This is a genomic window from Streptococcus ruminantium (assembly GCF_003609975.1).
Classification (GTDB): domain Bacteria; phylum Bacillota; class Bacilli; order Lactobacillales; family Streptococcaceae; genus Streptococcus; species Streptococcus ruminantium.
Genome location: NZ_AP018400.1, coordinates 322,501 through 380,171 on the forward strand (window position 1 = coordinate 322,501; position 57,671 = coordinate 380,171).

49 protein-coding genes, 1 other RNA gene and 3 pseudogenes (2 of these 53 only partly in view) are annotated in these 57,671 nt (G+C 40.5%); 42 read left to right on the forward strand and 11 right to left on the reverse strand.

Going from position 1 to position 57,671, the window contains the following annotated elements; translation table 11 throughout:
* Positions 1 to 1,801: the 3' portion of an ATP-dependent DNA helicase RecG gene (gene recG / locus SR187_RS01705; protein WP_120172450.1), read on the forward strand. 218 nt of this gene lie to the left of the window's left edge; 1,801 of the gene's 2,019 nt are visible here — the last part of the coding sequence; its start codon lies beyond the left edge, outside the window; its stop codon occupies positions 1,799 to 1,801.
* 274 nt (positions 1,802 to 2,075) lie between these two features.
* On the opposite strand, the gene SR187_RS01710 is transcribed toward recG, so the two are convergent.
* Positions 2,076 to 3,035, reverse strand: a complete 960-nt coding sequence (locus tag SR187_RS01710; protein ID WP_024532174.1) for an asparaginase — start codon at positions 3,033 to 3,035, stop codon at positions 2,076 to 2,078.
* Between the two features lie 71 nt (positions 3,036 to 3,106).
* Here SR187_RS01710 and SR187_RS10000 point away from each other — a divergent pair.
* Positions 3,107 to 4,472 (forward strand): annotated as a pseudogene (locus tag SR187_RS10000) (Cof-type HAD-IIB family hydrolase).
* Positions 4,473 to 4,487: 15 nt separating this feature from the next.
* Here SR187_RS10000 and SR187_RS01725 read toward each other — a convergent pair.
* Positions 4,488 to 4,940: a universal stress protein gene (locus SR187_RS01725; protein WP_024532177.1), complete on the reverse strand. Its 453-nt coding sequence runs from the start codon at positions 4,938 to 4,940 to the stop codon at positions 4,488 to 4,490.
* 148 nt (positions 4,941 to 5,088) lie between these two features.
* Here SR187_RS01725 and SR187_RS01730 point away from each other — a divergent pair, with 148 nt between their 5' ends.
* From SR187_RS01730 to gatB, 6 genes and pseudogenes are all read left to right on the forward strand, one after another.
* On the forward strand, positions 5,089 to 6,303 hold the full coding sequence (locus SR187_RS01730; protein ID WP_120171323.1) for a pyridoxal phosphate-dependent aminotransferase: 1,215 nt from the start codon (positions 5,089 to 5,091) through the stop codon (positions 6,301 to 6,303).
* A 154-nt stretch (positions 6,304 to 6,457) separates the two neighbouring features.
* Positions 6,458 to 7,246 (forward strand): GTP-sensing pleiotropic transcriptional regulator CodY, encoded by a 789-nt coding sequence (gene codY, locus SR187_RS01735; RefSeq protein WP_120171324.1) that lies wholly within the window; start codon positions 6,458 to 6,460, stop codon positions 7,244 to 7,246.
* A gap of 1 nt (position 7,247) precedes the next feature.
* Positions 7,248 to 7,798 (forward strand): annotated as a pseudogene (locus SR187_RS01740) (cysteine hydrolase family protein).
* Positions 7,799 to 7,943: 145 nt separating this feature from the next.
* Entirely contained in the window at positions 7,944 to 8,246 is a 303-nt protein-coding gene (gatC, locus tag SR187_RS01745) for an Asp-tRNA(Asn)/Glu-tRNA(Gln) amidotransferase subunit GatC (protein WP_024532181.1), read from the forward strand.
* On the forward strand, positions 8,246 to 9,715 hold the full coding sequence (gatA, locus tag SR187_RS01750) for an Asp-tRNA(Asn)/Glu-tRNA(Gln) amidotransferase subunit GatA (protein ID WP_120171325.1): 1,470 nt from the start codon (positions 8,246 to 8,248) through the stop codon (positions 9,713 to 9,715). Before gatC ends, gatA begins: the two co-directional genes overlap by 1 nt.
* Positions 9,712 to 11,151 carry an Asp-tRNA(Asn)/Glu-tRNA(Gln) amidotransferase subunit GatB gene (gene gatB / locus SR187_RS01755; protein ID WP_120171326.1) on the forward strand — a complete coding sequence of 480 codons (1,440 nt, stop codon included), beginning with the start codon at positions 9,712 to 9,714 and terminating at the stop codon, positions 11,149 to 11,151. The genes gatA and gatB overlap by 4 nt, the downstream gene beginning before the upstream one ends.
* Before the next feature lie 67 nt (positions 11,152 to 11,218).
* Here gatB and SR187_RS01760 read toward each other — a convergent pair whose 3' ends face one another.
* Entirely contained in the window at positions 11,219 to 12,217 is a 999-nt protein-coding gene (locus SR187_RS01760; RefSeq protein ID WP_120171327.1) for a LacI family DNA-binding transcriptional regulator, read from the reverse strand.
* Positions 12,218 to 12,349: 132 nt separating this feature from the next.
* On the opposite strand from SR187_RS01760, the gene SR187_RS01765 reads away from it, so the two are divergent.
* From SR187_RS01765 to glgP, 19 genes are all read left to right on the forward strand, one after another.
* Complete coding sequence (locus SR187_RS01765) at positions 12,350 to 13,513, forward strand: galactokinase (RefSeq protein ID WP_120171328.1); 1,164 nt, start codon at positions 12,350 to 12,352, stop codon at positions 13,511 to 13,513.
* Positions 13,514 to 13,653: 140 nt separating this feature from the next.
* A complete protein-coding gene (galT, locus tag SR187_RS01770) occupies positions 13,654 to 15,132 on the forward strand; it encodes a UDP-glucose--hexose-1-phosphate uridylyltransferase (protein ID WP_024532186.1) in 1,479 nt (492 codons plus the stop codon).
* Between the two features lie 445 nt (positions 15,133 to 15,577).
* Positions 15,578 to 16,498, forward strand: a complete 921-nt coding sequence (locus tag SR187_RS01780; RefSeq protein ID WP_120171329.1) for a DMT family transporter — start codon at positions 15,578 to 15,580, stop codon at positions 16,496 to 16,498.
* 66 nt (positions 16,499 to 16,564) lie between these two features.
* The gene (locus SR187_RS01785) at positions 16,565 to 17,194 is read left to right on the forward strand and encodes a copper homeostasis protein CutC (RefSeq protein ID WP_024532189.1); all 630 of its coding nucleotides are present in this window, start codon (positions 16,565 to 16,567) and stop codon (positions 17,192 to 17,194) included.
* Positions 17,195 to 17,673: 479 nt separating this feature from the next.
* A complete protein-coding gene (locus tag SR187_RS01790) occupies positions 17,674 to 18,201 on the forward strand; it encodes a YqeG family HAD IIIA-type phosphatase (protein WP_024532190.1) in 528 nt (175 codons plus the stop codon).
* Positions 18,202 to 19,308 (forward strand): ribosome biogenesis GTPase YqeH, encoded by a 1,107-nt coding sequence (gene yqeH / locus SR187_RS01795; protein ID WP_024532191.1) that lies wholly within the window; start codon positions 18,202 to 18,204, stop codon positions 19,306 to 19,308.
* 212 nt (positions 19,309 to 19,520) lie between these two features.
* Positions 19,521 to 19,832 (forward strand): ribosome assembly RNA-binding protein YhbY, encoded by a 312-nt coding sequence (gene yhbY / locus SR187_RS01800; protein ID WP_024532192.1) that lies wholly within the window; start codon positions 19,521 to 19,523, stop codon positions 19,830 to 19,832.
* A gap of 12 nt (positions 19,833 to 19,844) precedes the next feature.
* Complete coding sequence (locus SR187_RS01805) at positions 19,845 to 20,477, forward strand: nicotinate-nucleotide adenylyltransferase (protein WP_120171330.1); 633 nt, start codon at positions 19,845 to 19,847, stop codon at positions 20,475 to 20,477.
* Positions 20,474 to 21,103, forward strand: coding sequence for a bis(5'-nucleosyl)-tetraphosphatase (symmetrical) YqeK (yqeK, locus tag SR187_RS01810; protein ID WP_120171331.1), 630 nt, complete (start codon positions 20,474 to 20,476; stop codon positions 21,101 to 21,103). The genes SR187_RS01805 and yqeK overlap by 4 nt, the downstream gene beginning before the upstream one ends.
* Before the next feature lie 161 nt (positions 21,104 to 21,264).
* On the forward strand, positions 21,265 to 21,624 hold the full coding sequence (gene rsfS, locus SR187_RS01815; RefSeq protein WP_120171332.1) for a ribosome silencing factor: 360 nt from the start codon (positions 21,265 to 21,267) through the stop codon (positions 21,622 to 21,624).
* 92 nt (positions 21,625 to 21,716) lie between these two features.
* A complete protein-coding gene (locus SR187_RS01820) occupies positions 21,717 to 22,463 on the forward strand; it encodes a class I SAM-dependent DNA methyltransferase (RefSeq protein WP_120172451.1) in 747 nt (248 codons plus the stop codon).
* Complete coding sequence (locus tag SR187_RS01825) at positions 22,460 to 23,566, forward strand: nucleotidyltransferase (RefSeq protein WP_120171333.1); 1,107 nt, start codon at positions 22,460 to 22,462, stop codon at positions 23,564 to 23,566. The genes SR187_RS01820 and SR187_RS01825 overlap by 4 nt, the downstream gene beginning before the upstream one ends.
* A gap of 32 nt (positions 23,567 to 23,598) precedes the next feature.
* On the forward strand, positions 23,599 to 24,891 hold the full coding sequence (locus SR187_RS01830) for an FtsX-like permease family protein (RefSeq protein ID WP_323131750.1): 1,293 nt from the start codon (positions 23,599 to 23,601) through the stop codon (positions 24,889 to 24,891).
* Between the two features lie 143 nt (positions 24,892 to 25,034).
* Complete coding sequence (locus SR187_RS01835; protein ID WP_120171335.1) at positions 25,035 to 25,733, forward strand: ion transporter; 699 nt, start codon at positions 25,035 to 25,037, stop codon at positions 25,731 to 25,733.
* 70 nt (positions 25,734 to 25,803) lie between these two features.
* The gene (locus SR187_RS01840; protein WP_120171336.1) at positions 25,804 to 26,532 is read left to right on the forward strand and encodes a MerR family transcriptional regulator; all 729 of its coding nucleotides are present in this window, start codon (positions 25,804 to 25,806) and stop codon (positions 26,530 to 26,532) included.
* Between the two features lie 69 nt (positions 26,533 to 26,601).
* A complete protein-coding gene (locus tag SR187_RS01845; protein WP_120171337.1) occupies positions 26,602 to 27,012 on the forward strand; it encodes a peptide deformylase in 411 nt (136 codons plus the stop codon).
* 328 nt (positions 27,013 to 27,340) lie between these two features.
* Positions 27,341 to 29,431: an AAA family ATPase gene (locus tag SR187_RS01850; protein ID WP_120171338.1), complete on the forward strand. Its 2,091-nt coding sequence runs from the start codon at positions 27,341 to 27,343 to the stop codon at positions 29,429 to 29,431.
* A 180-nt stretch (positions 29,432 to 29,611) separates the two neighbouring features.
* Complete coding sequence (malQ, locus tag SR187_RS01855) at positions 29,612 to 31,120, forward strand: 4-alpha-glucanotransferase (protein WP_120171339.1); 1,509 nt, start codon at positions 29,612 to 29,614, stop codon at positions 31,118 to 31,120.
* Positions 31,113 to 33,377, forward strand: coding sequence for a glycogen/starch/alpha-glucan family phosphorylase (glgP, locus tag SR187_RS01860; protein ID WP_120171340.1), 2,265 nt, complete (start codon positions 31,113 to 31,115; stop codon positions 33,375 to 33,377). The genes malQ and glgP overlap by 8 nt, the downstream gene beginning before the upstream one ends.
* A 75-nt stretch (positions 33,378 to 33,452) precedes the next feature.
* On the opposite strand, the gene SR187_RS01865 is transcribed toward glgP, so the two are convergent.
* On the reverse strand, positions 33,453 to 34,160 hold the full coding sequence (locus tag SR187_RS01865; protein ID WP_024532798.1) for a UTRA domain-containing protein: 708 nt from the start codon (positions 34,158 to 34,160) through the stop codon (positions 33,453 to 33,455).
* 210 nt (positions 34,161 to 34,370) lie between these two features.
* Here SR187_RS01865 and SR187_RS01870 point away from each other — a divergent pair, with 210 nt between their 5' ends.
* A complete protein-coding gene (locus tag SR187_RS01870; protein WP_024532797.1) occupies positions 34,371 to 35,162 on the forward strand; it encodes an endonuclease/exonuclease/phosphatase family protein in 792 nt (263 codons plus the stop codon).
* Between the two features lie 34 nt (positions 35,163 to 35,196).
* Positions 35,197 to 37,365: a PTS transporter subunit IIBC gene (locus SR187_RS01875; protein WP_120171341.1), complete on the forward strand. Its 2,169-nt coding sequence runs from the start codon at positions 35,197 to 35,199 to the stop codon at positions 37,363 to 37,365.
* Between the two features lie 103 nt (positions 37,366 to 37,468).
* Here SR187_RS01875 and SR187_RS01880 read toward each other — a convergent pair whose 3' ends face one another.
* Positions 37,469 to 38,092, reverse strand: a complete 624-nt coding sequence (locus SR187_RS01880) for a DUF2812 domain-containing protein (RefSeq protein WP_120171342.1) — start codon at positions 38,090 to 38,092, stop codon at positions 37,469 to 37,471.
* Between the two features lie 10 nt (positions 38,093 to 38,102).
* Complete coding sequence (locus SR187_RS01885) at positions 38,103 to 38,414, reverse strand: PadR family transcriptional regulator (RefSeq protein ID WP_024532794.1); 312 nt, start codon at positions 38,412 to 38,414, stop codon at positions 38,103 to 38,105.
* A 163-nt stretch (positions 38,415 to 38,577) separates the two neighbouring features.
* Here SR187_RS01885 and SR187_RS01890 point away from each other — a divergent pair, with 163 nt between their 5' ends.
* Positions 38,578 to 39,294, forward strand: coding sequence for a YebC/PmpR family DNA-binding transcriptional regulator (locus SR187_RS01890; protein ID WP_120171343.1), 717 nt, complete (start codon positions 38,578 to 38,580; stop codon positions 39,292 to 39,294).
* A 466-nt stretch (positions 39,295 to 39,760) separates the two neighbouring features.
* Positions 39,761 to 40,741 carry an oxygen-dependent tRNA uridine(34) hydroxylase TrhO gene (gene trhO / locus SR187_RS01895; protein ID WP_024532792.1) on the forward strand — a complete coding sequence of 327 codons (981 nt, stop codon included), beginning with the start codon at positions 39,761 to 39,763 and terminating at the stop codon, positions 40,739 to 40,741.
* 62 nt (positions 40,742 to 40,803) lie between these two features.
* Here the strand turns inward: trhO and rsmG are convergent, their stop codons facing one another.
* Genes rsmG through recU form a run of 3 tightly spaced genes read right to left on the reverse strand, consistent with a single transcriptional unit; the run spans position 40,804 to position 44,345 of the window.
* Positions 40,804 to 41,517, reverse strand: coding sequence for a 16S rRNA (guanine(527)-N(7))-methyltransferase RsmG (gene rsmG / locus SR187_RS01900; RefSeq protein ID WP_120171344.1), 714 nt, complete (start codon positions 41,515 to 41,517; stop codon positions 40,804 to 40,806).
* Between the two features lie 58 nt (positions 41,518 to 41,575).
* Positions 41,576 to 43,747, reverse strand: coding sequence for a penicillin-binding protein PBP1A (gene pbp1a / locus SR187_RS01905; protein WP_024532790.1), 2,172 nt, complete (start codon positions 43,745 to 43,747; stop codon positions 41,576 to 41,578).
* Complete coding sequence (recU, locus tag SR187_RS01910) at positions 43,728 to 44,345, reverse strand: Holliday junction resolvase RecU (protein WP_024532789.1); 618 nt, start codon at positions 44,343 to 44,345, stop codon at positions 43,728 to 43,730. The genes pbp1a and recU overlap by 20 nt, the downstream gene beginning before the upstream one ends.
* Positions 44,346 to 44,417: 72 nt before the next feature.
* Between recU and SR187_RS01915 the strand changes: the two genes are divergently transcribed.
* From SR187_RS01915 to SR187_RS01935, 5 genes are all read left to right on the forward strand, one after another.
* Positions 44,418 to 44,951 carry an SLOG family protein gene (locus SR187_RS01915; protein ID WP_032537921.1) on the forward strand — a complete coding sequence of 178 codons (534 nt, stop codon included), beginning with the start codon at positions 44,418 to 44,420 and terminating at the stop codon, positions 44,949 to 44,951.
* A gap of 70 nt (positions 44,952 to 45,021) precedes the next feature.
* The gene (gpsB, locus tag SR187_RS01920) at positions 45,022 to 45,351 is read left to right on the forward strand and encodes a cell division regulator GpsB (RefSeq protein WP_024532787.1); all 330 of its coding nucleotides are present in this window, start codon (positions 45,022 to 45,024) and stop codon (positions 45,349 to 45,351) included.
* Between the two features lie 15 nt (positions 45,352 to 45,366).
* Positions 45,367 to 45,730, forward strand: an RNA gene (gene rnpB, locus SR187_RS01925) — RNase P RNA component class B.
* A gap of 53 nt (positions 45,731 to 45,783) precedes the next feature.
* Positions 45,784 to 46,950, forward strand: a complete 1,167-nt coding sequence (locus SR187_RS01930) for a THUMP domain-containing class I SAM-dependent RNA methyltransferase (protein WP_120171345.1) — start codon at positions 45,784 to 45,786, stop codon at positions 46,948 to 46,950.
* A 10-nt stretch (positions 46,951 to 46,960) separates the two neighbouring features.
* Complete coding sequence (locus SR187_RS01935) at positions 46,961 to 48,391, forward strand: cell division site-positioning protein MapZ family protein (protein ID WP_231996443.1); 1,431 nt, start codon at positions 46,961 to 46,963, stop codon at positions 48,389 to 48,391.
* A gap of 280 nt (positions 48,392 to 48,671) precedes the next feature.
* Here the strand turns inward: SR187_RS01935 and tnpA are convergent.
* Positions 48,672 to 49,133 (reverse strand): annotated as a pseudogene (gene tnpA / locus SR187_RS01940) (IS200/IS605 family transposase).
* 385 nt (positions 49,134 to 49,518) lie between these two features.
* On the reverse strand, positions 49,519 to 50,001 hold the full coding sequence (locus SR187_RS01945) for an S-ribosylhomocysteine lyase (protein WP_024532784.1): 483 nt from the start codon (positions 49,999 to 50,001) through the stop codon (positions 49,519 to 49,521).
* A gap of 129 nt (positions 50,002 to 50,130) precedes the next feature.
* Here SR187_RS01945 and SR187_RS01950 point away from each other — a divergent pair, with 129 nt between their 5' ends.
* From SR187_RS01950 to rsmB, 6 genes are all read left to right on the forward strand, one after another.
* The gene (locus SR187_RS01950) at positions 50,131 to 51,744 is read left to right on the forward strand and encodes a ribonuclease Y (RefSeq protein ID WP_024532783.1); all 1,614 of its coding nucleotides are present in this window, start codon (positions 50,131 to 50,133) and stop codon (positions 51,742 to 51,744) included.
* A 129-nt stretch (positions 51,745 to 51,873) separates the two neighbouring features.
* Positions 51,874 to 52,482 (forward strand): guanylate kinase, encoded by a 609-nt coding sequence (gene gmk / locus SR187_RS01955; protein WP_029751435.1) that lies wholly within the window; start codon positions 51,874 to 51,876, stop codon positions 52,480 to 52,482.
* Between the two features lie 263 nt (positions 52,483 to 52,745).
* The gene (gene rpoZ / locus SR187_RS01960; protein ID WP_024532782.1) at positions 52,746 to 53,060 is read left to right on the forward strand and encodes a DNA-directed RNA polymerase subunit omega; all 315 of its coding nucleotides are present in this window, start codon (positions 52,746 to 52,748) and stop codon (positions 53,058 to 53,060) included.
* A 144-nt stretch (positions 53,061 to 53,204) separates the two neighbouring features.
* Positions 53,205 to 55,595 carry a primosomal protein N' gene (locus tag SR187_RS01965; RefSeq protein WP_120171346.1) on the forward strand — a complete coding sequence of 797 codons (2,391 nt, stop codon included), beginning with the start codon at positions 53,205 to 53,207 and terminating at the stop codon, positions 55,593 to 55,595.
* A 461-nt stretch (positions 55,596 to 56,056) separates the two neighbouring features.
* On the forward strand, positions 56,057 to 56,995 hold the full coding sequence (gene fmt / locus SR187_RS01970; RefSeq protein WP_120171347.1) for a methionyl-tRNA formyltransferase: 939 nt from the start codon (positions 56,057 to 56,059) through the stop codon (positions 56,993 to 56,995).
* Positions 56,982 to 57,671: the 5' portion of a 16S rRNA (cytosine(967)-C(5))-methyltransferase RsmB gene (gene rsmB, locus SR187_RS01975; RefSeq protein WP_120171348.1), read on the forward strand. Its footprint extends 624 nt past the window's final position; only the first 690 of its 1,314 coding nucleotides appear in the window; the start codon lies at positions 56,982 to 56,984; the stop codon falls past the right edge of the window. Before fmt ends, rsmB begins: the two co-directional genes overlap by 14 nt.

Here is a 57,671-nt window from a genome sequence, read left to right on the forward strand (position 1 = left end):
TGGTCATAAAAAAAACCGTCTTCGCTTTTCTGTCAAACAAGGTGAAGTTGTTATAGCAGTTTCGTTTTTTAATCAACCTTATTTGGTGGATAAGATTGAATTGGGACAAGAATTGGCTATTTGGGGGAAGTGGGATAAGAGGAAGGCGAGTCTAACGGGTATGAAAATTCTTTCTCAAGCAACGGATGACTTGCAGCCTGTATACCATGTAGCTCAGGGAATTTCACAGCTCAATTTGGTTAAAGCTATCAAAGCTGCAATTAGTCAGGGGTATTTGGATTTGTTAGATGAAAATCTACCTGCTGTCTTGTTGGAGCGCTACAGACTTTTAGGACGTAAGGCAGCTGTGTATGCTATGCATTTTCCAACGAATTTTGATGAATATAAGCAAGCTTTACGCCGTGTAAAGTTTGAGGAGTTATTGTATTTTCAATTGCAATTACAGCAGTTAAAATCAGCTAATCGTCAGGTTTCTAGTGGTTTGCAGATTCATTATGTACCGGAAGCCTTGGATGCTAAAATTAGGAATTTACCCTTTATTCTGACAGAAGCACAGTCACAGGCTCTTAAAGAAATACTTGCAGATATGAAATCTCCTGGACATATGAATCGTTTATTGCAGGGGGATGTTGGATCCGGAAAAACAGTGGTTGCAAGCCTAGCTATGTTTGCAACGGTGACTGCTGGTATGCAGGCAGCTATTATGGTTCCAACTGAAATCTTGGCAGAGCAACACTACGAGAGTCTGTGTCAGTTGTTCCCAGATTTGTCTATTGTCCTATTGACAGGAGGGATGAAGGTTGCAGCACGTCGGACAGCTTTGGAGATGATAGCTAATGGTCAGGTGGATATAATTGTTGGGACACATGCTTTAATTCAAGAGGGAGTCATCTATCATCGGTTGGGGTTGGTGGTGACAGATGAGCAGCATCGTTTTGGTGTGAAACAACGTCGTTTGTTCCGAGAAAAAGGAGATAATCCTGATGTGCTAATGATGACTGCAACGCCTATTCCTAGAACATTGGCTATTACAGCTTTTGGAGATATGGAAGTATCGGTTATCAATCAATTGCCAGCTGGTCGTAAGCCGATTATAACACGTTGGGTGAAGCATCAGCAGTTACCTGTCGTTTTGGAATGGCTAAAAAGGGAATTACCCAATGGAGCGCAGGTTTATTTCATTTCCCCTTTGATTGAAGAATCTGAGACGTTGGATTTGAAGAATGCGGTGGATTTACAGACTGATTTGCAGGCTTATTTTGGTGAACGGGTCATTATTGATCTACTGCATGGGAAAATGAAAAATGAAGAGAAGGATGCGATTATGCAAGCCTTTAAGGAAAGAAAAACAGACATTCTTGTTTCTACAACGGTGATTGAAGTAGGAGTCAATGTCCCTAATGCTACAGTCATGGTTATTATGGATGCGGATCGTTTTGGTTTAAGTCAGTTACATCAATTAAGAGGGCGAGTGGGACGTGGTCATAAGCAATCCTATGCTGTTTTAGTTGCAAATCCGAAAACAGAATCTGGTAAGGAACGGATGAAGATTATGACGGAAACAACGGATGGTTTTGTGTTGGCAGAAGCAGACTTAAAGATGCGTGGTGCGGGAGAAATTTTTGGCACGCGTCAATCTGGTTTACCCGAGTTTCAAGTAGCTAATATTATGGAGGATTATGCTATTTTAGAGGAAGCTAGGCGAGTCGCTAGTCAAATTGTTAATGAAAAAGACTGGCAAGAAAATCCAGCTTGGTCTGTGTTGCTTCCCTATCTAAAAGATAGAGAAGAATTGGATTAGATATGAAAAAGAAAATGGGATAGTTTTTTCTTGTACAAAATAGTTCTAATATGATTTGTCACTGGTTTTTAATGAGCTGTCAAAATTTTCTATGCAATGAAGGGATTAAGAAATTAAAAACGAATGAAAAATAGTCAGTGGTTTTCTACTTGCTATTATCATTCGTTTTTTTGCTATTCAAAGGAGATAAACCTAAAAGTCTAAGAATGGAGTATTTGAAAAAGGAAAGGTGTAGGAGGATAAAGTGTTTTCTATTGTCTTGATTTCAAGAGGCTTAGCCTTGGATATAGTCAGCTAATTCTTGATTTTTAAGCCCTGCGCTGAGGGCAATGAGGAGTTTGAGGCGAGCTTTTTGGGCATTTAGTTCTTTGACAAAGAGAATACCACTTTGTTTCAGTTGACTTCCTCCTCCTTCGTAGGCATAGACGGGTTCAGCAATGCCATTGAAGCAACGGGAAACTAGTATAATTGGGATTTGCTGTTCAAGGAGGTGTTTGATGGCAGGTAAGATGGTTGGAGGAAGATTACCTGCTCCGAGTGCTTCGATGACCAGTCCAGAAATGCTGTTGGTAGATAGTGAATCTAGGAGGATCGACTCCATTCCTGCATAGGCTTTAATAATAGGAACAGTTCCAGACACTTGAGAGAGGTCAAAACGAACTCTGGGTTCCGCAGTTTTAAAGTAGAGGATCTCCTGCTTTGTAGCTAGACCAAGCGGTCCATGGGTTGGTGTTTGGAAAGTCGAGACATTGGTTGTATGAGTCTTTGTCACATACTTTGCGGCATGAATTTCATCATTCATGACGACCAGGACTCCTTTGTCAGCAGATTTTTCATCGGCTGCTACACGAAGGGCTGTGTGATAGTTGTAAATACCATCGCTACCCAACTCATTTAAAGAACGCATGGCACCTGTTAGGACGATAGGTTTTTCCGGGATGGCCATAGTGTCGAGAAAATAGGCTGTCTCCTCTAAAGTATCAGTTCCGTGTGTGATGATAAAGCCATCAAAATGGTTAGCCTCTTTCTTTATCTTTTGGTAGAGCGCCATCATGTGTTCGAGGTTGATGTGGGGGCTAGGAACATTGAAAAAATCCAAGGAAGTAATTTGGATTTCTTCTATCGGTGTATCTATTTTTGTCATAGGATTGACTGGGTTTGAGACGACCTCTCCTTGTTGATTGGCTTGCATAGAGATTGTTCCGCCTGTGTGCAATACTAGAATTCTTTTCATAAATTTTCTGATTCTTTCAAAATATGATATACTAATTGTATCATAATTTCCGAGAAAGAAGGTGAGATGGGTTGACAATAAAGGCTGTATTTTTCGATATTGATGGTACTTTATTGACAGATAATCGTATGGTCAGTAAGTCAACAATTCTTGCTATCAATGCCTTGAAAGAAAAAGGTATTTTAGTTGGTTTGGCTACTGGTCGAGGTCCGCGTTTTATTTTACAATATATGGCTAGTCTTGGCTTGGATTTGGCAATTGCTTATAATGGTCAATATATTTTTTCAAGGGAGGAAGTTATTTATAGTCAGGTTCTAGAGTCGAAACAGATTGAACAGATTATAGAATATGCTCAGCTGCACCGTAAGGAGCTATCTTTCGGGACTGCTAGGGGTGTATTTGGAAGTAAGATTATGAGTGCTGGGATGGGAAATTTTGCCTACCGAGTCACTCGCATGATTCCTGAGTCTTGGGCTACTTTTGTTCATTTTATTTTTAATCGTATTGTACGTTGGATTAGTCCTCAGCAACAGAACGATCTAAAAAATTTTCTACTTCAGCCTATCTATCAGCTAATGTTGTTGGTTAGTGAGGAAGAAACGCAGATGCTGGAAGAACGGTTTTCTGATGTATCTTTTACGCGTTCAAGTCCCTATGCTACAGATATCATCAGTAAGGGGAACTCGAAACTGACGGGTATTTTAAGGATAGCCAAGCAATATCAATTTAGTTTAGATAATGTCATGGTATTTGGTGATTCTGATAATGATTTTGAGATGTTGCAAGAAATCAAGTACTCGGTTGCTATGGGAAATGGGACTGTAAAAGCTAAACAAGTAGCTTCTTTTGTTACGGATACAAACAATCAAGATGGGATTTGCAAGGCACTAATTCATTTTGGAGTGATTGAGGAGAAAGATGTTTCAGAGCAAGGATAACAATTTTAATAGAGTGAGAGATTTCCATATCTTAATGAATGGACAAATTCAGGAAGTGCCACAGGAATATGATGGGGAGACTGCTGTGCACCGTGTTGGTTTTAAGCTTGAAGAATTGGTAGAATTTTTGTATGCAGCTTCTGAAAGTGAAGAGGATTTTCATGGACGGATTGCCCAGCTTCACCAGTAGTTAGATAAAGCAGTTGAGAAGGTATGCAGCAAACGGTTAGTGGGTGTCTCTATGCGAGATCAGGTAGATGCTCTTTTGGATATTCTGTATTTTACCTATGGTTCGTTTGTTTTAATGGGGGTTGATCCAGAGCCGATTTTCCATTTGGTTCATGCAGCCAATATGGGGAAGATATTCCCAGATGGTAGGGCACATTTTGATCCGGTTACTCATAAAATTTTAAAACCAGATGATTGGGAAGAACGCTTTGCGCCAGAGGGAAAGATTCAAGAAGAACTGAAGAGACAAATGAAAAGACTTGATCACTAAATCAAGTCTTTCACTTTATAAACTTTTCTCTCCATCTCGCACAATAAGTAAATCAATATTGGCATGGCGCATGATGTATTCAGATGAAGAACCGATAAGGAGTCGCTCGAAGGCGTTGAGACCGGTTGCTCCTAACAACATGAGATCGGCTCCTGTTTCCTTAGGAATATCTACAGCTAACAAGGTTTTTGGATTGCCAAATTCAACGCGAATCTGAACATCAATTAGCCCGGCATTCAGTGCTTCTTGCTTGTATTCTTCAAGAAGAAGTTCTGCCTCTCTTTCTAAAGACTCATAGACAGAGGCATCAAAAGCGATAACATTATGAAGAGAACGTGTATCAATAACATGAGCAATAATCAAGCGAGCTTGGTTGCGCATAGCGACATGTATAGCCTTGTGGAGAGCTAATTCGGCTCCTTTTGAACCGTCTACAGCAACAAGAATTGTTTTATATGATTGGGTCATTACCATCACTCCTTTCAGAAGGCCGGTCTATGATAGACAGTATAGGTTACGCCCTCATTATAAGCCTTTTGAGATAAATTGTAAAGGATTCTTGTACTTTTTAACCTTTTAAAGTACAATAGAACAGATAGAAAGTTGAGGTAACGGCATGAAGCAGTTTAATAAATCAACAAAATTGGATGATGTAGCTTATGACATTCGTGGTCCTGTCTTGGAAGAAGCCATGCGCATGCGTGCCAATGGTGAGCAGATTTTGCGCTTGAATACAGGTAATCCTGCTGAATTTGGTTTTACGGCGCCAGATGAGGTAATCCGTGATTTGATTCATAATGCTCGAAAATCAGAGGGGTACTCTAATAGTAAAGGTATTTTTTCAGCTCGCAAGGCGATTATGCAATATTGTCAGTTGAAGAAGTTTCCAAATGTTGATATTGAAGATATTTACCTTGGAAATGGTGTTAGTGAGCTGATTGTTATGTCTATGCAAGGTTTGCTAGATAATGGTGATGAGGTTTTGGTACCTATGCCAGACTATCCATTGTGGACAGCAGCTATTAGTTTAGCAGGTGGGAAGGCTGTCCATTATATCTGTGACGAGGCGGCTGATTGGTATCCGGATTTGGAGGATATGGAGTCTAAGATTACTTCACGAACCAAGGCTATCGTACTGATCAATCCTAACAACCCAACAGGTGCTCTATATCCTAAAGAAATTTTAGAGGGGATTATTGATATTGCTCGGCGGCATGAGCTTATTATCTTTTCTGATGAAATTTATGATCGAATGGTCTTTGATGGCGCGGTTCATATTCCGATTGCTACCTTGGCTCCAGATTTGTTTGTCGTGACGATGAATGGTTTATCCAAGTCTCATCGGATTTGTGGTTTCCGAGTAGGCTGGATGGTCTTGTCAGGTCCCAAGAAGCATGTTAAGGGGTACATTGAAGGATTGAATATGTTGTCTAACATGCGACTTTGTTCCAATGTTTTAGCTCAACAAGTGGTACAAACTTCTCTTGGAGGACATCAATCTGTGGATAAATTATTGATTCCTGGGGGGCGTTTGTACGAACAGAGGGAGTTTATAACAAAAGCTATCAATGATATTCCAGGACTTTCTACTATCAAGCCTAAAGCAGGGCTGTATGTGTTTCCAAAAATTGATCGGGAGATGTACCGGATAGATGATGATGAGCAATTTGTCTTGGATTTCCTCAAGCAGGAGAAGGTACTTTTAGTACATGGACGTGGCTTTAACTGGAAAGATCCTGACCATTTCCGTATTGTGTATCTACCACGTGTTGATGAATTGGCAGAGATTCAGGAGAAGATGACACGATTCTTGCGTCAATATCGTAGGTAATCTGGTTTTGAAGGGTGTAAATGGGTTCTACAGCCTTCTTTTCATTTGATTAGAATGATTTTTGTTTTCTAATAACGGTAAATTTTCTGATAATTATTGAAATTTTGTGTATTTTTTGCTATACTGAAAGCAATTACAGAGTAAAGAGGAAAGTATGACAACATTATTAGAAAAGACACGGGATATTACTTCTATTTTGAAGCGTTCCGAAGAGCAATTGGCGGAAGAATTGCCCTACAATGCCATTGCTGATCATTTATCAGCCATCATTGATTGTAACTCTTGCATTATCAATAGTGAGGGTGAGGTTTTGGGGTACCACATGAACTATAAAACAAACAATGATCGTGTGGAAGAATTTTTTCAAAATAAGCAGTTTCCCGAAGAATACGTGAGATCTGTTGCTCGGGTTTATGATACTCAGGTCAATTTGCCTGTAGAAAGTGAGTTGACTGCTATACCAGTTGAGTTGCGTTCTACCTATCCCAATGGTTTGACAACGATTGCTCCTATTCATGTAACGGGGATTCGATTTGGTTCCCTCATTATTTGGCGTAATGATGAGCAGTTCCATGACGATGATTTGATTCTAGTGGAGATTGCAGCAACAGTAGTTGGGATTCAATTACTCAATTTCCAAAGGGAAGAAGATGAAAAGAATATTCGTCGTCGTGCTGCAGTCAATATGGCTGTCAATACCCTTTCTTATTCAGAAATGAAGGCTGTTGCAGCTATTTTAGGTGAGTTGACTGGCAATGAGGGGCAGTTGACGGCCTCAGTTATTGCTGATCGTATTGGTATTACTCGATCTGTTATTGTTAATGCACTTCGTAAATTGGAAAGTGCTGGTATTATTGAAAGTCGTTCTCTGGGAATGAAAGGAACCTATCTGAAGGTTCTTATTCCGGCGATTTTTGATGAGATTAAGAAACGTGACTATTAAGGTGACTAAGGCGCTTATCTCAATTGACTACGTAGTAGATATGGTTGCAGCGAGTGGTAAGTTAACGGTTGGATCGCCAGCGCAGGCTATTTCTGATCGTATTGCGCAAGTCACAAGGGAGTCTTTCGAAAATGGAGACTATATTTTCTTTGCAATTGATGCCCATAGGGAAGAGGATCATTTTCATCCAGAGATGAAGTTATTTCCTCCTCATAATATTATAGGAACACAAGGGCGTAATTTATATGGCCCTCTGGCAGATTTTTATCAGGTATATAAGCATCATGCACGTGTGCATTGGATCGATAAGCGGTATTACTCAGCTTTTTCGGGGACAGATTTGGATGTTCTTTGAGGGAGCGTAGAGTAGATACGGTGGTTCTAACAGGGGTTCTGTCAGACATCTGTGTCCTTCATACAGCTATTGATGCCTACAATAAAGGTTATCAGATTGAAGTGGTAGCATCAGCGATTGCTACCTTAACGGAGAAGCGTCATCAATTTGCGCTTAATCATCTGCGCTATGTACTCGGTGCAACGATATTAGACTAGTTTTCGTTGAGTATATGCATTGGAGACCAGCCTTTTGGGCTGGTTTTTTGATAGAGAATGGTGGTATACGAGGTGATTTCTACCTTTTTTCAAGTCTAGAAATATGGTATAATGAAAAATAGATTTCCATAGGAGGAAAGTAAGAATGAAGATTTCTGAAGCTGAAGTCCGTCACGTTGCTAAGCTATCTAAGCTGGAATTTTCGGACCAAGAGACAGCCGCGTTTGCAACGACCTTGAGCAAGATTGTTGATATGGTTGAATTGCTCAATGAAGTGGATACAACAGGTGTTTCTGTGACGACAACCATGGCTGATCGTAAGAACGTTTTGCGGGAAGATATTGCCCAAAAAGGCGAGAGTTGTGAAGCTTTGTTTAAAAATGTACCTGAGTCTCAAAATAACTTTATCAAGGTACCAGCGATTTTAGATGGAGGAGGAGAAGCCTAATGACATTTAATCATAAGACCATTGATGAGTTGCATGACCTTCTTGTCAAAAAGGAGATTTCTGCGCTTGAGTTGACTAAGGCAACGTTAGCAGACATCAAGAGTCGCGAGAATGCTGTGGATGCCTTCTTGACGATTACGGAAGATGAGGCTTTGGCTCAAGCTGCTGCTCTTGATAAAAAAGGGATCGATGCAGATAATGTTATGGCAGGTATTCCATTTGCCGTTAAGGATAATATCTCTACTAAGGGAATTCTAACGACAGCAGCTTCTAAAATGCTCTACAACTATGAGCCAATTTTTGATGCGACTGCTGTTTCTCAAGCCTATGATGCAGGGATGATTGTCATCGGTAAGACCAATATGGACGAGTTTGCTATGGGTGGATCTAACGAAAATTCTGCCTTTAAGCCAACAAAGAATGCTTGGGATCAAGCCAAGGTTTCTGGTGGTTCATCGGGTGGTTCAGCAGCAGCTGTTGCTTCTGGGCAAGTTCGTTTATCTTTGGGATCAGATACGGGTGGTTCTATCCGTCAACCAGCAGCTTTTAATGGTATTGTTGGAATGAAACCGACCTATGGAACGGTATCACGTTTTGGGCTGATTGCTTTTGGTTCTTCTCTTGATCAGATTGGTCCATTTTCACAGACGGTTAAGGAAAATGCTCAATTGCTCAATGTTATCTCAGGACATGATGCGAAAGATGCAACCTCAATCCTCAATGGGATTGCCGACTTTACTAGCAAGATTGGTCAAGACATCAAAGGACTTAAAATTGCACTTCCTAAGGAATACATAGGGGAAGGGATTGATCCGCAGGTCAAAGAAACAATTCTCAAGGCTGCTAAGCATTTGGAAAGTTTGGGAGCTATTATTGAGGAAGTGAGCCTGCCGCATTCTAAGTACGGAGTCGCTGTTTACTATATTATTGCTTCGTCAGAGGCTTCTTCAAATTTGCAGCGCTTTGATGGTATTCGTTATGGTTTCCGCGCACCAGATGCGACCAATTTGGAAGAAATTTATGTAAAAACGCGTAGCCAAGGTTTCGGTGAGGAGGTTAAGCGCCGTATTATGTTGGGAACCTTTAGCTTATCATCTGGTTACTACGATGCCTACTTCAAGAAGGCTGGTCAAGTACGAACCTTGATTATCCAAGACTTTGAAAAAGTTTTTGCGAATTATGATTTGATTTTGGGACCGACAGCTCCGACAGTTGCCTTTGATTTGGATACTCTGAACCATGATCCTGTAGCTATGTACTTGGCGGATCTCTTGACTATTCCTGTTAACTTGGCTGGTCTTCCAGGACTATCTATCCCTGCTGGTTTTGTAGAGGGTCTGCCAGTTGGTTTGCAGTTGATTGGTCCAAAATATTCAGAAGAAACGATTTATCAAGTAGCTGCTGCTTTTGAGGCAACGACAGATTACCATAAGCAACAACCAGTGATTTTTGGAGGTGCTAACAAATGAACTTTGAAACGATAATTGGTCTAGAAGTCCATGTGGAGTTGAATACCAATTCTAAGATTTTCTCACCTTCATCCGCTCATTTTGGCGAGGATCCAAATGCCAATACCAATGTGATTGATTGGTCGTTCCCAGGGGTTCTTCCTGTTTTGAATAAAGGAGTTGTGGATGCAGGTATCAAGGCGGCTTTGGCCTTGAATATGGCTATTCACAAGGAAATGCACTTTGACCGAAAGAATTATTTCTATCCCGATAATCCAAAAGCCTATCAGATTTCCCAGTTTGATGAGCCAATTGGCTACGATGGCTGGATTGAGATTGAGCTAGAAGATGGTACGACTAAGAAAATCCGTATCGAACGTGCTCATTTGGAAGAGGATGCAGGGAAAAATACGCATGGTACAGATGGTTATTCCTATGTGGATCTCAACCGTCAGGGTGTACCTTTGATTGAGATTGTATCAGAAGCAGATATGCGCTCGCCTGAGGAAGCCTATGCTTATTTGACAGCTCTCAAGGAAATTATCCAGTATACAGGTATTTCTGATGTCAAAATGGAAGAAGGCTCTATGCGGGTCGATGCTAATATTTCTTTGCGTCCCTATGGTCAGGAGAAATTCGGTACCAAGACCGAGTTGAAGAATTTGAACTCCTTTAACTATGTCCGCAAGGGCTTACAGTATGAGGTAGAGCGTCAGACTAAGATTCTGCGTTCCGGTGGTCAAATTCAGCAAGAGACCCGTCGCTATGATGAGTCAACTGGTGAAACCATTCTGATGCGTGTCAAAGAAGGTTCGTCTGACTATCGGTATTTTCCAGAACCAGACTTGCCACTCTATGAGATTGATGATGACTGGATTGAGGAAGTGCGAAAAGACCTACCAGTCTTTCCAAAAGTTCGTCGTGCCAATTATGTAGATAAGCTTGGTTTGACGGTCTATGATGCAGGGCAACTGACCGCGACCAAGGCGCTTTCTGACTTCTTTGAGGCAGCGGTGGCACTAGGTGGTGATGCTAAACAGGTTTCTAACTGGCTACAGGGTGAAGTCGCTCAATTCCTCAATGCAGAAGGCAGGACCATTGAACAAATCGCTCTGACTCCAGAAAATCTGGTGGAAATGCTTGCTCTAATTGCTGATGGTACCATCTCTTCTAAGATTGCCAAGAAGGTCTTTGTCCATCTGGCTAAGGAAGGTGGTTCTGCCAAAGTTTTCGTTGAGAAGGCTGGTTTGGTGCAGATTTCAGATCCGGCAGTTTTGATTCCGATTATCCATCAGGTCTTTGCCGACAACGAAGCAGCGGTGGCAGACTTCAAGTCTGGTAAGCGGAATGCGGATAAGGCCTTTACAGGTTTCCTCATGAAGGCAACCAAGGGACAAGCCAACCCACAAGTTGCTCAACAATTACTAGCACAGGAATTGGCTAAGTTGTTGGATTAAAAAGAATATGATAAAACCGAGAACTCGTCTTTAGGGCTCTCGGTTTTTACTACATTCATATAAAGTTTTAATAACTACTATCTCGAATGACCAGCCGAGTCCCTAGTTTTATCTTTCGTGGGTGATAGATGCCTGAAGTTGCTATCATGCGATCGAGGAGTTGTGCAGCTTCTTGCCCCATTTCTTCGGTGAAGACGCTGATAGAAGAGAGGGCTGGATAGACTTGACGGGTGATGGCTGTATCGTTAAAGGTAATCAGTTGAACTCGTTCTGGAACGGCAATCTGTCGTTCTTGTAGCGCACGGAGAGCTCCGACAGCTAAGGTATCATTAGCAATAAAGAAGGCAGGAGGGAGTTGCTCGCCCAAGTCCTCTATGGCTTGACTCATCAGTTCGTAGCCTGACTGGGTAGAAAAGTTTCCTTGATAGATGTAGTTCTCTTGGAAAATACCCAAGGTGTCTAGGTAGTTTCTAAAGGCAATTAGGCGAGGGTCTGTCGGGAGTTGGTAGCCGTCTGTTGTTTTTTCTTGACCAACTAGCAAGCCGATGTCTATTATGTTTTGCGAACGGAAGTGGTCGATTACAATCTGAACAGAGTGTTCAAAGTCAGTTGTGATACAGGAAAATCCTTCAGGCAGCGTATCAGAGTCAACAAAAATTAACTGAGGAGATAGACTAGCCAGCTCTGCTATTTGCTCAGAAGAAAATTTACCGACTGCAATGATGCCATCTAGGTTGTGGAGGAGTGGATTTGTCAAATCGTTGAAGGAGCGGACAATCTGATAACCTAATTGACTGGCAGTCTGTTCAATACTAACCCGAATAGAATAATAGTAGAGATCTGCTAACTCTTCACTTTCGGTGTACCATTGGACGATACCGATGGTACCTTTTTGCTGAGGAGCCTGTTTTTTTAAGTGTTTGATGTAACCAAGTTTCTGTGCCAGAGCTAAAATTTTTTGACGCGTTTCTTGGCTGACAGAGAGACTTGTATCTCCATTCAAAACTCTGGAAATAGTGGCAGGGGATAGCTCTGCTTTTTTAGCGATGTCTTTTATAGTAACCATGATATTCTCCTGTTTATTTATGTTTAGTATAGCATAAAAAATAAAATTAGTAAATTTTTAGTAAAAAAATTGACAATTTAACTAGTGAATTGTACAATAAAAGAAAACGATTACAACACACAGGAGGTTCTCATGGAAAAAGAACAACTAAGACGGTCCTTTTTGGATATTTTTGGTCAAGAGGCTGATGCGACTTTCTTCTCACCGGGACGGATCAATTTGATTGGCGAGCATACGGACTACAATGGAGGGCATGTTTTTCCGGCTGCTATCACCTTGGGAACTTATGGTGCAGCTCGTAAGCGTGAGGATCGCCTTTTGCGTTTTTATTCTGCCAACTTTGGAGAAGTGGGGATTATTGAGGTTGGCTTAGACAATCTTGTCTTTGATAAGGCAGATAACTGGGCCAACTATGCCAAGGGGGTACTTAAGTTCTTGCAGGAAGCAGGTCACAGGATTGATACAGGTATGGAAATTTTCATTTATGGTAATATTCCAAATGGATCGGGTTTGTCTTCATCTGCTTCTCTGGAACTCTTGATTGGGATTATTGCTGAGAACTTATATGACTTAGATTTAACTCGCTTGGACTTGGTGAAAATTGGAAAACAAACGGAAAATCATTTTATCGGAGTTAACTCTGGAATTATGGATCAATTTGCTATCGGTATGGGGGCAGACAATAGAGCCATTTATCTGGATACCAATACCCTGAACTATGACCTGGTTCCACTTGATTTAGGAGATTATGTCATTGTTATTATGAATACCAACAAACGTCGTGAATTGGCGGATTCAAAATATAATGAACGCCGTGCTGAGTGTGAAAAGGCGGTTGAGGAACTTAATAGTCTCCTTACGATTCAAACCTTAGGTGAGCTAGATGAGTGGACCTTTGACCAGTATAGCTACCTGATTAAGGACAAAAATCGGATTAAGCGGGCTCGTCATGCTGTCTTAGAAAATCAACGAACTTTACAGGCTAGAAAAGCTTTGGAAGAAGGGGATTTGAAAATGTTTGGCCGTCTAATCAATGCTTCTCATGTTTCTTTGGAACATGATTATGAGGTGACAGGCTTGGAATTAGATACTCTTGTTCACACTGCTTGGGAACAAGAGGGAGTCTTGGGAGCTCGTATGACAGGTGCAGGTTTTGGTGGTTGCGGTATCGCCATCGTACATAGAGATCAGGTTGAGGTTTTTACAGGAAATGTTGGCAAAATTTACACAGAGGTTGTTGGCTATGAGCCAAGCTTCTATGTCGCCGAAATTGCTGGTGGATCCTGTATTCTCTAGCTATTTCTTGTATTTTATTCTGTTGGTTACATCTGTACCTTGTTGAGGGGATGAAGCTCTATCTCTGTTTGATTTTTAGCACTTAATATGCTGTAAAGTAATAACAAGAATGATTAAACTTACTAGATATTGGAGAAATAATGATAAATCTTGTGGATAAATTTGTGGAGCAGGTCATTGCCCATAGTAGCTTTGAAGAAATGGATGCTCTCTATCTGCGCAATAGAGTTATCGCTTTGGTTGGAGAGCAGGTGCTGACTGTAGAGACGAACTTGGAAAATCTGATTGAACTCAAAGATGCTCTCTTAGCTCAGGCTGTCCAAACAGGCTTTATCGGAGAACTGGTAGAAGAGCAAGAAGTGGTTGGCGCTAGCCTCATGGACTTGATAACTCCAAGTCCTAGTCAGGTCAATCGTCAGTTCTGGGAGACCTATGCAACTGCTCCTGAACAGGCTATTGCTGATTTTTATAGCCTTAGCAAGAAAAATGATTATATCAAAGTAGCTGCTGTAGCCAAAAATATCTATTATCAAGTGCCTACAGAATATGGTGATTTGGAAATTACCATCAATCTGTCCAAACCTGAAAAGGATCCCAAAGCTATTGCAGCAGCAACGAAGGCAGAAAGTTCTAACTATCCCAAGTGTCTACTTTGTATGGAAAATGAAGGGTACCAAGGGCGAATTAACCACCCTGCGCGTGCAAACCACCGCATCATTCGTATGGATTTGGGGAAAGAGTGTTGGGGGTTCCAATATTCTCCTTATGCCTACTTTGATGAGCATGCGATTTTCCTCAATACTCAACACGTCCCAATGTCAATCACTTCACAGACTTTTGTACAATTATTGGAACTAATTGACATGTTGCCAGGCTATTTTATTGGATCCAACTCGGATTTGCCGATTTCAGGTGGCTCCATTTTGACTCACAATCATTATCAGGGGGGGCGTCATCATTTTGCTATGGATCAAGCTCCTATTGAGAAAAAATTGACTTTTGCAGGATTTGAAACCGTGCAGGCAGGAATTGTTAAATGGCCGATGTCTGTAATTCGTTTGACTGCCAGTGATAAAGAGCCTCTCCTTGGTTTGGCTATAAAGATTTTGGAAAAATGGCGGAGCTATTCAGATGATTTGGTACAGATAAAGGCTGAGACGGACGGTATTCCTCATCATACAATTACTCCAATTGCTCGGAAACGAGCTGATTTGTATGAGCTGGATTTAGTTCTCCGTGATAATCAGACATCAGAAGAATTTCCAGATGGTATTTACCATCCTCATCCAGATGTCCAACATATCAAGAAAGAAAATATTGGATTGATTGAGGTTATGGGGTTGGCTATTTTACCACCAAGACTCAAGACGGAATTAGCTGAGGTGGAAAAATTCTTACTAGGACAGAGAAGCCAAGTAGCTGATTGCCATCAGGTTTGGGCAGAACGTCTGAAGACTGAAAATCCAGATCTCACTGAAAGTAATGTAGGTCAACTTGTTCGTGAATCTGTTGGGAAAATTTTTTCCCAGGTTTTAGAAGATGCAGGTGTTTACAAACGTACTCCAGAAGGTCAAGCAGCTTTCATGCGATTTTTAGAGACTGTCGGTTTATCTTTGTAAAAGGATTAGAAAGAGTAGGACGATGTACGGCACCCCGAAAGTTAGACACAAAATCTAACGATTGGGGTGCTTTTCTTATAAAATTAAACGCTAACGATAAAGTTGAAATCTATCACTTAAAACAATTAGGTTGGACGTGGCTACAACTCAGCCAAAAATTTGATGTGAATAAAGCTCATCTCCAATACTTGGTCCGACTGATTGACAAACATGGTTTAGACTGTGTTCAAAATGCCGTACTAAAAAAGCTGAGAGAATACGGTCTGATGGACGAAGCAAGGCTCAAAAATATTTCTTGTCCAACTTTCGGGGGGCAGTACACGAAGCCTACTCTTTTTGTTATAATAATAATCAGCTCAAATCAAATATAGGTGTGGTAATAAAGCCAATGCTTGGCTAGAGTCTATTAAAGTGGATTGATTTGAAAATAAGCTGGGGAGGTAATATGAAAGATTCTAAAGTTGGAACGGTCATTACTCTGATTGCTGGGATTGCTTGGGGACTATCAGGAGTAAGTGGACAATATCTAATGATACGAGGAGTATCAGTTGATGTGATTACTTCTTTTCGTTTGCTAATATCAGGAGTGTTTTTACTAAGTCTAGCTTATGCGACCGCTAGGGAGCGGCTTATAGCTGTGCTGAAAAGTAAGTCTGCTTTGTTAGGAATCTTTATATTTGCTATGTTAGGTCTAGTATTGAATCAGACCGCCTACCTACAGGCTATTTACCACACTAATGCTGGGACAGCTACTGTTCTTCAATATCTCTGTCCCATTCTGGTTTTAGCCTATACTTGTTTGAAGGACCGCCAGAGACCAACTGGTATCGAACTTATTTCGATCGGTTTGGCTATTGCGGGAACCTTTTTGATTGCTACACATGGACAATTGGATCAACTGGCTGTGACTCCTATTGGTTTCTTTTGGGGAATTTTTTCTGCCTTTACCTATGCCCTTTATATCATACTTCCAACTAAATTGATTCGTGAATATGGTAGCACAGTTGTGATTGGACTTGGCATGTTGATGGGAGGCTTTGTGGTGACTGTTGGTTTACAGACTTGGCAATATAGCCTGCCCTTTGATGGTGGAAGTCTGCTTGGCTTGCTGGGGATTGTTGGTGTCGGAACAATTTTTGCCTACACTGCCTTTCTCAAGGGAGTTAGTCTAGTCGGTCCTGTTAAGGGAAGTCTTTTGGCTTCCATCGAGCCTGTAGCATCCGTGTTTTTTGCGGTTTGGCTGGTTAACGAACGCTTCTATTTGATTGATTTTGTTGGAATGTTCTTGATTTTAATGGCGGTTCTCTTGGTTTCCTTAAAAGATTTGCTTGTTTTGGAGAGTGGGAAAATAAACTCTAAAAAGTGAGGGTGGACTTTTGTTCCAACCTCTTTTTTGCTTTTCTATAAAGAAAAGATTGAAATGGAATTAGCAATGATAAAAGAATTTTGTTCAGAAAATCATGTAGACCTAGTAAGGGCATTGTCAAGTGGTGCTCAGCGTGTCGAACTCTGTGACAATTTAGCTGTGGGAGGAACGACTCCAAGTTACGCAGTGATTGACTATGTTTGTCAGCTAGCTCACACATACGATGCAACCGTGATGACCATGATTCGTCCTCGTGGTGGAAATTTTTGCTACGACGAAGCAGAACTTGAGATGATGGTAGAGGATTGTAAGGTCGCTAAAAGGCTGGGTTCAGATGGTCTGGTCTACGGTCTGCTAACGGAGGAGAATTGGTTAGATGAAGTAGCTATGGAAAAGCTCTTGGCAGTATCAAAAGGTTGTCAAATAGTCTTTCACATGGCTTTTGATCACATTCCTCGCAATCGCCAATTTGAAGCGATTGATTGGTTGGCAGAACGTGGTGTTACGCGGATCTTGACCAGAGGAAGCCTGACAGGGTGTGCTCTGGATAACCTTGCTTGGTTGCGGGAAATCGTTAACTATGCAGTAGGAAGAATTGAAATTTTGGTTGGTGGTGGCTTGACAGTAGATAATGTCCCACAATTACTGGATAAATTACCTCTTGATCAAGTACATGGGACGAGATTATTTTGGTAAGAATGACTTTAGTTTACTTTAAGCTAAGAAAGTTATACTATGTTTAATCTTTTTCATATAATCTCCTTGAAAGCACTTGGTTTATCCAAGTGTTTTTGTCTGTATTTTGCTGGTTAGGCTTAATATTTGACTTGACGATTAAACTAAAATGAATAAAGGTATTTAGATTTCTTTAAGATAGTCACGTTATAATACAGTTATTCTTTTTCATAACCCTCCTAAGAGCACCTATAAAATAGGTGTTTCTTTTTTATGTCGAAGGAGTAAAGGTAAAAAAGAATTTTTTTAAAGTGAATATCTTATTGGGAGGACAATACTTTGTATCACTGTGTGGAGAGAGACTGTCAGCTTAAGTAAAAAATAATATTATGAGATTCAGGCAAACGAGACTCGTTTATCCAAGAGTTTTTATTATAAGTAGCTCGCATTTTTTATAGAAAAATGGTATAATTATCTGATAAAAACTTTTGGAGACGATAGTGAGTTTAGAAAATTACATGCCGGATTTTTGCTTGGAAAAAGTCTATGATGTGACGGTTGAAGGGTTAAAAAAACATGGTATCAAGGTAGTTTTTGTTGATTTAGATAACACCTTGATTGCTTGGAATAATCCTGATGGAACGCCAGAGATGCGCCAGTGGTTACACGATTTGCGAGAAGCAGGCATTCCTGTTGTGGTGGTTTCTAATAATAAGTACGAACGTGTCAAACGGGCGGTTGAGAAGTTTGGGGTTGAGTTTGAAGCCTTTGCCCTCAAGCCTTTCACCTTTGGCATGAACCGAGCTTTAAAACGCTTTGATGTCAAGCCAAGTGAAGTGGTCATGATTGGAGACCAATTGATGACAGACATTCGGGCGGCTAAGCGAGTTGGTCTCAAGTCTGTATTGGTTAAACCACTGATCAAGACTGACTCAATCAATACACAGATTAACCGTTGGCGCGAACGAAGAACTATGAAAAAAATCATCGCTAAATACGGGGCGATAGACCATAAGAGGGAAATGTAAGTGGAAGAATTATTTTGTATCGGCTGCGGTGCTAAGATTCAGACGGTAGACAAGTCCGTTGCAGGCTTTACGCCACAATCAGCCTTAGAAAAAGGTTTGGAAACAGGGCAGCTTTACTGTCAACGTTGTTTCCGTCTTCGCCATTATAATGAGATTTCAGATGTCAATATTTCTGATGATGACTTTCTGAGCCTCCTCCATAGTGTTGGTGAAAGCGATGCCTTAGTAGTTAATGTGATTGATATTTTTGATTTTAATGGTTCCATTATCCCTGGCTTATCACGTTTTACTTCTGGCAACGATATTCTTTTAGTGGGAAATAAGAAAGATATTCTGCCCAAGTCTGTCAAGACGGGGAAAGTGACTCAATGGCTGACAGAGAGAGCGAATGAAACTGGTATGCGACCGGTAGATGTGGTCCTAACTTCTGCTCAAAACAAGCAGGCAATCAAGGACTTGATTGAGAAAATTGAAGAACATCGCAAGGGACGAGATGTCTATGTGGTCGGTGTAACTAATGTGGGTAAGTCAACCCTAATTAACGCCATTATTCAGGAAATTACAGGAGATAAGGATGTTATTACCACTTCTCGTTTTCCGGGAACGACTCTAGATAAGATTGAAATTCCTCTGGATGATGGTTCATTTATTTACGATACTCCAGGAATTATCCATCGCCATCAGATGGCTCACTATCTGACAGCTAAGAATCTTAAATATATCAGTCCTCGCAAGGAAATTAAGCCAAAAACTTACCAGCTCAACCCAGAGCAAACCCTTTTCTTGGCAGGTCTTGGTCGTTTTGACTTTGTGGCTGGTGAACGTCAGGGCTTTACAGCTTTTTTTGACAATGAACTTCAACTTCATCGTACTAAACTCGAAGGAGCTAGCGATTTTTATAAGAAACATGCAGGCAGTCTCTTGGTACCGCCAACCAGCAAGGAACTGAAAGAGTTTCCAGAACTAGTCCGCCATGAATTTACTATTACTGAAAAGACGGATGTGGTCTTTTCAGGTCTTGGCTGGATTCGGATTAACGAGAAAGCTAAAATTGCTGCTTGGGCACCTAAGGGAGTGGATGTGGTGGTTCGCAAGGCTATCATTTAAAACCCTGCACCCTATGAATGCCAGGAGGATATGCTGTCAATCTACCTTGATAGGCTTCATTTTTGCATTGCAGTTACTTTTTCATCTATTTTTGATGTTCATCGGGTAGCATTTTATCTTATTTGCTTGCCTCCAATTGTATCTACGACACTGCATCTTGCTATGTATGAGATTCAGGTCTGTATCAGATTATACTAAAATATTAAGGAAACATTATGCTTACATCTAAACAACGTGCCTTTTTGAATAGTCAGGCACATGCACTCAAGCCTATTATCCAAATCGGGAAAAATGGTCTTAATGACCAGATTAAGACGAGCGTTCGTCAAGCGCTTGATGCGCGTGAGTTGATTAAGGTGACTCTACTGCAAAATACGGACGAGAATATTCATGAAGTCGCAGAAATTCTGGAAGAAGAAATCGGCGTTGATACGGTTCAAAAAATCGGTCGTATCCTGATTTTGTTCAAACAATCCAGTAAGAAAGAGAACCGAAAAATTTCTAAAAAGGTCAAAGAAATCTAAGAAGGAGAGCCCATGGCTATTGAACTCTTAACACCCTTTACCAAGGTTGAATTAGAGGTTGAAAAAAAAGAAACCAATCGCAAGCAGGTAGGAATTTTGGGAGGCAATTTTAACCCTGTCCACAATGCTCACTTGATTGTGGCAGATCAGGTTCGTCAGCAGTTGCAGCTGGACGAGGTCTTATTTATGCCAGAATGTGTTCCCCCCCATGTGGATAAGAAAGAAACCATTGATGAATACCATCGCTACTCCATGCTCAAGATGGCGATTGCGGGTATTGCGGGTTTGGGGATAGAAACGATTGAGTTGGAGCGTCGAGGTATCAGTTATACCTACGATACCATGAAATTGTTGAAGGAAAAAAATCCTGAGACCGACTATTATTTCATTATCGGTGCAGATATGGTAGATTACCTACCAAAATGGCATAAGATTGATGAGTTAATTAAACTAGTTCAATTTGTCGGTGTGCAGCGTCCGCGCTATAAGGCAGGGACTTCCTATCCCGTTATTTGGGTAGATGTTCCACTCATGGACATTTCTTCCAGCATGGTACGTGATTTTATCAAGCAAGGACGTGTGCCTAATTTTATGGTGCCCCACGAGGTCCTGGACTATATTGAAGAAAAAGGACTTTATAGATGATTGCAGCAGATTTAAGCTTTGATCGCAAGGCTCTTTTAGAAAAAATTAGTGTAGCTATGACTCCAAAACGGTTTCAGCACGTTCTCGGTGTGGAGCAGGCCGCGATTGAGTTAGCAGAGCGATATGGCTGTGATATGAAAAAAGCCAGCTTAGCTGCGCTCTTACATGATTATGCCAAGGAAGTGGCGGATCAGATTTTTGAGGACTTAATCGTCAAGTATGATCTGGATAGAGAACTGCTTAATTGGGATAATAATATTTGGCATGGAGTAGTCGGTGCCTATAAAGTCTCAGAAGATTTTGGTTTGAAAGATGCAGAGATTTTCCAAGCTATTCAACGCCATACGGTTGGAGCAGGACAAATGACTTTGCTGGATAAGGTTCTTTATGTAGCAGACTACATCGAGCCTAATCGTGATTTTCCTGGAGTCGAGATAGCTCGTGAGTTAGCCAGACAGAATTTAGATAAAGCTGTTGCTTACGAAACAGCACAGACCATTTCCTACCTGGCTAAACAGCGTATTCCCATCTATCCACAAACACTCGAAACCTATAATAGTTATGTTCGCCACTTGAGAGACTTAGATAAAAATTGTCAAGTTTGCAGTGACACAAAGAGAAAGTGAACTTTTTGACCAAGCTACAAAGTTGGTCATTATGAAGATAGAACAACGGCAACTTTTTCAGAAAAGCTGCGTGCTAAAGAGTTAATTGACCATTACCAAACTATCTGGCTTGGTCAATCTGCTCAAAAGAAATACACTAATAAACAATTTGAAAGGATAAGATGAAAGAATTAGATTTAGTAAAACTTGTGGTTCAGGCTGCAGATGACAAGCGGGCTGAGGACCTTGTTGTGATTGATGTACAGGGCGTTACGAGTTTGACAGATTATTTTGTTATTGCAAGCTCAATGAACAGCCGTCAGTTGGAAGCTATTGCGGAAAACATTCGTGAAAAGGTAGTTGATGCTGGTTTCAAAGGGATTCGTATGGAAGGCGACAGCAACGGTGGCTGGATCCTTTTAGACCTTGGAGGTGTGGTCGTCCATATCTTCTCAGAAGAAATGCGTGAACTTTATAACTTAGAGAAGCTCTGGCATGAGGGAAGCTTTGTAGAGCTTGATTCTCTCTTAGGAGTGAAATAATAAAGCAGTCTGAGGACTGCTTTTTGCAAAAGTTTGGCTTTGTTCAAGCCAGCAAAGTGATAGAATCTATCAAAGCAAGAGAGGAGACTAATATGGCAACTTATGAAACCTTTGCGGCAGTCTATGATGAAATCATGGACGATAGCCTTTACGACCAATGGACCGATTTTAGCCTACGGCATTTGCCAAAGAATGCAAAGACAATTTTAGAATTAGCTTGTGGAACCGGAGTTCAAGCTGTTCGTTTTGCTCAAGCAGGTTATGATGTAACCGGCTTGGATCTTAGTTATGAGATGCTTGAATTAGCTCAGAAAAGGGCAGAGATTGCTGGAGTTATGCTTGAATTGGCTCAGGCAGATATGATGGCCTTGGAAGGTGTTGGTGACTTTGATGCGGTGACCTGCTACTCCGATAGTCTTTGCTATATGGGAAATGAGGCGGCGGTTTTGCGTGTTTTTGAAGGTGTTCATTCTGTTCTCAACCATGGTGGTGTTTTCATTTTTGATGTGCATTCCATTTATCAAATGGAGGAAGTCTTTGCAGGTTATAGCTATCATGAAAATTATGAGGAGTTTGCCTTCGTTTGGGATACCTATAAGGGAGAACATGAGTACTCTGTTGTTCACGAGTTGACCTTTTTTGTCAAAGATGAAAATGGTGAACCTGAGAGATTTATCCGTCGTGATGAGGTTCATGAAGAGCGGACCTATCCGATTGAAACTTATGTTGACTTGTTGAAACAAGCTGGTTTTGGTTCTGTAGAAATCTTTGCAGATTTTGAGGACGAGTTTCCAACTGAAACCAGTCAGCGTTGGTTCTTTAAGGCGGTCAAGGCATGATTTCTGGTATCGTAGCAGAATACAATCCATTTCACACAGGACACAAGTACCTGTTGGAACAAGCAGAAGGCGTAAAAATTGTCGTCATGTCTGGTAATTTTGTACAGCGTGGGGAACCGGCCATTGTGGATAAGTGGACGCGGGCTCAGATGGCTTTGGAGCATGGGGCAGATCTTGTGGTTGAAATGCCCTTTTTAGTATCTGTTCAGTCGGCAGATCACTTTGCTAAAGGAGCTATAGATATTTTATATAGACTAGGTGTGGAAAAGCTGGTTTTTGGTACAGAAGAAATGTTGGATTATCAGAGGATTACTGATATTTATGTGGGAAAATCAGAGAAAATGGAGATGTTTGTGAAGAATTTGCCAGAGAATCTGTCTTATCCACAGAAAACTCAGATTATGTGGCAGGAATTTGCTGGTCTGAGCTTCACAGGCGATACTCCCAATCATATCCTAGCCTTAGCCTACGCAAAGGCGGTGGCTGGGACTGGAATTCAACTAAGTCCTGTACAGCGGCAGGGAGCAGGTTTTCACTCGGAAGAAGTTGAGACGAGCTATGCTTCGGCTACGGCTATCCGAAAAGGAGTCGACCAATTACATTTGGTACGTGATTTTTTACCTTCGGCAGCTCTTTTTGAAAAGGCAACTAAAGTCGGTTGGAATCATTATTTTTCTCTGCTTCGTTATCAAATTACGACCCATCAAGACCTGAGTCAGATTTTTCAGGTTAACGATGAACTAGCCAGTCGTATCCGCTCTGCCATTGGTAGTGTGACGAATGTAGAAGAATTGGTAAATGCTGTTGCGACCAAGCGCTACACTAAGGCGCGAGTACGACGGATTTTGACCTACATCTTGGTCAATGCAGTGGAGACCCCGCTGCCAAAAGCTATTCATGTACTGGGCTTTACATCGATAGGTCAAGCCTATCTCAAACAGGTTAAGGACAAGGTGGATCTGGTGACACGAATTGGCAAGGAGCCTTGGGACAGCTTGACCCAGCAGGCAGATAGTGTCTATCAACTTGGTGCGAAAGGCATAGCAGAGCAGACCTACGGACGTGTGCCGGTGAGAAGAAACATTACGGACGTTTTGGTATAGAATAGGATTTTGGAGGTGAGAGTTTGCAACAAGTGGTGTCTCATTTTTATCAGTTGATAGTGAAAGAAATAAAGCATAGAAAGATTAGGGAAACCTACTATCTTTGGTTTCCTTGGTTGAATCTTTTGTTTGCTTTTATCGCTAGAATGTTAGTTGGGAAACTGCCTTTTGAAGACTTGTTACAATTTGAAAAATTTGAATATAGTTTAGTTTTTTGGCTATTATTTGCATGTGTTTTACTGAAGTGCGCTGCTATTGTCCGCTATAGCTCAGTTGTGGGAAAAGAAATGTCAAAAGTTTCTCATGTCTGGCTGTTTTTATATCATATTATTCCATCGTTTTTCCTTATTTGGCTTTTTTATCAGGCTTGGAATACGTGGAATATAGTTCCATTTTTTATTTTAGATATATGTGTGTCTTTTTTTGGCGATAAGGTACTCAAATTTAAAGTGTACGCTCATATCTTGACTGATATAATTAGCATCATTTTGCTATTATTTGTTGATTTTGAGTTTGATCGTATCGGTCTGGAGTTTCGCACGGACTTTCTGGGAATCTTTTTTTGTATCTTATTTGTAACATTCCGCTACCTTCTAGTATCTAATTTTTATAGGGGATTTAAACAATTCAAGTTGTTTTCGCTGCGGTGGAACAATGGAAAAATTTATTGGTTTTCTGAGCTAGTATCTTCGATGCTGTTTTTGGTTGTGTTCCATGCAGGATTGGAAACAATTGATCAAGACTTTTCATTCATCTCTATAGCCCTAAGTCTGTTTGTGTACCATATATTTTTATATATACGGTTGTTTATGTATAGGCAATATGGCGCTTCTTACAAAGAAGTTTACTATTTCGTCAATGCTGGAAGTGCATTGGTGCTCTATATCTTCTTTGTCAACTTCATTGCGATTGATATTGTTGTCTGGTTTTTGCCAGCAGTAATCATACTTGTGTTAGATAATTTTCTATATCTGGCTTATCAACAACGAACGAAGCAACCGCAAGAATTTAGTTTAGGTGGAAAACAATTATTTGCAAAATTAAAATTGTTTTCTATTACCACTTTATTCTTCTATCATGTATTTGATAAAAATAGAGAGACTTTGTTTGCTTACAGAATATTTGGTTATTCGTTGAATGATCTAAATAGTGTATTTCTTAGAGAATATGCCAGTTTACCCTTTTTATCATTGATTCTTTCAGTAGTTGTTTCTACCGCTATTTTCAAACTAATTGGTAGTGTTTTATATTCTAACGATTACTTGTTAAAGAAAGGTAATTCCAAAAAGCTTAAGTATAAGAAGCGCTTACGTAGGAGAAAATAAAAATGTTTTTGTTATACCTGAACGTTACGACAGACATTATTTGGAGAAACAACAGGGGGAGTTTGATTGTTGTCGATTTATAAAGTGATCTTGGTGCGATAAGGTATGGCAGATCTATAGGTATATACTGGTAAAGGAGAATGATGAGAAGAGGTTTATATAATATCTTAGAAAATAGCCAAGATAGTTTGTTATCACGATTTTATAATCTGATAATGTTGGTGGCAATAGTGGTTAGTATCCTTCCATTGATGTTTAAAAAGAACGAACCATTTCATTTGTTGATAGAATATGTCACAGCAGCTATTTTCTGCTTAGACTATCTTTTTCGGGTGATAACTGCTGATTTTAAACTTCAAAAAGGGAGAGTGTCGTTTTTTCTTTACCCATTTACATTATTAGCAGTAATAGATTTAATCTGTATATTGCCAACTTTTTTGATGTTTTATAGTAGTCTAAAGCTATTAAAGATGGTAAGGATAGGACGAGTACTAAGGGTTTTCAAAGTCATTCGATATTCAAAAAATATACAAATTTTGACGAATGTTATGCGAAGACAAAAAGAGGCGCTTTTACTGGTGGCAAGTCTTGCAATAGGGTACATTTTTTTAACCGCCCTATTGATATTTTCAATCGAGCCTGATACGTTTGAAACTTTTTTTGATGCGGTTTACTGGGCGACCATTTCGCTAACTACGGTTGGATATGGTGATATATTTGCGACTTCAGTATTGGGTAAAGTAATAACGATGATTTCTTCGATTATAGGAATTGCAATCGTTGCCCTACCTGCGGGAATCATTACAGCAGGTTATATGAATGAGATTACAAAGGACGGATAGAAAATAGTTATTTTCTTCTTGACTCTTACCTTACGTTATCCTTTATACTCTTCATAGAGAGGAGATTTCCATGTCAGAAACATTTACGGTTAAGCAGGTTAGTCAGTTTTCCGGATTAACAGTGCGCACTTTACATCATTACGACCAAATTAACTTGCTCAAACCAGCTTTTGTGGCGGATAATGGTTACCGATATTATAATCGGGATAGTCTGCTCCATCTGCAAGAGATAATGCTCTTTCGAGAACTGGATTTTCCTCTCAAAGATATTCGGCAGATTCTGGAAAATACTGATGTTGATCGCCAGCAAGTGTTGCAAGACCACATTGCTCTTTTAGAGTTCAAAAGAAAGCGTCTGGATCATATCATCGGTCATGCCAGATTACTCATAGAAAAAGGGGGAGAAGTCATGGACTTTCACGCATTCGATACAAGTAAACTAGAGAGCTACAGGACTGAGGCCAAGAACCGCTGGGGAAAAACGTCAGCTTATACTGAATTTGACCAGCGCTACGATACTAGCAAGGATGAGATTTTTGTCCGAGAGATGCAGGTGATTTTTGAGGCCTTTGGAAAAATGCAGGGCTTAGAATGCAGTCATCCAGATGTACAGGATCAAGTAGCAATATTGCAGACATATATCACAGATAATTTTTATACCTGCACAAAGAAAATCTTGCAAGGCTTAGGTCTCATGTACGTAGAAGATGAACGTTTTGCAACCAATATTGATCAGGTAGGAGGTGTAGGCACTTCCAAATTTGTCAGTCAGGCTATTGCAGCTTACTGTCAAGAATAAAAGAACAAGTCTAGTGGAAACTAGGCTTTTTTGATATACTGGAATTAGTTTGAAAGTAAGGAGTTTTTCATGATCCAACCTATTATGAAAGATATTTTTTTCCTCCAGCAGCAATCTGAGGCTGCTACACCGGCAGACTTGCAAGTTGGTAAGGATTTACAGGATACACTTGCAGCAAATAGCCATGCCTGTGTGGGAATGGCGGCCAATATGATCGGGGTCAAAAAGCGGGTTATCGTTGTCAATGTAGGTTTTACTAATCTAGTTATGTATAATCCCGTTCTCATTAGTAAGACAAAACCCTACCAGGCAGAGGAGGGATGTCTGTCATTAGAAGGTATTCGCCCTACAACCCGTTATCAGGAAATTGAGGTGGAATTTTGGGATTCTTCTTGGAAAAAGCAGAGTTTACGGCTGACAGATTTTCAAGCTCAGATTGTTCAGCATGAGTTAGATCATTTAGAAGGTATTATCATTTGAAAATCAGTAAAACCGTACTGAAAGTTGGAGTTTTTAGATAAAGGTCAAAAAAAGTCAAAAAAGATATTGACCTTTACTGACTAATGGTATATAATAATTTCATAAGGTTATAGAAAAACCTTATGATTTATTGATTAAAAGGTCAGATAAGGTCAAATGAATCTAGTTTGATTTTTATCTTAAATAATTGGTCAGTAAAAGACAATTTTTTGAGGGGGTCAGCATGAAAAAGAGGATGGTTCCTTATTAGTGGTTTTTTATCTAACAAAGGTCAGTAATAGTCAATTTTCTTTAGCAAACAAAAAATAAGATAAACGAGGTAAACAGTATGAATAACAATTTTAACAGTATGGACGATATTTTCAATCAACTAATGGGCAATATGGGGGGGTATAGCACAGAGCGTCGCCGTTACTCCATCAACGGTCGCGAGGTTACTCCAGAGGAATTTGCTCATTATCGCCAAACAGGCCAACTACCAGCGGCAGAAGGTGCAGTTCAATCTCACTCTAAAGGTCAGATAAAGTCAGATGGTGTTTTGGCAAAACTAGGTCGTAATTTGACTGGGGATGCGCGTGAAGGCAAGTTAGATCCGGTCATTGGTCGCAATAAAGAAATCCAAGATACTTCGGAAATTCTGGCTCGTCGTACCAAGAATAATCCTGTCCTGGTTGGTGATGCTGGTGTTGGTAAAACAGCAGTAGTAGAAGGCTTGGCTCAGGCAATTGTCAATGGTGATGTACCGGCAGCCATCAAAAACAAGGAAATTATTTCTATTGATATTTCTGGTTTGGAAGCGGGTACTCAGTACCGTGGAGCTTTTGAGGAGAATGTTCAACAGTTGGTTGATGAGGTCAAGCAAGCAGGAAATATCATTCTTTTCTTTGATGAAATTCATCAGATTTTGGGGGCAGGCAGTACAGGTGGCGATTCAGGTTCCAAGGGATTAGCGGATATTCTTAAACCAGCCCTTTCACGTGGCGAATTGACCGTTATTGGTGCTACTACTCAGGATGAGTACCGCAATACCATTCATAAAAATGCAGCCTTAGCTCGTCGCTTCAACGAAGTGAAGGTCAATGCTCCATCGGCAGAAGATACTTACCAAATTTTGAAGGGAATTAAACCACTTTATGAGGCTCACCACAATATTGAATTACCAGATGAGGTCTTGTATGCTGCTGTTGACTATTCTGTTCAATACATTCCTCAACGCAGCTTACCAGATAAAGCTATTGACTTGATCGACGTAACAGCTGCTCATTTAGCAGCACAGCATTCCGTTACGGATATTAAGACATTAGAAGCTGAGATGGCGGATGCGAAACGCTTGCAATTAGAAGCCGCAGAAAAAGAGGACTATGAAAAAGCTTTGAATGAAAAAATCCGGATTGATAAGCTGCAAGAACAGATTAACAACCATACGGAAAGCCAAAAAGTTGTAGCAACGGTCAATGATGTGGCTCAAGCAGTTGAACGGATGACAGGTATTCCTGTATCGCAAATGGGGGCTTCTGATATTGAACGACTCAAGGGCCTCAAACATCGTCTAGCTGCAAATGTTATCGGTCAAGGTGACGCAGTAGAAGCTGTATCCCGTGCGATTCGTCGTAATCGTGCAGGTTTTGATGAGGGCAATCGTCCTATCGGCTCCTTCCTCTTTGTCGGACCAACAGGTGTCGGTAAGACAGAGTTAGCAAAGCAGCTAGCGCTGGATTTATTTGGAAATAAGGAGGCAATTATCCGCCTTGATATGTCAGAGTATAGCGATCGAACAGCCGTTTCCAAGTTGATTGGTACAACAGCGGGGTATGTTGGCTACGACGATAATTCGCATACCCTAACCGAGCGAGTTCGCCGCAATCCTTATTCTATCGTATTACTAGATGAGATTGAAAAAGCTGATGCACAAGTCATCACTTTGCTCTTACAGGTTCTTGATGATGGACATTTAACAGATGGTCAAGGCAATCAAGTCAACTTTAAAAATACGATTATTATTGCAACCTCTAATGCTGGATTTGGCTACGACTTGCCAGAAGGCGAAGAGAGACAGGACATTATGGAACGCATTGTTCCATACTTCCGTCCGGAGTTCCTCAACCGTTTCAATGCAGTGATTGAGTTTAAACATTTAGAGAGGGAAGATCTAAGAGCTATCGTAGACCTGCTCCTGTCTCAGGTCAATAATACGCTGGCTAAAAAAGGCATTAGTCTACATGTTACAGATGCTGCCAAAGAGTTTCTCATGGAAGAAGGTTACGACAAGGCAATGGGGGCTCGTCCGCTTCGTCGTGTTATTGAAAACCAGATTCGTGATAAAGTTACAGATTTTTACTTGGATAATAGTGATGTCAAGTACTTGGAAGCTGATGTGATTGGCGGAACAATTCAAATAAAAGAGCAAAACTTAGCTTAACAATATAGAGTCAGATAAAAAATTCGGGTGATGTCATCCGAATTTTCTTTTTCTACTTGTTACCAGTTCATGCTGAAACAGTTTTTTTAGGGCATTCAAAACTTTTTTAGTAAAATCCTTGACAAGTGCAAACGTTTGCGCTAAACTATATTCGTAACCGACAGAAAGGAAAACGTTTTTATGACAAATCGTACCAGTGGAATTTTGATGCATATTACCTCACTTCCTGGGAAGTTTGGTATTGGTACTTTTGGACAGTCTGCCTATGATTTTGTAGATTTCTTGGTAGAGACCAAGCAAACCTACTGGCAGATTTTACCCCTAACAACAACTAGCTATGGAGACTCACCTTATCAATCTTTCTCTGCTATTGCAGGGAATACTCACTTGATCGACTTCGACCTCTTGGTAGAAGATGGCTTGTTGGCAAATGAAGAGTTTCAAGATGTGAATTTTGGAGATAATCCTGCAAAAGTAGATTATGCTCTGATTTATCAAGTGCGTCGGCCAATTTTGGAAAAGGCAGTACAGGCATTTTTGCAAGATGATAAGAAAAAAGCGGCTTTTCTGGAATTTGAAAAGGCCAACTCTTCTTGGCTGATAGACTATGCTGAGTTTATGGCTATCAAGGAGTACTTTGGAAATAAAGCTCTCCAAGAGTGGGAAGACAAGAAAGTAGTTGCTCGCAATGAGGAAGCTCTGGATAAGTATCGTTTGGAGTTGGCAAACCAAATTGATTATCACAAAGTTACTCAGTACTTCTTCTTTAGCCAGTGGAAACAATTGAAAGAATATGCCAACAAAAATCACATTAAGATTATCGGAGATATGCCTATTTATGTTTCTGCTGACAGTGTGGAAGTTTGGACCAAACCTCAACTGTTCAAATTAGATAGTGAGCGTAAGCCACTCTACGTAGCAGGAGTACCAGCGGACAACTTCTCTGCGGACGGTCAGTTGTGGGGCAATCCAATTTATGACTGGCCGGAACATGAAAAAACAGGCTATAACTGGTGGATCTACCGCATTCATGAAAGTTTCAAGCTCTATGATGTCCTTCGAATCGATCACTTTAAAGGTTTCTCCGACTTCTGGCAGGTGGATGGCAAGGCTGAGGTAGCTAAGGTTGGTACATGGGAACCAGGTCCGGGCTACAGTCTTTTCAAGGCAGTAAAAGAAACCCTTGGTGACCTTCCAATTATTGCAGAGGATCTTGGAAATATTGATGCGAAAGCTCGTAAGCTGCTAGCAGACTGTGGCTATCCGGGGATGAAAATCTTGGAATTTGGTTTCTTTGATGTGACAGGTAAAAGTATTGATGCCCCGCACCGCTGCATTCCAAATTCTGTTGCCTATACAGGGACTCATGATAATGAAGTCATCAACGGTTGGTACAATAATCTTGATCCCGAGCAACAAGAGTACGTAGATGCTTACAGCAATCGTAAGCCGATTGAGAAAGTCAGTCAAGCCATGCTTCGAATGCTTTTTGCGACAGTTAGTGATACAGCTATTGCAACTATGCAAGATGTCTTGGATTTGGATGAAGACAGCCGTATGAATATGCCATCAACCATCGGCGGAAATTGGGAATGGCGGATGAAGACGGAAGACTTGACACAAGAACACAAGGATTTCTTGACAAAAATGACAAACCTATATCAACGAGGAAATGAACAACATGATTAAATTTACAACATTTGCTGAAAACAATACTTCAAAGAAATTAGCTGATTTAACAAACGAAGAAATCTATCTTCAGTTATTGAACTACGTGAAAGAAGCTGCAGCAGCTAAATCAAAAAATACTGGTAAACGTAAAGTTTATTATATTTCTGCGGAGTTCCTTATCGGTAAGCTCTTATCAAACAATTTGATTAACCTAGGTGTTTATAAAGACATCCAAGCAGAGTTGGCGGCAGCTGGCAAGTCATTGGCACAAGTTGAAGACGTTGAGCCAGAACCATCACTCGGTAACGGTGGTCTTGGACGTTTGGCATCCTGTTTTGTAGATTCCATGTCAACACTTGCTATCAATGGTGAAGGTGTTGGTCTGAATTACCACTGTGGTCTTTTCCGCCAAGTCTTCAAGAAAAATGAGCAAGAAGCAGAGCCAAACTTCTGGATTGAAAATGATTCTTGGTTGATTCCAACGGATATTAGTTATGATGTTCCATTTAAAAACTTTACCTTGAAGTCGAAATTGGATCGTCTTGACATTCTTGGTTACAAAAAGGAAACGAAGAATTACCTCAACTTGTTCGATATTGAATCTGTCAACTATCACTTGATTACAGATGGTATTTCGTTTGATAAGACAGCTATCAAAGAAAACTTGACTCTTTTCTTGTATCCAGACGATTCGGATAAAAATGGTGAATTGCTTCGTATCTACCAACAATACTTTATGGTGTCAAATGCTGCTCAGTTATTGATTGATGAAGCGATTGAACGTGGTTCAAACCTACATGATCTTCCTGATTATGCTTACGTACAAATCAACGATACACACCCATCAATGGTTATTCCTGAGTTGATTCGTCTTTTGACAGAGAAACACGATATCGAATTTGCAGAAGCAGTAGCGATTGTCAAGAATATGACTGGTTACACTAACCATACTATCTTGGCAGAAGCACTTGAAAAATGGCCACTTGAGTTTCTTGGAGAAGTGGTGCCACATTTGGTTGATATTATCAAAGAATTGGATGCCCTTATTCGTGCAGAACTTAAAGACCCAGCAGTCCAAATCATTGATGAATCAGGCCGTGTACACATGGCTCACATGGACATCCACTTCTCTAACTCAGTGAACGGTGTAGCTGCACTTCACACAGAAATCCTTAAAACTTCTGAATTGAAAGTTTTCTATGAGCTCTATCCAGAGAAATTCAATAATAAAACAAACGGTATCACTTTCCGTCGCTGGTTGGAGTTTGCAAACCAAGATTTGGCGGATTGCATCAAAGAATTGATTGGTGACGAATACCTGACAGATGCTACTAAGCTTGAAAAATTACTTGCTTTTGCTGATGATAAAGAAGTTCATGCTAAATTGGCCGAAATCAAATTTAACAACAAATTGGCACTGAAACGTTACCTTAAAGATAATAAGGGTATCGAATTAGATGAACATTCTATCATTGATACGCAAATTAAACGTTTCCACGAGTACAAGCGCCAGCAAATGAACGCCTTATATGTCATCCACAAGTATCTTGAAATTAAGAGTGGAAATCTTCCAAAACGTAAAATTACCGTTATCTTTGGTGGTAAGGCGGCTCCTGCCTACATCATTGCCCAAGATATTATCCACTTGATTCTATGCTTGTCAGAGTTGATTAACAACAATCCAGAGGTCAATCAATATCTCAACGTTCACTTAGTAGAAAACTACAATGTAACGGTTGCTGAAAAATTGATTCCTGCGACAGATATTTCTGAGCAAATTTCTCTAGCTTCTAAAGAGGCATCAGGTACAGGGAACATGAAGTTCATGTTAAATGGTGCACTGACACTTGGCACGATGGACGGTGCCAATGTTGAGATTGCAGAACTTGCAGGTAGTGAAAATATTTACACATTTGGTAAGGATTCTGATACCATCATTGATCTTTACGATAAAGCAGGCTACGTTTCAGCTGATTACTATAATGGTGATGCTAATATTAAACGTGCAGTTGACTTTATCGTTAGTGATGAAGTGAAAGCTCTTGGGAATGACGAGCGTCTTGGCCGTCTTCACCATGAACTTATCTCTAAGGACTGGTTCATGACCCTAATTGATCTGGCTGAGTACATAGAGGTGAAAGAACAAGTCTTTGCAGATTACGAAGATCAAGAATCTTGGAATAGAAAAGTTGTTCACAACATTGCTAAAGCAGGTTTCTTCTCATCTGACCGTACAATTCAGCAGTACAATGACGAAATTTGGCATAGCAACTAATGCACAAAGAAAAGAATGTTTCCTGTTGTGGAGACATTCTTTTTTGGTTAGAGAAATATTGATGAACAAAGAGTATTATCGCTTTGCCATTGATACAAAGCTCACTTTATCAGGCCGGTAGCTGATGGTTCCGTATTGGAAGGGTTGTCCATTTGAAAGATAGGTGACACTGGTGACAACAACGACCATATCATAATTCCCCAAATCCATTAGCTGTCTTTCTTCCTCATTTGCAAAGCGGAAGGAGATTTCTCGCCGTGAATGAGAAATGGTTAATTTTAGTTCTTCTTCCAAGTAGCGGTAAATAGAACTCTCAGCAATTTCCTTGCTGAGATAGGAAACAATTCTACGATCGAAGTAAGAGATTTCATACTCCAAGCGTTCGCCATCAATAGTTCGGATCCGACTAATCCGATAGAAATCTACCCTGTCATCAACTTCAAAGGTTGCCATCAAGTCTTCTTGGCCTTGAACGATATAGAGTGAGGTCAATGTAGTTTGAATCTGGTGTTGAGACTGTTTATTTAGTTCGCCAACTGTTTTGATTTCAGATAGGTACTGCTCCTTCATCAGACCATGTTCCATCACAATAGAAGACTTGCCTTGCCGCTTTTGAATGTAGCCATCCATTTCGAGGAGAGATAGGGCTTTTCGGATGGTGTCCTTGGAATAGGTGTAGATGTCCATCAACTCATTCTCAGTTGGTAAGGTTTGCCCCGCTGGCCAAATCTGGTCTTGAATTTTTTGTTTAATATCTTGATAAACTTTTTTATACTTGCTCATTATTTTTCCATCTTCCTTATCACTAGTGTACCATAAATATGCTTGAAAAGGGAAAACTAGCCAGTATATTTATTTTAACAACCCAACTTTTACGTAAAAGTTAAAGATATTACGTAAAAGATATTGACTAATGCAAACGGTTACGGTATACTATCCTTGTAAAGAAAACGGTTACGTATTTTAATAGGGAAGGAGGAGACTTTAAAAGTTATGAAATTGCTCACAGTGAATGTCCATGCCTGGTTGGAAGAAAGACAGGATGAGAAGCTGGATATTCTAGCGGAAACTATAGTTGAAAAGGGCTATGATCTTATTGCTCTTCAGGAAGTAAATCAGTTAATCGCCAGCGACTTGGTAACGAGAGACCTGCGAACGGATAACTATGGGCTGGTTTTATTAGAAAAATTGCGAAACAAAGGGGAGTCTAGCTACTCCTATTATTGGAGTCATTCCCATATTGGTTACGACAGGTACGAAGAAGGAATAGCATTTTTAACGCGTTTACCTGTTTATGAAGTAGATCCATTTTATTGTAGTCAGAACAAATCCATCGATTCGATCTTATCTCGGAAGATTATGGGATTGACTGTTTCTTATCAAAATCAGCTAATTGACTGTTATTCTTGCCACATAAATTTACCAGGAAATAAGAAGGAAAACCAACTGGACAATGTTCGAACGATTGTTGAGCGAACGGGGGACCATCGTCTAAAAATCCTGATGGGTGATTTTAATACAGATGCCTTTTCTGAACAGGCAGTTTATGAAGCAATTAAGGAACTTGGTCTCTATGATACGTACGATCTAGCCCTAAAAAAGGATAGTGGCGTGACGGTGGAAAAAGCGATTGATGGATGGGCTACCCACAGTCAAGCCAAACGTTTGGACTACATCTTTTTGAATCAAAAAATGGACGTTTTAACCAGTCGTGCTATCTTCAATGGAGATAACCATCCTATCATTTCAGACCATTTTGGTGTGGAAGTTGAACTCAGTCTATAAAATGGCTTAAAGCCGAAAAAATAAAGGAGGAAATATGAAAAAATTTCTTAGTTTCGAATTTTGGCAAAAATTTGGAAAGTGCTTGATGGTCGTGATTGCAGTTATGCCTGCGGCAGGTCTGATGGTTTCTATCGGTAACTCGATTCCTTTGATGAGTCCGGAATCAGAGCTTTTGATTCGTATCGGGAATATTGTTGCTCAGATCGGTTGGGGGATCATAGGTAATCTTCATTTGCTCTTTGCTCTAGCAATCGGTGGTAGCTGGGCGAAAGAAAAGGCAGGAGGAGCCTTCTCGGCAGGCCTTGCCTTCGTTCTTATCAATTTGATTACTGGTCATTTCTTCGGTGTGAAAACAGATATGTTGACGGATGCAACAGCAACAGTTAGTACAGTATTTGGTACACAAATCCCTGTTTCTGGTTATTTTGTAAATATCTTGGGGCAACCGGCTCTCAATATGGGTGTTTTTGTGGGGATTATTGCAGGTTTTGTTGGTGCAACGACCTATAACAAATATTACAACTACCGCAAACTACCAGATGTATTGACTTTCTTTAACGGGAAACGCTTTGTACCATTCGTTGTCATCTATCGCTCCATTTTGGTTGCTCTTGGTTTGGCAATTTTTTGGCCGGTTATCCAAACCGGCATCAATAGCTTTGGGAAATGGATTGCTTCTTCACAGGAAACAGCCCCTGTTTTGGCTCCTTTTGTGTACGGAACTTTGGAACGTTTGCTTTTGCCATTTGGTCTTCACCACATGTTAACGATTCCGATGAATTATACTTCATTGGGAGGTACCTATGACATCCTGACAGGTGCTCAAGCAGGAACACAGGTATTTGGACAAGACCCGCTCTGGTTGGCTTGGATTACAGATTTGATCAACCTTAAAGATGCTGGTGACATGACTCAGTACAATGACCTTCTTTCCACTATCACCCCAGCACGTTTCAAGGTTGGGCAAATGATCGGTTCATCAGGTATTCTCATGGGCTTGACCTATGCGATGTATCGCAATGTGGACGCAGACAAGAAGAAAAAATATAAGGGGATGTTCCTTTCTTCTGCACTTGCGGTATTTTTGACAGGTGTGACAGAGCCGATCGAATTTATGTTCATGTTTGCAGCTATGCCACTCTACGCTGTTTATGCCTTGGTACAAGGTGCTGCCTTTGCTATGGCAGATTTAGTAAATTTGCGAATGCACTCATTTGGTAATATCGAATTTCTCACTCGTACACCGATGGCTATTAAAGCTGGTATCGGTATGGATGTAGTTAACTTTATTTGGGTGACTGCTCTCTTTGCGATTGGTATGTACTTCATTGCCAACTTTATGATTAAAAAATTCAATCTGGCAACGGCTGGCCGTAATGGCAACTATGATACAGAGACAACAGACATTGCTTCGCATTCAAATGTCGATACAGCAGATGCCAATTCTCAAGTGGTACACATCATCAATCTGCTTGGTGGTCGTGATAATATTGTGGATGTAGATGCTTGTATGACTCGGCTTCGTGTCAGCGTTAAGGAGGTGGCACAAGTCAGTGATGAACACGCTTGGAAACAAGCAGGTGCCATGGGCTTGATTATCAAAGATTCCGGTGTTCAAGCAGTCTACGGACCAAAAGCAGATGTCCTCAAATCAGATATTCAAGATCTCTTAGAATCAGGTGTAGCCATTCCTCGTACAGAGGTAGTTGTTAGTAAAGAAGCAGGAGTCAACACTCAATTCAAAGGTGTGACAGAAACGATCTTTTCAGTTGCGGCAGGTCAAGCTATTGCTATCACAGAAGTAAAAGATCCAGTCTTCTCACAAAAGATGATGGGAGATGGCTATGCAGTAGAACCGGCAAACGGCAATGTTTACGCACCAGTTTCAGGTATTGTGACGAGCGTATTCCCAACTAAACATGCGGTTGGTATTCTATCTGACAAGGGTGTGGAAGTTTTAATTCACGTTGGCTTAGACACAGTAGCTCTTAATGGTGTACCATTCTCTGCCAAGGTGACAGATGGTCAACGCGTTGAAGCTGGAGACCTACTCCTTGTAGCAGACTTAGATGCTATCCGTTCAGCGGAACGTGAAACAACTATTATTGTTGCTTTTACAAACACAGCAGAAATCAAATCTGTTGACCTTGAAAACCTTGGTCAAGTAAGTAAAGAAAGCCAAGTTGCCAGGGTGGAGTTGTAGGCATCCATGAAAAATGGAATATATAAAAAAGATTGAAAAGATGAATTGTCGTCATAACTTTTCAATCTTTTTATTTTGAGGATTCAGGTGTAGGATACCCTGCTTACTCCCCTAAGTTTTTTATTTCCCTTTTTACTTTTTCAGCAATGCATAGGAAATAAATAGACCAAGCAAGTAAAAACAAGGGAATAATACCGCTTCTGAAGATAGCAAATGGGGTTTCAAATAGGAAGCCAAACCAAAAGGCAGTACCTTCTCGCTCCCAAAGTCCTGGTGTTAGGTACCACGTTTTTGGTTGCCAGAGATTATATTTATATTGCGATTGCGCTGAAGAGAGGGTAAAATATAGAGAAAGAAAGATAAAAAAATAACAATAGGCAAATTTTTGATAGCGCAGGTAGAATGCTTTTTTCGATTCCTTATCTGAGAAAATGTTTGTGTCTGAAGTTGCATTCATTTTTTGAAAATAATGGACTCCATTTCGTTTACTACCTTGGATCGGTTCCCAGCCATAATCACTAAAGAGAGATAGGTAATTGGGGTATTCTTCTTTTAAAATTTGCTCACGAAAATCAAGGCGTACTGGCTTGGGGGCTGCTGTACATTTCTCAAAATGATAAGTCGCAAGTAAGGGATTGACCTTCGTTAACTGGTATCCTTGGGATTGAATCATATTAATCCAATTTTCTTCGTCTTGTAAACTTGTGAATAATTTGCGTTTTTTCATGTGGTTCTCCTTAAAAATCAAATGTTTGTGCAAGATGACTGAGCTTTCGGATTCGCTCGGTTTCCAGTCTAACTATTTCTCGACCTGCTGGTGTGATTTGATAGACCTTTCTTCGTTTATCAGAAGTTGGAACAGAACAAATCCATTTCAGTTTCACTAAATTTTCAATCGCTCCGTACATGGTTCCGGCAGCAATTTTAACATCTCCGTTGCTCATTTCCTCTACCTTCTGCATGATAAGATAGCCATGAGCAGGTTCTGCAAGAGCTAATAAAATGTAGTAAGTCGTTTCAGTTAGTGGAAGGTGTTTATTTCGTTTCATTTGATCCCTCTCAAATAGATAGTCAAACTATATAGTTGCACTTTATATTATATATTGTGAAACTATACATGTCAACTGTATAGTGAAATGAACTGAAAAATCTTCTCAATCCACTTCATTTATGGTATAATAAGGCGATTTTATAAAATGTAGGAGGTTCCCCATGGGACGTAAATGGGCCAATATTGTAGCCAAAAAAACTGCCAAAGACGGTGCTAACTCAAAAGTTTACGCCAAGTTTGGTGTTGAAATCTATGTAGCAGCGAAAAAGGGTGACCCCGATCCAGAAACAAACTCAGCTCTGAAGTTTGTTATTGATCGTGCTAAGCAAGCACAGGTTCCAAAACACATCATTGATAAGGCTATTGACAAGGCAAAAGGAAATACAGATGAAACATTCGTAGAAGGTCGGTACGAAGGCTTTGGACCAAACGGTTCTATGTTGATTGTGGATACGCTGACATCAAATGTTAACCGTACTGCAGCCAATGTTCGTTCTGCTTTTGGTAAAAATGGTGGAAACATGGGAGCATCTGGTTCGGTATCTTATTTGTTTGATAATAAGGGGGTTGTTGTTTTTGCTGGAGATGATGCAGATGCTATTTTTGAATTGCTTTTGGAAGCAGATGTAGAAGTAGATGATGTGGAAGCAGAAGGTGGCGCAATCACTGTTTACACAGCTCCAACAGACCTTCACAAAGCAATCGTAGCCCTCAAAGAATCGGGCGTTGAAGAGTTTAATGTAACTGAACTCGAAATGATTCCACAGTCAGAAGTAATCCTTGAAGGAGATGATCTCACAACTTTTGAGAAGCTCTACGACGCCCTCGAAGATGATGAAGACGTACAAAAAATCTATACAAATGTAGATGGCTTCTAGGACAGCATCCTAGAAGGTTGGAAATGGGAACTGTTAGGGTGTAAACTAAACTCTATAAATGCTTAAAAACAGTCTCTTAATATCGATAAATTCTCTTAGAAATGTTGATGTAGCAGCATTCTAAGAGTTTTTTTGAGATCAAAATTAAAGACATTGTTCAAAATAGATTTTTTCCTCAATCTGGATCATCACAGATGATTTACCTTATATATAGGTTCTTCTTGGAAAGTTGGTAATAGAAAACTGACAGGGGAGTCATTGCTATTGAGATAGGCGATAGAGAGACAACTAAACTGATAGGATAATTGCCTAAAAACATTACAAAGTTACAAATTTAAGCTGGAAGAATGAAAATTCCAGTTCAGATTTTTGTTTTTTAGAGAGGCAAACGATATAATTTTAGAGACTCGTTTATTAGAAATGACAGAGTTTTATCATCTATTGTAAAGATTGAGAAGGAGAAATTATGTCAAAAGACATTCGTGTATTGCTTTACTACAAATATGTTCCCATTGAAAATGCAGAAGCTTATGCGGCTGAGCATCTGGCCTTTTGTAAATCCATCGGATTGAAAGGACGTATTTTGATTGCAGACGAAGGGATTAACGGTACCGTTTCTGGTGACTATGAAACGACACAAAAATACATGGACTATGTACATGCTAATCCATTGTTCAGTGATCTATGGTTCAAAATTGATGAAGAAAATGAGCAGGCCTTTAAGAAAATGTTTGTTCGTTACAAGAAGGAAATTGTTCACTTGGGTCTTGAAGACAATGACTTTGACGATGATATTGACCCACTTGTGACAACAGGTGCCTACCTATCACCAAAAGAATTTAAGGAAGCTCTACTTGATGAAAACACAGTCGTACTCGACACCCGTAATGACTATGAGTACGATCTTGGTCACTTCCGTGGAGCCATTCGCCCAGACATCCGCAATTTCCGCGAGTTACCACAGTGGGTTCGTGACAACAAGGAGAAGTTCATGGACAAGCGCGTAGTCGTTTATTGTACCGGTGGTGTCCGCTGTGAGAAGTTTTCTGGCTGGATGGTGCGTGAGGGCTACAAGGATGTTGGTCAGCTTCATGGCGGTATTGCGACCTATGGGAAAGATCCAGAGGTTCGCGGTGAGTTATGGGATGGTAAGATGTATGTCTTTGACGAACGCATTGCCGTTGACATCAATCATGTTGACCCAGTTATTGTCGGGAAAGACTGGTTTGACGGTACGCCTTGCGAGCGCTATGTCAACTGTGGAAACCCCTTCTGTAACCGTCGTATTTTGACTTCGGAAGAAAATGAGAACAAATATGTGCGTGGTTGTTCTGCAAAATGTCGTGCCCATGAGCGCAACCGCTATATCATTGAAAACAACTTGACCCGTGAAGACTGGCTAGAGCGCTTGTCTGAGATTGGCGAAGCATTGCCTGTCATGGCGTAAAGTAGAAGACTGCTAGAGTTTTCATGAGAAGATAAAAACGAGTTTCCGTAATGAAACTCGTTTTATAGTGGTCTCTTGTTGGGAATACCAGCCTTGCGTGGAAACTTATTAGGAGTTTCCTTTTTCTTTTCGACAATGGTTAATGTTCGCGGGTCACCATTTGGTAAACAGTAGTCATGGTTTTCAACAACTTTTGCAAAGAGGAGATTCAAAGCATTTTGAGCCTGTGCCAGTTCATCTTCGGCACTTGAAGCCTTTAGGGCAATGAGTTTACCGTTGAGCTTTAAGTATGGGATGGTTAACTCAGATAGAATCTGCATGCGAGCAACTGCTCGTGCTGTAACAAGGTCAAATTGGGCACGGAATTCCTTGTTCTGTGCAAAATCCTCCGCACGCCCATGATGAAAATGAACATTCTTCAAGCCCAACTCTTCAGCCAGCAAATGTAAGAAGTTGATTCGCTTATTGAGGGAGTCAATGATCGTTACATCCAGTTGGGGATAGAGAATTTTCATGGGTAAGCTAGGAAATCCTGCCCCAGCTCCAATATCTAAGAGACGCAAGGGCTTGTTTGGAATGTGGTCTTGAAGGATGGGGGCGATAGAATCATAAAAATGTTTGAGATAGACCTCATGTTCTTCGGTGATAGCTGTCAGATTGATTTTGTCATTCCATTCCACTAGAAGTTGGAAGTAGCGGTGAAATTGGTTCTTCTGTTGTTCGGTCAATTGGAGGCCTTGTTCTGCCAAAATTTTGTAAAATGTTTCAGGTTTCATGGTTTTATCTTATCATAATTTTGAAAAAAGAAAAACCCAGAAGAGTCTGGGAATTTCATTATTGACCATTGATTTGTTCGGCTGGGGGATTGTTATCAGTGGTTGTTGTATCATTTGAGGCACTAGCTGTTTCGGTTGAGGTTCCAGCAGTAGAATCGCTAGAATTGGTTGTGCCGTTTTCTTCAGTCGTTTCTGTTGAGCTGGAAGAACTTGTGCTTGGGGTAGTGTATGTATTGTAGGCATTGTAAAGAGATTGGCTACCTCTAAGGTAGTAATTCGCTCCATAACGTACTAAGCCGCTAGGGACTTCCCAATCTGCTGCAGTATAATCAGAATGCATGAAGAGCATCATGTTGTGATAGACATCTGTTGCAATTCGCATACCACGATCGAGGATAGGTGTCATGCGATTGGTGTAGCCAGTCCAGACAGCCATAGCATACTGACTAGAGTAGCCTACAAAGTTTTCATCTGGAACAACCATGTAACTATTTCTAGCTTCTGGAGTATTAGCTAAGATAGTATCTGTTTCGCTATCTGTATAGTTTGAAGTACCCGTTTTACCAGCCATAGGAACACCGCTGACAGAAGCGTTGAGACCGTAACCATAAGAGAGGACAGCCTTCATCATATCTGTCATCATGTAAGCTGTTTCTTTGGTCATGACTCGAGTTCCCTTAGGAGCATACTCAGTTACTGTTCCATCACTAAAGACAATTTTGTTGACATATTGAGGGGCATAGTACGTGCCTCCATTCGCAAATGCTGCGTAGGCAGCGGCCATTTTTTCGCTACTCACACCATATTTTCTGCTAGTATCTGAAGTGTTACTTGAGATTGCGTTGGAGTAATGAATTTCTGGATAATCGATTCCGATACTATTGAGGAATTTCAAGGCGTTTTCCAAACCAGTAGCTTCCAGCGCTTTTACAGCTGGGACATTTCGAGAATATTGTATGGCAGTTTTTATCGAGATGTTACCAAAATACCTCTTGTCCCAGTTGTTTACAGGAATTGTGGATGATGGATAGTTATAAGGACCATCTAGTATTGAATCAGCAGTCGAAGTATATATGCCATTTTCAAAGGCGGGGGCATAGTCCGTGATTGGTTTCATGGTTGAACCAAAGTCACGATTAGTTTCAACAGCCTGATTGAGACCAAATGAAACATTGCTTTCTTGTTTTCGTCCCCCTAATTGTGCAACAACTTTACCATTTGATACGTCCACCACAGTTGAGGCAACCTGCATAAGGTCATCTGGATAGTTGACATAGGTATCTGTATTGTAGATATTCCATAGTCTCTGTTGAGCCTCGGGGTCAACATTGGTGTAGACATCCATACCTGTTGTGAGTAGATTATAGCCGGTCTTGCTTTCAACCTCTTCAACGACTTGCTTGAGATAATTATCCATATAAGCTGGATAGGCAGTAGTATTCAGTAACGGTTGTAATCCTTCTGTTATAGGTGTTAGGACGGCTTGCTCATACCTTGCGCTATCAATATATTTTTCTTCTAGCATTTTTTTCAACACCAAATCGCGACGTGCCTTAGCATCTGCTGGGTTGGTGTAGGGATCATATTGGTTTGGTGCCTGAGGCATTCCTGCAAGGAGGGCCAGTTGAGGGAGAGTCAAATCTTTTAGTTCTTTTCTGTAAAAAGCCAAAGAAGCGGTTCTCATACCATAGTTACTGTTTGACATATAAACCTTATTGATATAATAGGTCAAAATTTCTTGTTTGGTATTGCGACGCTCTAATTGCATCGCTAACCAGGCTTCTTGGATTTTTCGTTTTAGATTTTGATCTTCTACAGATGTCGAGAAATAGGTCAATTTAATGAACTGCTGGTCAAGAGTGGAACCACCCTGAAGAGGCCTACCTCTCAGGTTGTTGATGAGTGAACCGGCAATACGGATGACATCAATTCCCCTATGATTGAAGAAACGTTGGTCCTCAATCGCAACAATCGCATTTACCAAATCTGTTGGAATATCCTCGGTCTTAGCACTTGAACGTTTTTCAGACCCCAAATCTGCAATCAGTTTACCATTTTTATCGTAAATCTTACTAGATGCAGTTGCCGTTAAAGTTTCTTCTGTCAGTTGAGGAGCGCTTTGGATATAATAGACAACCAAGGCAGCTCCGGCTAGACAGACAATAATAGCTCCTGCAAGCAAGATGTTAGCAGTCATTAGAAGCGCTTTTTTAATTGTTGTAGTTTTCAAAAGAGTCACCACCTAATAAGTTTTTTTCAACGATTTCAAGATAAGGAATACTAGGAGAGTATCCCATTTGAATCTCAAAGCCATGTTGTCGGATAAAAGCTAAGGGCATTGATTTACTACCCAGATCTACCTGATAAAAATCAATCAAGTGAATGGCTGGTAAGAGATAGGTTTCTTTCAATGTTGAAAAGTGAAGAAGGACAAAACAAATGCCACCTTGTTTTACAACCTGTTTCATGTGTTCAATCTGATGCGCATGGAAATTCTTCATGGGCATAGCTGTTTTTTGGCGTGTCTCTTTTGCCTCAAAATCAATATAGCATTTTTTAAAAACACCAGAGTAGTCAGTCGTAGAAGCCTGTCGAAAGTAGGCCTCAACAATCTTGGCCCGACTCCGTCTCGGATAGTCAACTTTTACAATTTGCACGGGAGTTGGTTTTTTGTGTATGACAGCTATTCCATGCGTTAGATAATATTGATTGCTATCGTTGATAGCAGCTTCAAAAGACATTCCGCGATTTGCAAAATTTACTCGCTGGGATGAAATAGGACTGGTTCTATTGATTTTTTTTGACACCTTGTGGGGGTAATTGACCATAGAACTCCTTCTTGATAAAATAGATATCACTACATTATATCACAAATAGCGAAAAGAGTACAAGAAATGGATATTAAGAGCCTTTTAGTGACAGGCTATAGACACATGGATTTAGGAATTTTTTCAGAAAAAGATACTCGTTTACTGATTATTAAATCTGTTATTCGACGAGATTTCATTCGTTTTTTGGAAGATGGGACCAATTGGTTTATCCTGACAGGTCAATTGGGATTTGAATACTGGTGTTTAGAAGTTTTGGAGGAATTAAAAGAGGAAGGTTATGATTTTTATGTCGCAACGATATTTATGTTAGAGAACCACGGAGAACAGTGGAATGATGCCAATCAGTTGAAATTGATTCGGTTTAAGCAAGTTGATTTTGTCAAATTTGCCTATCCAAGGTATGAGAATCCTAGCCAATTCAGAGATTATAATCAGTTTTTATTGGATAATACAATGGGAATCTATCTATTTTACGACCCCGAAAATGAAACAAATTTGAAATATTTATATCATGCGGTCTTAAAAAAGGAAGGGTATAATAAGAAAGTGCTTACCTTTGAAGAACTGAATGAGGCTGCTGAAAAATTTTCAAATTCTGAGTGATTTGACTTGATTTTTCCCTATATTTTTTAATATAATAGGAGTAGTGACGTTTTAGATTAGGGAGAGAAAAATGGCAAGTATTAAATTTACGACAAAAGATATTTTAGAGCAAGATTTTAAAATTGGTTTTCGTGGATATGACTCAGATGAGGTTAATGATTTTCTTGATGACATCATGAAGGACTATGATGCTTACGAAGCGATTATCAAGGAGTTAAAAGGTGAAATTGCTCGTTTGAAAGCACAGGTGGCTAACGCTTCTAAGGCGGCTCTTCCTACTGAAGAATCTAATGATGTACTCCGCACAGAACGTCAATCTTCAGCAACAAATTTTGATATTCTCCGTCGCCTCAATCGTTTGGAGAAAGAAGTATTCGGAAAACAAATCGTTCAGGACTAAGAGAAATAATGTGCAATTTTTGGATAATCGCGTGGTAGCATGCTATCATGAGGAAAGTCCATGCTAGCACTGGCTGTGATGCCGGTAGTGTTTGTGCTAGGCGAACAAATAAGCCTAGGGACGTCTTTGACGTTACGGCGGCTAAAATGGCTACGTCCTTTGGATATGCCAAAGTAGGTCTGAAAGTGCCACAGTGACGAAGTTTTTATGGAAACGTAAAAAATGGAACGCGGTAAACCCCTCAAGCTAGCAACCCAAACTTTGGTCGGGGCATGGGATGGATGGAATCGAACAGAAATCCTGACTGCAATGCAGTAGACAGATGATTATCGAAGGTGGTAGAACCTAGTATCACCGGAACAAAACATGGCTTATAGAAAATTGCATAGAATAGGTGGCTAGCTCTGCTAGCTTTTATTGTAGAGGAAAAAAATGAAAAAACAATTTGAATTGATTGCGACAGCGGCTGCTGGTTTAGAAGCAGTTGTTGGTCGTGAGATTCGTAACCTTGGTTATGATTGTCAGGTGGAAAATGGACGTGTTCGATTTGTAGGAGATGTAAAATCTATCATCGAGACCAATCTTTGGTTGCGTTCGGCTGATAGAGTTAAAATTGTTGTCGGGCAATTTCCAGCAAAAACCTTTGAAGAATTGTTTCAAGGGGTCTTTGGGCTAGATTGGGAGCATTACTTGCCGCTAGGCTGTAAATTTCCCATATCAAAGGCTAAATGTGTCAAGTCTGCCTTACACAATGAACCCAGTGTGCAAGCCATTTCTAAGAAGGCTGTTGTTAGGAAATTGCAGAAGCATTTTTCGCGTCCAGAAGGTGTCCCTTTGCAAGAAGTTGGTGCAGAGTTTAGGATAGAAGTATCTATTTTAAAGGATGTAGCAACGGTCATGATGGATACGACAGGTTCAAGTTTGTTCAAACGCGGCTACCGAGTGGAAAAAGGCGGAGCTCCGATTAAAGAAAACATGGCAGCAGCAATTTTGCAACTGTCTAACTGGTATCCTGACAAACCGTTTATTGATCCCACTTGTGGTTCAGGAACTTTTTGCATTGAGGCAGCCATGTTGGCAAAAAATATTGCCCCCGGATTGCAGCGCAGCTTTGCTTTTGAAGAATGGCCGTGGGTTGATTCCCAGTTGGTAGCAGAGTTACGAAAAGAAGCACAGACCATGATTAAGACGGACTTGGTGTTGGATATTGCTGGATCTGATATTGATGCTCGCATGATTGAGATTGCTAAGAAAAATGCTCTTGCAGCAGGAGTTGATCAAGATATTGTCTTCAAACAGATGCGGGTTCAAGATTTGCGAACAGATAAGATAAATGGTGTTATTGTTTCTAATCCCCCTTACGGGGAGCGTTTGTTGGATGATGAAGCGATCGTTGCTTTATATCGAGAAATGGGACAAACATTTGAACCACTTAAGACCTGGTCCAAGTTTATCCTAACAAGTGACGAACAGTTTGAGACTCGCTTTGGATGCCAAGCTGATAAGAAACGGAAATTATATAACGGTACCTTGAGAGTCGATCTTTATCAATTCTTTGGACAACGTGTCAAGCGTCAAACACCAGAAGTACAAGCATAGGAGGACTATTGTGGCAGAAAGTAAAAAGCAACTTCCTTTGGATGAGGAAAAAGTTTTAGATTTTGAAGTAGCAAAAGATTTGACGATCGGAGAGGCAGTCAAAAAACATAAGGAAATTGAAGCTGGTGTAACAGAAGATGATAGTCTTTTAGACCGTTATATCAAGCAGCACCGTGAAGAGATTGAATCGCAAAAGTTTGAAACCAAGGCCAACCATTTACCTTTGATTGAGACAATGGCGGATGAAGAATCAAGTCTTTCTGAAGAGTTGACTGAGGAACTCGTTTCTGCAAATGAGGAAGTCAATCCGGTTGTAGAAGAGCTTTCCGAGGCATCATTGGAAACTTTGGAGGAAACAGTAGTTGCTAGTGTAGTTGCAATGGACGAATTAACCACTTTTTCGGATTCTTCTGATGGAGAACTAGAAGAAGAGGTTTCTTGGGAACAGGAGGAGACGGCAGAGGAAGAACGCAAGAAAAAAGTTTACTTCTGGTCTGCGGCAAGTCTTCTATTTGTGGGTGTAGTAGCTACTGCTTTTATGTGGATGAACTCTGTAAATAAATTAACAACGACTGGCACATCAACCAGCTCAACTAGCACCAGTCAGACTTCATCAAGTGTATCAAGTTCCTCAGACACTAATAGAACAGCTTTTGAGCAACTCTATAAGAGCTTCTTTACAGATAGCAGTCTTGCAAAATTAAAGAACTCAGAATTTGGTAAGCTCGCAGAATTAAAGACTTTATTGGACAAAATAGATAAAAATTCTGATAGCTACAAAAAAGCAAAGGAGCAGTATGATCGTCTTGAAAAAGCAATTGCTGCTATTCAAGCTATCAATACTCAGTTTGATAAAGAAGTGATTGTGAACGGTGAAATTGATACGACGGCTACTGCTAAAGCTGGAGCTAACTTTTCTGCGACAACGACAGGAATTAGTTCAGTAGATAGTTTATTGACCTCGGTTGTGAATTTTGGGCGTTCACAGCTGGAAAAAGCTTCAGCTACGGTAGCAAGTAGTCAAAGCGTCAATACAGGAGAATCTACAAGTGTTCCAGCGACAACAGGCGGAACCAGTGTAGCGGAGAACTCTGCGGTAGCTGCGGCAGGTACGGTATCACATTTTGGCATTCCAACTCCGGCAGGTGTAGCCTTGCAGCGTGATCGCAGTCGTGTACCCTACAATCAGGCCTTGATTGATGATGCAGCCAACGATGCTTGGGTATTTGGCTCAGGAATACTTGAAAATATCCTTGCTATTTCACAGCAGCGTGGCTACATCACTGGTCATCAGTATATCTTAGAAAAAGTCAATATTATCAATGGCAATGGTTACTACAATATGTTCAAACCTGACGGTACTTACCTGTTTTCTATCAACTGCAAGACAGGCTACTTTGTAGGAAATGGTGCGGGTTACTCAGATGCATTAGACTATTGAGAATCATAACCACCTGTCAAGTAGATGGTTTGAACAAGGGCTATAAGCCCATATTACCAGAGCTTGGGACAATCGTCCAATCTCATATATAAAAAGCGAACAAGCCAAGATTCTGATTGTCAGAAAACTAGTTTTGTTCGTTTTTTTCTTCAATTATCGATCTAAAGGTCTTGATAATTAAGATTTTCAAAAATGAAAATCTTTTTGTCCCAGACTCTTTCACTTTGTTCAAGCCTTATCGCTCTTGAGTTGTCACAAACCTCTTAAAGAGGTATTCACATTACTTACCATTATCCCTAAGGGGATCTTTATACTCTTTCACACTCAGCTTGTCGAGTGCAATGTCATTTTTTTCTGTTCTTGAATGTATTTTTGATAGTGGCTTCGTTAAGTCCTACCGGGCTTACGTAGTACCCTTCTGCCTAAAAATGGTGATCGCCAAATTTGTACTTGAGATTGGTGTGTTTATTGAACATCATAAGAGCATTCTTACTCTTTAGATATCCCATGAGACTTGAAACACTAATTCTTGGCAGAATACTTACCAACATGTGTACGTGGTCGGGCATGAGATGACCTTCTATGACATCAACTCTCTTGTAACTACATAGTCTGTGGAATATCTCACCTAAGCTACTTCGATATTGATTATAAATGATTTTTCATCTATACTTGGGGTGAACATAATGTAATGTTTACAACTCCACTTTGTGTGCGATAAACTATGTGTCTTTTGTGCCATATTTTTCTCCTTTTGCTTTACAATTGGCTTGAACTCCTTTATTGTGACGCGTTTGGAGATTTTTTGTATAACATCCAATGCACACCCGCATAGCGGTGGTTTATTGTTTCGCACCTACGGAGTGAAACGGACTAAAATCACATAAAATAAAAAAACGGCTCTTGCCGCTTCAGAACGTAGACAAATCCTTAAATATAACTTTGGGAAACCTACGATAATGTTGTTCATCTTCCAGCTTTTAGAAACGCTATTATTTCGACGTTTCTGGGAGTTTTTGCTGTTGGCTGTAAAGAAAAAGATTGAAGACTTTGACCAAAATGAACTTTCTCTTTAACCTGAAGTGGTAAGAGCCGCTTTTTGTCTTGCATGATGCTATTCTTTAAAACTAAATTGGTTTTCTTTCAAAAGCATCTGTCGAAATTCCCTGAGCTAAAATCAATTTTGCCCATTCTTTGGCTGAATGAAGACTATGGTCTTTGTAATTTCCGCATGATTCGATAGTTGTTCCGGGGACATCTTCCCAAGTGATACCTTCTGCGATTTCTTCTAAACTTGATTTAATAGCTTGAGCAATGTCACGAGAATCTTGTTTTCCCCACATAATCATGTGAAAGCCTGTTCGACAACCGAATGGAGAACAATCAATTAGCCCATCAGTGCGCTGGCGAATGAGTTTGGCTAATAGGTGTTCAATAGTATGTAAACCAGCAGTATCCATAGCATTTTCATTAGGTTGAATGAGACGAATATCAAAGTTCGTGATAGTGTCTCCTTTTGGTCCCATTTCCTCGGAAATCAGGCGAACATACGGGGCTTTAACACTGGTGTGGTCCAGTTCAAAACTTTCCACAGTGACTTCTTTTTTCATAGCTTCCTCCAATATTGTGATGAACTTATTATATCATATTTGTCAATTTGGAATTGAGAAATCATTTCAAATATGGTAAAATGAATATAGATTTTGTGAAAAATCGAATGATGAAAAAGAGGTAGAAATATGAATATCATTACAGCAGTAGTGACCCTTGTTTCTGCTCTCGCTGGTTTAGTATTAGGTTACTTTGCCATTTCTTTGAAGATGAAGTCTGCAAAAGAAACTGCAGAATTGACCCTTTTAAATGCAGAACAAGAAGCTAGTAATGTTCGTGGTCGAGCGGAGGAACAAGCTGAGGTTATTTTAAAGACAGCCGAGCGTGACCGCCAGACTTTGAAAAAAGAATTACTCTTGGAAGCTAAAGAAGAAGCTCGTAAATACCGAGAAGAAATTGCAGAAGAATTTAAGTCAGAACGTCAAGAGTTGAAACAAATTGAATCACGCTTGACAGAGCGTGCCACTAATTTGGATCGCAAGGACGATAATTTGACCAACAAGGAAAAGACTTTAGAACAAAAGGAACAAAGTCTATCCGACAAATCTAAACACATTGATGAGCGTGAGCAGGAAGTTGCTAAGTTAGAAGAGCAAAAAGCTCAAGAATTAGAACGTGTTGCAGCCCTTAGCCAGGAAGAGGCCAAAGAAATCATCTTGGCAGATACACGAGATAAGCTAACACACGAAATTGCAACCCGTATCAAGGAAGCTGAGCGAGAAGTCAAAGAGCGATCTGATAAGATGGCTAAAGATTTACTAGCTCAAGCTATGCAACGGATTTCAGGTGAATATGTAGCAGAGCAGACAGTTACCTCTGTTCATTTACCAGATGATGCCATGAAGGGACGAATCATTGGACGTGAAGGGCGTAATATTAGAACTTTTGAGAGTTTGACTGGTATTGATGTTATCATTGATGACACACCAGAAGTGGTCGTACTTTCCGGTTTTGATCCGATTCGTCGTGAGATTGCTCGAGTGACTATGGAGACCCTTCTTCAGGACGGTCGGATTCACCCCGCTCGTATCGAAGAGTTGGTTGAGAAACATCGTGTGGAGATGGATAGTCGTATTCGTGAGTACGGAGAGGCAGCAGCTTATGAGGTCGGTGCCCCAAATCTTCACCCAGATTTAATCAAGATTATGGGACGGCTACATTTCCGTACCTCTTATGGACAAAACGTTCTGCGTCACTCTATTGAAGTTGCTAAATTGGCAGGTATTTTAGCGGCAGAGTTGGGTGAAAATGTCAACTTGGCTCGTCGTGCCGGTTTCTTACACGATGTTGGTAAGGCACTTGACCGAGAAGTGGATGGAAGCCACGTTGAGATTGGAACAGAATTAGCTAAGAAGTATAAGGAAAATCCAGTTGTTATCAATGCTATTGCAAGTCATCACGGTGATGTAGAAGCAACAAGTACGATCGCAGTAATCGTAGCAGCAGCGGATGCCCTAAGTGCAGCTCGTCCGGGATCTCGTCGTGAGTCTATGGAAGCATACATCAAACGCCTACAAGACTTAGAAGAAATAGCTAATAGTTTTGAGGGGATTAAGCAATCCTATGCAATCCAAGCTGGTCGTGAAATTCGTATTATCGTTCATCCAAATAAGATTAGCGATGATCAAATCACCATCTTAGCCCACGATGTACGTGAAAAAATCGAAAGCAATTTAGATTATCCAGGAAATATCAAAATCACAGTTATTCGTGAAACAAGAGCAACAGACGTTGCCAAATAAAGCAAAGGAGTCCAGAGGGCTCTTTTTTCGATTAACCTATGATAGAAAATATTCGCACCATATCCAAAATCAGTTGAAATTCGTGCTAAATTTTGGTACACTAGGATGAAAGATTTTAAAGGAGATATCATGCAAGAGCGAGGCTTACTTATCGTCTTTTCCGGACCGTCGGGAGTTGGGAAAGGAACTGTTCGAAAGGAAATTTTTGAAAGCTCTGATAATAAATTTGAATATTCTGTATCCATGACTACACGTCCACAGAGACCGGGAGAAGTTGATGGAGTAGATTATTTTTTCCGTAGTCGTGAAGAGTTTGAGGATTTGATTCGCCAAGGCCAGATGTTGGAATACGCTGAGTATGTTGGGAACTATTATGGCACACCCTTAACCTACGTAAATGAAACGCTAGATAAAGGGATTGATGTTTTCTTGGAAATTGAAGTACAAGGTGCTCTTCAAGTTAAGAAAAAAGTTCCGGACGGAGTTTTTATTTTCTTAACGCCACCAGACTTAGAGGAGTTGCAGGAGCGTCTAGTGGGACGCGGAACGGACAGTGAAGAAGTGATTTGCCAGCGGATTGAACGTGCTAAGGAGGAAATAGCCTTGATGCGTGAATATGATTACGCAGTGGTCAATGATGAAGTACCATTAGCCGCTGAGCGTGTCAAACGGATTATTGAAGCCGAACACTTTCGCGTAGATCGAGTAATTGGTAGATATAATGAAATTATTAGTTAACTAATAATTGTTGCAGTTGCACAAGTTGCTATTGCTACCTATAACTGTCGTGAAAAGTGGCAATATGTAAAATAAAAATATCCATTGGTCTTTGAACAACCAACGGATAAAATAAAAAAATCTTACTTAGATTGGCAAGTCAATCTGAGTAGGTACTACCTTTTCAAACGAAGCCATTATAACAAATTTAGCTAATCTGGTTAAGAGTGATAATTCTTGAACAGATATATAGAACGATAAAAAGAAAGAAGAGAGAAACTCACATGATGTTAAAACCATCTATTGATACTTTGTTGGACAGGGTACCATCCAAGTACTCCTTGGTTATTCTTGAGGCAAAACGTGCCCACGAATTGGAAGCAGGAGCGAATCCTACTCAGGAATTTACCTCTGTAAAGTCAACCCTTCGAGCCCTAGAAGAGATTGAGTCTGGCAATGTGGTTATCCACCCAGATCCAGAGGCTAAGCGTGAAGCTGTACGTCGCCGTGCAGAAGAAGCAAAGCGCTTGGCAGAAGAAGAAGAGCGTAAAATTAAGGCGCAAATCGCTAAGGAAAAAGAAGAAGGTGAAAAAATTTAAGATTAAAACTCGGTTGGCCTACCATCCGGGTTTCTTTTCACTTTTTGGTATGTAATAGAAATAAAAAATCCGATACTATTGTAAATGAGAACACATATCATTTTGAATGTTACAAAGAGTATAGGAGGATTGAAAGGAGGTCGTATGTTAGCTCAGGTCATCGTAGATGTCCCCTTGATGCAGACAGATCAAGCCTATTCCTATCTTGTTCCTAAAGAATTAGAAAATGGCATCCTAGTTGGTGTTCGTGTCCATGTCCCCTTTGGAAGGGGAAATCGTTTGATCCAAGGGATTGTGGTTGATTTAACAGAGGGAGATACTCAACCACCTCAGGCAGGCTTGAAGGCCATTGCAGAGGTTTTAGATTATAGCCCTGTCCTTAATCGTGAACAATTTTGGCTGGCTGACCAGATGAGGAAATCGGTTTTTTCCTATAAGGTTACTCTTTTAAAATCCATGTTACCTAGCCTGCTCAATTCCACTTATGAAAAATTGCTTCGTCCGGGACCAGGATTGGAAACAGCAGAGCTAAACAAACTCTTCAGGGGAAGCACCCAGATTCGATTTTCTGATTTAGACTTGGGAGAGCAGGGGAAAATCATGCGTTTGGCTCAGTCTGGAAAGGTGTTAGTTGATTATGTTGCTAAAGATAAAAAGCAAATCAAGACTGAAAAATGGTACCGTGTTTGCTTGGAAAAACTAACAGCTGCAGAGATTGGTAACCGAGCCAAGAAACGCCAGCAGTTGAAGGAGTTTTTATTAGCCAACCCCGAACAGCAGCCTCTCTCAAGCTTAAAAGCAGATTATTCAGCAGACACGCTTCGCTATTTTCAAGAAAATGGCTACCTAGAAGTTTGGGAGGTGGAAGTTTCTCGAACTCAAGGAGTGTTTGATAGGGTAGAGAAAACGCAGGCTTTAATGTTAAATGCAGAGCAGGCAATTGCAGTAAGAGAGATTGTCTCTTCGCTTGGTCAAGAAAGCCAGACCTATCTCTTACAGGGGGTTACGGGTTCTGGGAAAACGGAAGTGTATTTACAAGTGATCGATAAGGTGTTGCAGATGGGAAAAACAGCGATCATGTTGGTTCCTGAGATTTCTTTGACACCTCAGGTGACCAATCGCTTTATTTCTCGTTTTGGTCAACAGGTAGCTATTCTCCACTCCGGCTTATCGGATGGTGAGAAATATGATGAGTGGCGAAAGATTGAAAGAGGAGATGCTCAGGTTGTTGTTGGAGCGAGATCGGCTATTTTTGCTCCCTTAACCAATCTGGGGGTTATCATCATTGACGAAGAGCATGAGGTGACTTATAAACAAGATAGCAATCCTCGCTATCACGCGAGAGATGTGGCAAGATTGCGAGCGGACTATAATCAAGCAACTCTTGTTTTAGGATCGGCTACTCCAAGTCTTGAATCACGGGCTAGAGCAAGTCGTGGAGTGTATGGTAGATTAACCCTTAATCGGAGAGCTAATCCCTTAGCGACCATACCTGAAGTTCAGGTTGTGGATTTTCGTGATTATATCGGTCAGCAGGAAGCCAGCAATTTTACCCCGATTATGATTGACAAGATAAAGGAAAGATTGGCGCGAAATGAGCAAGTCGTTCTCATGTTGAATCGGAGGGGATACTCCTCCTTTGTGATGTGCCGAGATTGTGGCAGTGTTGATCAATGCCCGAATTGTGATATTTCTCTTACTCTGCATATGGATACACGAACGATGAACTGCCATTACTGTGGTTTTCAAAAAGGAATTCCCCAAGTCTGTCCAAATTGTCAAAGTTCATCTATCCGTTATTATGGAACGGGAACGCAAAAGGCATACGATGAATTGCAGGAGCTTTTGCCTCAAGCGCGGATTTTGAGGATGGATGTAGATACAACGAAGAAAAAAGGTGCTCATGAGGATTTGCTAGATCGGTTTGGACGAGGAGAAGCAGATATTCTACTAGGAACCCAAATGATTGCCAAAGGGCTAGACTTTCCAAATGTAACTTTGGTAGGGGTTCTAAATGCTGATACGGCCCTCAATCTGCCAGATTTTCGCTCTTCGGAACGTACTTTCCAGTTATTGACCCAAGTAGCAGGACGAGCAGGGCGCGCAGATAAGAAAGGGGAGGTTCTGATCCAGACCTATAATCCCAACCACTATGCCATTGTGTTTGCTCAACAGCAAGATTATGAAGGTTTTTATCGATATGAAATGGGAATCAGAAAAAATCTTGGCTATCCACCTTATTATTTTACTGTTGGCTTGACTTTTTCACACAAGTCCGAGGAATTTGTGGTGAAAAAAGCTTATGAAGCAGTAGCCTTTCTCAAAGAGCAGTTGACGGAAGCTATCCAGATTTTGGGACCAACTCCAAAACCAATCGCCAGAACCCATAATCTCTATCACTATCAGATTATCCTCAAGTACCGTAGGGAAGAACATTTGGAAGTTGTTCTCAACCAGATTCTGGATTGGGCACAGGATCGGGATAATCAGGCTTTGCGACTAATTATTGATCATGAACCGCAGAACATGATGTGAGGTCTCTATGACCTTGCATTTTTTATTAGATTGACTACAATTCTAATAATTGGTAACCCGAAAGAGCTTATTGGGAGTTGAAAAGTAAGATGGAAATTGTGTCAAAAGTTGCTAGCAAGGGCAATATTTCTTCTAACTTAAACTTATCTGATAAGGCGAGGTTAGTCGATTTAATTCTTGAAGGTGGATGTGAGGAAGTACCTTTACAGTTATCTCATGGTGGTAGGAGGAGATTTACTGGAATAATAAAAGATAAACCGAATAGATATAAAATGATAGTTCGCAATTCTGTACCAAGCTGTGCTTGCCTAATTCGATCTTTATTTTTCTATTTTTTGATTTTCATCGGGATGTGTAAGTAAGCAACCTTGAATTAAGGCAAACATAAGTAAAAATGATATAATTAAAAGATAATGTAGTCAGAAATAACCGTGGAATGTAAAGGAGATGAGAAAGCAAGTATGACAAAGTTGATTTTTATGGGGACACCAGATTTTTCAGCGACAGTTTTAAAAGGTATGTTGTCTGATGAAAGATATGAAATTCTAGCGGTTGTGACTCAGCCAGATCGTGCGGTTGGGCGCAAAAAGCTTATTCAAATGACACCAGTGAAGGAAGTCGCTTTGGCCTACAATCTCCCAGTCTATCAGCCAGAAAAATTATCTGGTAGCCAAGAGATGGCTGATTTGATGGATTTAGGAGCAGATGGTATTGTAACTGCTGCTTTCGGTCAATTCTTACCGACCAAATTGTTGGCTTCTGTCGACTTTGCAGTTAATGTCCATGCTTCCCTTCTTCCCAAATACCGCGGCGGTGCTCCGATTCATTACGCCCTCATCAATGGTGATGAACGTGCTGGTGTGACGATTATGGAAATGGTGAAGGAGATGGATGCTGGGGATATGATTTCAAGCGACAGCATTGCCGTTGAAGAAACCGACAATGTTGGTAGCCTATTTGAAAAATTAGCCGTTGTTGGTCGTGATTTATTGTTGAAAACTTTACCGGATTATATTGCTGGTAACATTCAGCCAGTCGCTCAAAATCCAGAAGAAGTAACCTTCTCACCTAATATTCAACCAGAAGAAGAAATCCTTGATTGGAATAAGACTGCTCGTCAACTCTTCAATCACATTCGTGGCATGTACCCTTGGCCTGTGGCTCATACTTATTGGCAGGGAGAGCGTTTTAAAATTCAAGAAGCTATCGCAGTAGAGGGTTCAGGACCGGTTGGTCATGTAATTGCTCGGACTAAGAAAGAACTTATAGTTGCAGCAGGTCAAGGAGCGATTTCCTTGAAGACCGTTCAGCCAGCAGGCAAGCCAAAGATGACAATAGCGGATTTTTTAAATGGAGCTGGGCGAGATATTGTAGTAGGAGATCAATTTGGTGACAAGTAAGCAAGAAACTGCTAGAAAGTTAGCCTTATCAGTGCTCGAACAGGTATTTGATCAGGGAGCTTATTCCAATATCGCCCTTCATAAAGTTTTGGAAGGCTGCCATCTGTCAGTACCAGACAAGGCACTCGTTACAGAGTTGGTCTATGGAACGGTATCACATAAGATTACTCTGGAATGGTACCTGGCTCATTTTATTGAAGATAGAGAGAAGTTAGACTCTTGGGTCTACTATCTCCTTATGCTTAGCCTTTATCAGATGGTTTATTTGGATAAATTACCTGTCCATGCTGTGGTGAATGAGGCTGTTACGATTGCTAAAAGAGGCAGAGGGACAGATAAGTATGTCAATGCAATCTTGCGCAAAATCAGTCAAACAGCTCTGCCAAAACCAGCGACTATTAAGCGAAAGAACAAACGTTTATCCGTTCAGTATTCCCTTCCGGTTTGGTTGGTTCAAACCTTGATAACAGAATATGGTGTTGAGCGAGCCGAACACATTTTCCAAAGTTTGCAGGTTCGCAATAAAGCTAGCGTTCGTGTGACCGCTCCCGAACAATTAGAAACCTTGGCAGCGAAATTGGAAGCGACCCTTTCACTCCTTTCTCCGGTTGGTCTGGTGAAATCACATGGTCACTTTGCTGGTACTGATTACTTTAAAACTGGGCTTTTGACAATT

What these genes read in the sequence shown, in the direction of transcription:
- SR187_RS01710 (WP_024532174.1), bottom strand. Translation starts at nt 3,035, where the DNA reads ATGAAAAGAATTCTAGTATTGCACACAGGCGGAACAATCTCTATGCAA.
- SR187_RS01725 (WP_024532177.1), bottom strand. Translation starts at nt 4,940, where the DNA reads ATGACCCAATCATATAAAACAATTCTTGTTGCTGTAGACGGTTCAAAA.
- SR187_RS01730 (WP_120171323.1), top strand. Translation starts at nt 5,089, where the DNA reads ATGAAGCAGTTTAATAAATCAACAAAATTGGATGATGTAGCTTATGAC.
- codY (WP_120171324.1), top strand. Translation starts at nt 6,458, where the DNA reads ATGACAACATTATTAGAAAAGACACGGGATATTACTTCTATTTTGAAG.
- gatC (WP_024532181.1), top strand. Translation starts at nt 7,944, where the DNA reads ATGAAGATTTCTGAAGCTGAAGTCCGTCACGTTGCTAAGCTATCTAAG.
- gatA (WP_120171325.1), top strand. Translation starts at nt 8,246, where the DNA reads ATGACATTTAATCATAAGACCATTGATGAGTTGCATGACCTTCTTGTC.
- gatB (WP_120171326.1), top strand. Translation starts at nt 9,712, where the DNA reads ATGAACTTTGAAACGATAATTGGTCTAGAAGTCCATGTGGAGTTGAAT.
- SR187_RS01760 (WP_120171327.1), bottom strand. Translation starts at nt 12,217, where the DNA reads ATGGTTACTATAAAAGACATCGCTAAAAAAGCAGAGCTATCCCCTGCC.
- SR187_RS01765 (WP_120171328.1), top strand. Translation starts at nt 12,350, where the DNA reads ATGGAAAAAGAACAACTAAGACGGTCCTTTTTGGATATTTTTGGTCAA.
- galT (WP_024532186.1), top strand. Translation starts at nt 13,654, where the DNA reads ATGATAAATCTTGTGGATAAATTTGTGGAGCAGGTCATTGCCCATAGT.
- SR187_RS01780 (WP_120171329.1), top strand. Translation starts at nt 15,578, where the DNA reads ATGAAAGATTCTAAAGTTGGAACGGTCATTACTCTGATTGCTGGGATT.
- SR187_RS01785 (WP_024532189.1), top strand. Translation starts at nt 16,565, where the DNA reads ATGATAAAAGAATTTTGTTCAGAAAATCATGTAGACCTAGTAAGGGCA.
- SR187_RS01805 (WP_120171330.1), top strand. Translation starts at nt 19,845, where the DNA reads ATGGCTATTGAACTCTTAACACCCTTTACCAAGGTTGAATTAGAGGTT.
- yqeK (WP_120171331.1), top strand. Translation starts at nt 20,474, where the DNA reads ATGATTGCAGCAGATTTAAGCTTTGATCGCAAGGCTCTTTTAGAAAAA.
- rsfS (WP_120171332.1), top strand. Translation starts at nt 21,265, where the DNA reads ATGAAAGAATTAGATTTAGTAAAACTTGTGGTTCAGGCTGCAGATGAC.
- SR187_RS01820 (WP_120172451.1), top strand. Translation starts at nt 21,717, where the DNA reads ATGGCAACTTATGAAACCTTTGCGGCAGTCTATGATGAAATCATGGAC.
- SR187_RS01825 (WP_120171333.1), top strand. Translation starts at nt 22,460, where the DNA reads ATGATTTCTGGTATCGTAGCAGAATACAATCCATTTCACACAGGACAC.
- SR187_RS01835 (WP_120171335.1), top strand. Translation starts at nt 25,035, where the DNA reads ATGAGAAGAGGTTTATATAATATCTTAGAAAATAGCCAAGATAGTTTG.
- SR187_RS01840 (WP_120171336.1), top strand. Translation starts at nt 25,804, where the DNA reads ATGTCAGAAACATTTACGGTTAAGCAGGTTAGTCAGTTTTCCGGATTA.
- SR187_RS01845 (WP_120171337.1), top strand. Translation starts at nt 26,602, where the DNA reads ATGATCCAACCTATTATGAAAGATATTTTTTTCCTCCAGCAGCAATCT.
- SR187_RS01850 (WP_120171338.1), top strand. Translation starts at nt 27,341, where the DNA reads ATGAATAACAATTTTAACAGTATGGACGATATTTTCAATCAACTAATG.
- malQ (WP_120171339.1), top strand. Translation starts at nt 29,612, where the DNA reads ATGACAAATCGTACCAGTGGAATTTTGATGCATATTACCTCACTTCCT.
- glgP (WP_120171340.1), top strand. Translation starts at nt 31,113, where the DNA reads ATGATTAAATTTACAACATTTGCTGAAAACAATACTTCAAAGAAATTA.
- SR187_RS01865 (WP_024532798.1), bottom strand. Translation starts at nt 34,160, where the DNA reads ATGAGCAAGTATAAAAAAGTTTATCAAGATATTAAACAAAAAATTCAA.
- SR187_RS01870 (WP_024532797.1), top strand. Translation starts at nt 34,371, where the DNA reads ATGAAATTGCTCACAGTGAATGTCCATGCCTGGTTGGAAGAAAGACAG.
- SR187_RS01875 (WP_120171341.1), top strand. Translation starts at nt 35,197, where the DNA reads ATGAAAAAATTTCTTAGTTTCGAATTTTGGCAAAAATTTGGAAAGTGC.
- SR187_RS01880 (WP_120171342.1), bottom strand. Translation starts at nt 38,092, where the DNA reads ATGAAAAAACGCAAATTATTCACAAGTTTACAAGACGAAGAAAATTGG.
- SR187_RS01885 (WP_024532794.1), bottom strand. Translation starts at nt 38,414, where the DNA reads ATGAAACGAAATAAACACCTTCCACTAACTGAAACGACTTACTACATT.
- SR187_RS01890 (WP_120171343.1), top strand. Translation starts at nt 38,578, where the DNA reads ATGGGACGTAAATGGGCCAATATTGTAGCCAAAAAAACTGCCAAAGAC.
- trhO (WP_024532792.1), top strand. Translation starts at nt 39,761, where the DNA reads ATGTCAAAAGACATTCGTGTATTGCTTTACTACAAATATGTTCCCATT.
- rsmG (WP_120171344.1), bottom strand. Translation starts at nt 41,517, where the DNA reads ATGAAACCTGAAACATTTTACAAAATTTTGGCAGAACAAGGCCTCCAA.
- recU (WP_024532789.1), bottom strand. Translation starts at nt 44,345, where the DNA reads ATGGTCAATTACCCCCACAAGGTGTCAAAAAAAATCAATAGAACCAGT.
- gpsB (WP_024532787.1), top strand. Translation starts at nt 45,022, where the DNA reads ATGGCAAGTATTAAATTTACGACAAAAGATATTTTAGAGCAAGATTTT.
- SR187_RS01930 (WP_120171345.1), top strand. Translation starts at nt 45,784, where the DNA reads ATGAAAAAACAATTTGAATTGATTGCGACAGCGGCTGCTGGTTTAGAA.
- SR187_RS01945 (WP_024532784.1), bottom strand. Translation starts at nt 50,001, where the DNA reads ATGAAAAAAGAAGTCACTGTGGAAAGTTTTGAACTGGACCACACCAGT.
- SR187_RS01950 (WP_024532783.1), top strand. Translation starts at nt 50,131, where the DNA reads ATGAATATCATTACAGCAGTAGTGACCCTTGTTTCTGCTCTCGCTGGT.
- gmk (WP_029751435.1), top strand. Translation starts at nt 51,874, where the DNA reads ATGCAAGAGCGAGGCTTACTTATCGTCTTTTCCGGACCGTCGGGAGTT.
- rpoZ (WP_024532782.1), top strand. Translation starts at nt 52,746, where the DNA reads ATGATGTTAAAACCATCTATTGATACTTTGTTGGACAGGGTACCATCC.
- SR187_RS01965 (WP_120171346.1), top strand. Translation starts at nt 53,205, where the DNA reads ATGTTAGCTCAGGTCATCGTAGATGTCCCCTTGATGCAGACAGATCAA.
- fmt (WP_120171347.1), top strand. Translation starts at nt 56,057, where the DNA reads ATGACAAAGTTGATTTTTATGGGGACACCAGATTTTTCAGCGACAGTT.